Source organism: Sinorhizobium alkalisoli (genome assembly GCF_008932245.1).
GTDB classification, from domain to species: domain Bacteria; phylum Pseudomonadota; class Alphaproteobacteria; order Rhizobiales; family Rhizobiaceae; genus Sinorhizobium; species Sinorhizobium alkalisoli.
The window spans coordinates 682,006-739,676 of record NZ_CP034910.1 but is presented as its reverse complement, the minus strand read 5'-3'; the positions used below and the strand labels follow the sequence as shown (position 1 = coordinate 739,676).

General features: G+C 61.4%; 49 protein-coding genes and 3 pseudogenes (1 of these 52 running past the window's edge). 17 read left to right on the top strand and 35 right to left on the bottom strand.

The genetic code is table 11. The annotated features are described in order from the left end of the window. Positions 1 to 702, bottom strand: partial view of a TRAP transporter substrate-binding protein DctP gene (dctP, locus tag EKH55_RS21090; protein ID WP_192803856.1) — the 5' portion only. 303 nt of this gene lie to the left of the window's left edge; the window shows 702 of its 1,005 coding nt (coding positions 1–702); it begins with the start codon at positions 700 to 702; its stop codon lies beyond the left edge, outside the window. Between the two features lie 261 nt (positions 703 to 963). On the opposite strand from dctP, the gene EKH55_RS21085 reads away from it, so the two are divergent. From EKH55_RS21085 to EKH55_RS21075, 3 genes are all read left to right on the top strand, one after another. Next, on the top strand, positions 964 to 2,346 hold the full coding sequence (locus EKH55_RS21085; RefSeq protein WP_151612994.1) for an aminotransferase-like domain-containing protein: 1,383 nt from the start codon (positions 964 to 966) through the stop codon (positions 2,344 to 2,346). Then, entirely contained in the window at positions 2,346 to 3,602 is a 1,257-nt protein-coding gene (locus tag EKH55_RS21080; RefSeq protein ID WP_151612993.1) for an NAD(P)/FAD-dependent oxidoreductase, read from the top strand. The genes EKH55_RS21085 and EKH55_RS21080 overlap by 1 nt, the downstream gene beginning before the upstream one ends. Before the next feature lie 124 nt (positions 3,603 to 3,726). Next, positions 3,727 to 4,710 (top strand): L,D-transpeptidase family protein, encoded by a 984-nt coding sequence (locus tag EKH55_RS21075; RefSeq protein WP_151612992.1) that lies wholly within the window; start codon positions 3,727 to 3,729, stop codon positions 4,708 to 4,710. Positions 4,711 to 4,726: 16 nt separating this feature from the next. On the opposite strand, the gene EKH55_RS21070 is transcribed toward EKH55_RS21075, so the two are convergent. The 8 genes and pseudogenes from EKH55_RS21070 to EKH55_RS21035 form a co-directional block, all read right to left on the bottom strand. Further along, entirely contained in the window at positions 4,727 to 6,166 is a 1,440-nt protein-coding gene (locus tag EKH55_RS21070; protein ID WP_151612991.1) for an NADH-quinone oxidoreductase subunit N, read from the bottom strand. Further along, on the bottom strand, positions 6,163 to 7,638 hold the full coding sequence (locus EKH55_RS21065) for an NADH-quinone oxidoreductase subunit M (RefSeq protein WP_069456734.1): 1,476 nt from the start codon (positions 7,636 to 7,638) through the stop codon (positions 6,163 to 6,165). Before EKH55_RS21065 ends, EKH55_RS21070 begins: the two co-directional genes overlap by 4 nt. An 8-nt stretch (positions 7,639 to 7,646) precedes the next feature. Continuing rightward, a complete protein-coding gene (locus EKH55_RS21060) occupies positions 7,647 to 9,422 on the bottom strand; it encodes a Na(+)/H(+) antiporter subunit D (protein WP_151612990.1) in 1,776 nt (591 codons plus the stop codon). Next, positions 9,415 to 9,669 (bottom strand): hypothetical protein, encoded by a 255-nt coding sequence (locus EKH55_RS21055; protein WP_151612989.1) that lies wholly within the window; start codon positions 9,667 to 9,669, stop codon positions 9,415 to 9,417. Before EKH55_RS21055 ends, EKH55_RS21060 begins: the two co-directional genes overlap by 8 nt. Beyond that, positions 9,666 to 11,132: a monovalent cation/H+ antiporter subunit D family protein gene (locus EKH55_RS21050; RefSeq protein ID WP_151612988.1), complete on the bottom strand. Its 1,467-nt coding sequence runs from the start codon at positions 11,130 to 11,132 to the stop codon at positions 9,666 to 9,668. The genes EKH55_RS21055 and EKH55_RS21050 overlap by 4 nt, the downstream gene beginning before the upstream one ends. A gap of 4 nt (positions 11,133 to 11,136) precedes the next feature. Beyond that, entirely contained in the window at positions 11,137 to 11,439 is a 303-nt protein-coding gene (gene nuoK, locus EKH55_RS21045; protein ID WP_069456738.1) for an NADH-quinone oxidoreductase subunit NuoK, read from the bottom strand. Further along, a complete protein-coding gene (locus EKH55_RS21040) occupies positions 11,439 to 11,939 on the bottom strand; it encodes an NADH-quinone oxidoreductase subunit J (protein ID WP_069456739.1) in 501 nt (166 codons plus the stop codon). Before EKH55_RS21040 ends, nuoK begins: the two co-directional genes overlap by 1 nt. Before the next feature lie 179 nt (positions 11,940 to 12,118). Further along, positions 12,119 to 12,259 (bottom strand): annotated as a pseudogene (locus EKH55_RS21035) (short-chain dehydrogenase); the annotation flags it as partial. Position 12,260: 1 nt separating this feature from the next. Between EKH55_RS21035 and EKH55_RS21030 the strand changes: the two are divergent. After that, positions 12,261 to 12,865, top strand: a pseudogene (locus tag EKH55_RS21030) (pyrroline-5-carboxylate reductase dimerization domain-containing protein). A 90-nt stretch (positions 12,866 to 12,955) separates the two neighbouring features. On the opposite strand, the gene EKH55_RS21025 reads toward EKH55_RS21030, so the two are convergent. From EKH55_RS21025 to EKH55_RS20975, 11 genes are all read right to left on the bottom strand, one after another. Then, positions 12,956 to 13,606 (bottom strand): LuxR C-terminal-related transcriptional regulator, encoded by a 651-nt coding sequence (locus EKH55_RS21025; protein ID WP_225192106.1) that lies wholly within the window; start codon positions 13,604 to 13,606, stop codon positions 12,956 to 12,958. A gap of 483 nt (positions 13,607 to 14,089) precedes the next feature. Then, the gene (locus EKH55_RS21020; protein WP_069456750.1) at positions 14,090 to 14,827 is read right to left on the bottom strand and encodes a helix-turn-helix domain-containing protein; all 738 of its coding nucleotides are present in this window, start codon (positions 14,825 to 14,827) and stop codon (positions 14,090 to 14,092) included. Between the two features lie 225 nt (positions 14,828 to 15,052). Next, complete coding sequence (locus EKH55_RS21015; RefSeq protein WP_210249926.1) at positions 15,053 to 16,354, bottom strand: glycerate kinase type-2 family protein; 1,302 nt, start codon at positions 16,352 to 16,354, stop codon at positions 15,053 to 15,055. Beyond that, positions 16,351 to 17,319, bottom strand: a complete 969-nt coding sequence (locus EKH55_RS21010) for a 2-hydroxyacid dehydrogenase (protein ID WP_151612986.1) — start codon at positions 17,317 to 17,319, stop codon at positions 16,351 to 16,353. The genes EKH55_RS21015 and EKH55_RS21010 overlap by 4 nt, the downstream gene beginning before the upstream one ends. A gap of 143 nt (positions 17,320 to 17,462) precedes the next feature. Further along, entirely contained in the window at positions 17,463 to 18,362 is a 900-nt protein-coding gene (sucD, locus tag EKH55_RS21005) for a succinate--CoA ligase subunit alpha (RefSeq protein ID WP_069456752.1), read from the bottom strand. A 12-nt stretch (positions 18,363 to 18,374) separates the two neighbouring features. Beyond that, positions 18,375 to 19,559, bottom strand: a complete 1,185-nt coding sequence (locus tag EKH55_RS21000) for a malate--CoA ligase subunit beta (RefSeq protein WP_069456753.1) — start codon at positions 19,557 to 19,559, stop codon at positions 18,375 to 18,377. A gap of 12 nt (positions 19,560 to 19,571) precedes the next feature. Continuing rightward, positions 19,572 to 20,537 carry an HpcH/HpaI aldolase/citrate lyase family protein gene (locus tag EKH55_RS20995; protein WP_151612985.1) on the bottom strand — a complete coding sequence of 322 codons (966 nt, stop codon included), beginning with the start codon at positions 20,535 to 20,537 and terminating at the stop codon, positions 19,572 to 19,574. Between the two features lie 55 nt (positions 20,538 to 20,592). Continuing rightward, positions 20,593 to 21,783: an aminotransferase class V-fold PLP-dependent enzyme gene (locus EKH55_RS20990; RefSeq protein WP_151612984.1), complete on the bottom strand. Its 1,191-nt coding sequence runs from the start codon at positions 21,781 to 21,783 to the stop codon at positions 20,593 to 20,595. Positions 21,784 to 22,328: 545 nt separating this feature from the next. Then, entirely contained in the window at positions 22,329 to 22,703 is a 375-nt protein-coding gene (locus EKH55_RS20985; RefSeq protein ID WP_151612983.1) for a BRA0787 family protein, read from the bottom strand. A gap of 11 nt (positions 22,704 to 22,714) precedes the next feature. Further along, positions 22,715 to 24,019: a serine hydroxymethyltransferase gene (gene glyA / locus EKH55_RS20980; RefSeq protein ID WP_151612982.1), complete on the bottom strand. Its 1,305-nt coding sequence runs from the start codon at positions 24,017 to 24,019 to the stop codon at positions 22,715 to 22,717. A gap of 40 nt (positions 24,020 to 24,059) precedes the next feature. Beyond that, positions 24,060 to 26,753, bottom strand: a complete 2,694-nt coding sequence (locus tag EKH55_RS20975) for a phosphoenolpyruvate carboxylase (RefSeq protein ID WP_151612981.1) — start codon at positions 26,751 to 26,753, stop codon at positions 24,060 to 24,062. A 464-nt stretch (positions 26,754 to 27,217) separates the two neighbouring features. On the opposite strand from EKH55_RS20975, the gene EKH55_RS20970 reads away from it, so the two are divergent. The 6 genes from EKH55_RS20970 (at position 27,218) to EKH55_RS20945 (ending at position 30,622) form a co-directional block, all read left to right on the top strand. Beyond that, a complete protein-coding gene (locus EKH55_RS20970) occupies positions 27,218 to 27,535 on the top strand; it encodes a hypothetical protein (RefSeq protein WP_151612980.1) in 318 nt (105 codons plus the stop codon). Positions 27,536 to 27,545: 10 nt separating this feature from the next. Next, positions 27,546 to 27,929, top strand: a complete 384-nt coding sequence (locus EKH55_RS20965) for a hypothetical protein (RefSeq protein WP_151612979.1) — start codon at positions 27,546 to 27,548, stop codon at positions 27,927 to 27,929. A 16-nt stretch (positions 27,930 to 27,945) separates the two neighbouring features. Beyond that, complete coding sequence (locus tag EKH55_RS20960; protein WP_106407733.1) at positions 27,946 to 28,107, top strand: hypothetical protein; 162 nt, start codon at positions 27,946 to 27,948, stop codon at positions 28,105 to 28,107. Between the two features lie 11 nt (positions 28,108 to 28,118). After that, positions 28,119 to 29,516, top strand: coding sequence for an APC family permease (locus EKH55_RS20955; RefSeq protein WP_069456761.1), 1,398 nt, complete (start codon positions 28,119 to 28,121; stop codon positions 29,514 to 29,516). Between the two features lie 133 nt (positions 29,517 to 29,649). Further along, entirely contained in the window at positions 29,650 to 30,348 is a 699-nt protein-coding gene (locus tag EKH55_RS20950) for a hypothetical protein (RefSeq protein WP_151612978.1), read from the top strand. A gap of 10 nt (positions 30,349 to 30,358) precedes the next feature. Then, positions 30,359 to 30,622 carry a hypothetical protein gene (locus tag EKH55_RS20945; protein ID WP_069456763.1) on the top strand — a complete coding sequence of 88 codons (264 nt, stop codon included), beginning with the start codon at positions 30,359 to 30,361 and terminating at the stop codon, positions 30,620 to 30,622. 166 nt (positions 30,623 to 30,788) lie between these two features. On the opposite strand, the gene purU is transcribed toward EKH55_RS20945, so the two are convergent. The 6 genes from purU to EKH55_RS20915 form a co-directional block, all read right to left on the bottom strand. Further along, entirely contained in the window at positions 30,789 to 31,673 is an 885-nt protein-coding gene (purU, locus tag EKH55_RS20940; RefSeq protein WP_069457200.1) for a formyltetrahydrofolate deformylase, read from the bottom strand. A gap of 183 nt (positions 31,674 to 31,856) precedes the next feature. Continuing rightward, the gene (glnT, locus tag EKH55_RS20935) at positions 31,857 to 33,164 is read right to left on the bottom strand and encodes a type III glutamate--ammonia ligase (RefSeq protein ID WP_069457201.1); all 1,308 of its coding nucleotides are present in this window, start codon (positions 33,162 to 33,164) and stop codon (positions 31,857 to 31,859) included. Positions 33,165 to 33,236: 72 nt separating this feature from the next. Beyond that, positions 33,237 to 34,565 carry an FMN-binding glutamate synthase family protein gene (locus EKH55_RS20930; protein WP_069457202.1) on the bottom strand — a complete coding sequence of 443 codons (1,329 nt, stop codon included), beginning with the start codon at positions 34,563 to 34,565 and terminating at the stop codon, positions 33,237 to 33,239. 15 nt (positions 34,566 to 34,580) lie between these two features. After that, on the bottom strand, positions 34,581 to 35,267 hold the full coding sequence (locus EKH55_RS20925) for a GltB/FmdC/FwdC-like GXGXG domain-containing protein (protein WP_151613901.1): 687 nt from the start codon (positions 35,265 to 35,267) through the stop codon (positions 34,581 to 34,583). Between the two features lie 38 nt (positions 35,268 to 35,305). After that, positions 35,306 to 36,211, bottom strand: a complete 906-nt coding sequence (locus tag EKH55_RS20920; RefSeq protein WP_151612977.1) for a class II glutamine amidotransferase — start codon at positions 36,209 to 36,211, stop codon at positions 35,306 to 35,308. Positions 36,212 to 36,347: 136 nt separating this feature from the next. Beyond that, positions 36,348 to 37,346: a GlxA family transcriptional regulator gene (locus EKH55_RS20915; RefSeq protein ID WP_069457204.1), complete on the bottom strand. Its 999-nt coding sequence runs from the start codon at positions 37,344 to 37,346 to the stop codon at positions 36,348 to 36,350. A 95-nt stretch (positions 37,347 to 37,441) separates the two neighbouring features. Between EKH55_RS20915 and EKH55_RS20910 the strand changes: the two genes are divergently transcribed. Genes EKH55_RS20910 through folD form a run of 5 tightly spaced genes read left to right on the top strand, consistent with a single transcriptional unit; the run spans position 37,442 to position 43,429 of the window. Beyond that, positions 37,442 to 38,692: a sarcosine oxidase subunit beta family protein gene (locus EKH55_RS20910; protein ID WP_151612976.1), complete on the top strand. Its 1,251-nt coding sequence runs from the start codon at positions 37,442 to 37,444 to the stop codon at positions 38,690 to 38,692. A gap of 24 nt (positions 38,693 to 38,716) precedes the next feature. Continuing rightward, complete coding sequence (locus EKH55_RS20905; RefSeq protein WP_151612975.1) at positions 38,717 to 38,995, top strand: sarcosine oxidase subunit delta; 279 nt, start codon at positions 38,717 to 38,719, stop codon at positions 38,993 to 38,995. Beyond that, positions 38,992 to 41,955 (top strand): sarcosine oxidase subunit alpha, encoded by a 2,964-nt coding sequence (locus EKH55_RS20900; RefSeq protein WP_151612974.1) that lies wholly within the window; start codon positions 38,992 to 38,994, stop codon positions 41,953 to 41,955. The genes EKH55_RS20905 and EKH55_RS20900 overlap by 4 nt, the downstream gene beginning before the upstream one ends. Further along, on the top strand, positions 41,948 to 42,481 hold the full coding sequence (gene soxG / locus EKH55_RS20895; RefSeq protein WP_151612973.1) for a sarcosine oxidase subunit gamma family protein: 534 nt from the start codon (positions 41,948 to 41,950) through the stop codon (positions 42,479 to 42,481). The genes EKH55_RS20900 and soxG overlap by 8 nt, the downstream gene beginning before the upstream one ends. A 27-nt stretch (positions 42,482 to 42,508) precedes the next feature. Beyond that, on the top strand, positions 42,509 to 43,429 hold the full coding sequence (gene folD / locus EKH55_RS20890) for a bifunctional methylenetetrahydrofolate dehydrogenase/methenyltetrahydrofolate cyclohydrolase FolD (protein ID WP_151612972.1): 921 nt from the start codon (positions 42,509 to 42,511) through the stop codon (positions 43,427 to 43,429). A gap of 233 nt (positions 43,430 to 43,662) precedes the next feature. Here the strand turns inward: folD and EKH55_RS20885 are convergent, their stop codons facing one another. The 6 genes and pseudogenes from EKH55_RS20885 to EKH55_RS20860 form a co-directional block, all read right to left on the bottom strand. Further along, entirely contained in the window at positions 43,663 to 45,447 is a 1,785-nt protein-coding gene (locus EKH55_RS20885; protein ID WP_151612971.1) for a trimethylamine N-oxide permease, read from the bottom strand. A 210-nt stretch (positions 45,448 to 45,657) separates the two neighbouring features. Further along, complete coding sequence (locus tag EKH55_RS20880; protein WP_151612970.1) at positions 45,658 to 46,698, bottom strand: heme-dependent oxidative N-demethylase family protein; 1,041 nt, start codon at positions 46,696 to 46,698, stop codon at positions 45,658 to 45,660. Between the two features lie 31 nt (positions 46,699 to 46,729). Next, the gene (locus EKH55_RS20875; RefSeq protein WP_151612969.1) at positions 46,730 to 47,695 is read right to left on the bottom strand and encodes a PDR/VanB family oxidoreductase; all 966 of its coding nucleotides are present in this window, start codon (positions 47,693 to 47,695) and stop codon (positions 46,730 to 46,732) included. Next, positions 47,692 to 48,297: a dimethylamine monooxygenase subunit DmmA family protein gene (locus EKH55_RS20870; protein ID WP_151612967.1), complete on the bottom strand. Its 606-nt coding sequence runs from the start codon at positions 48,295 to 48,297 to the stop codon at positions 47,692 to 47,694. The genes EKH55_RS20875 and EKH55_RS20870 overlap by 4 nt, the downstream gene beginning before the upstream one ends. An 11-nt stretch (positions 48,298 to 48,308) precedes the next feature. Then, positions 48,309 to 49,442: an aminomethyl transferase family protein gene (locus EKH55_RS20865; RefSeq protein WP_151612965.1), complete on the bottom strand. Its 1,134-nt coding sequence runs from the start codon at positions 49,440 to 49,442 to the stop codon at positions 48,309 to 48,311. Positions 49,443 to 49,663: 221 nt separating this feature from the next. After that, positions 49,664 to 51,004: pseudogene (locus tag EKH55_RS20860) on the bottom strand (NAD(P)-binding domain-containing protein); the annotation flags it as partial. Positions 51,005 to 51,166: 162 nt separating this feature from the next. Here EKH55_RS20860 and EKH55_RS20855 point away from each other — a divergent pair. Further along, complete coding sequence (locus EKH55_RS20855; protein WP_151612961.1) at positions 51,167 to 52,483, top strand: ABC transporter substrate-binding protein; 1,317 nt, start codon at positions 51,167 to 51,169, stop codon at positions 52,481 to 52,483. On the opposite strand, the gene EKH55_RS20850 is transcribed toward EKH55_RS20855, so the two are convergent. Further along, positions 52,463 to 53,191 (bottom strand): FadR/GntR family transcriptional regulator, encoded by a 729-nt coding sequence (locus EKH55_RS20850; RefSeq protein WP_151612959.1) that lies wholly within the window; start codon positions 53,189 to 53,191, stop codon positions 52,463 to 52,465. The genes EKH55_RS20855 and EKH55_RS20850 overlap by 21 nt on opposite strands. Positions 53,192 to 53,647: 456 nt before the next feature. After that, positions 53,648 to 56,014 carry a trimethylamine N-oxide demethylase gene (locus tag EKH55_RS20845; RefSeq protein WP_151612958.1) on the bottom strand — a complete coding sequence of 789 codons (2,367 nt, stop codon included), beginning with the start codon at positions 56,012 to 56,014 and terminating at the stop codon, positions 53,648 to 53,650. Between the two features lie 230 nt (positions 56,015 to 56,244). Here EKH55_RS20845 and EKH55_RS20840 point away from each other — a divergent pair, with 230 nt between their 5' ends. After that, complete coding sequence (locus EKH55_RS20840) at positions 56,245 to 57,222, top strand: LysR substrate-binding domain-containing protein (RefSeq protein ID WP_151612956.1); 978 nt, start codon at positions 56,245 to 56,247, stop codon at positions 57,220 to 57,222. Positions 57,223 to 57,252: 30 nt separating this feature from the next. Here the strand turns inward: EKH55_RS20840 and EKH55_RS20835 are convergent, their stop codons facing one another. Next, positions 57,253 to 57,666: a curlin gene (locus EKH55_RS20835; protein WP_151612954.1), complete on the bottom strand. Its 414-nt coding sequence runs from the start codon at positions 57,664 to 57,666 to the stop codon at positions 57,253 to 57,255. Between the last annotated feature and the right edge of the window lie 5 nt (positions 57,667 to 57,671).

Sequence of the window (57,671 nt, the reverse complement as noted above, 5' to 3'; positions counted from 1 at the left end):
GTTGTACTGGATCCAGGTCTTTGTGATGTCCTTGAAGGATTCCAACGCCATATTCGCCGTACCGCCGATCTGACCGTCGACGACGCCGGTCTGCATGCCGGTATAGAGTTCGGCCCAGGGCAGGGTCGCCGTGTTGTAGCCGAAGCGCTCCAGAAGCACCTTGTGCGTGGTGCCGCCCGGCCAGACGCGGACCTTGAGATTGTGCTTGGCATCCGGATCGGCCGGGTTCTCGACGGCCTTGGCGAAGCCCGCGCCGCCCATGCCTTCGCCATAGACGCCGAGCGGCGTCAGTCCCTTGGCGGAGATGGCCTCATTGACAATCTTGAACACTGCGCCGCCTGGCGAGAGCGATACCTTGGCCGTTTCGTAGTTGGTGAAGGCGTACGGGAACCAGGTAATTGCCAGCCGCTTGTCGTCGGCAGTCGCCAGCGGCTGCATCGCCATGTCCACCGCACCCTGCATGACCTGCTCGTACACCTCGGTCCAGTCCCCGAGCTGGCTTGCCGGATAGACCTTTACCTCTATCCGCCCCTCCGTGCGCTCCGCCACGAGCTTGGCGAATTTCAGAGCGGCCGCCTCGCCCTCGGACCCGGGCTGCTTCAGCGTCGACAGCCGTATCGTTTCGGCATGCGCAACGCTGGCGAACATCAACGCCGCGGCAAGGGACAAAACCCGCACCGACGGTTTCATGGCATCAGACATCATAGTTACTCCTCCGTTTGCGTGGCCGGCAGACCAGCCGGCCGAACGATTGGCCCCTTGTTGTATGGTCATACAATCCGTATTTTTCTTAGAGCTAACACTGTATTTGTCCGATCGTCAATTAGGGAAAGCGATTGATTTGATGCGGGACAGGTGAAAAGTTTCCCACAGCAACCGGGAACGCAACTATTGTATGACATTGCATGAACAGACCACATGTGGCACAAGTCACACAAAGTGGGAGAAGGCTTCTGACGAACGATGTTCGAAAAACTCAAATTCACGCCCGGCGATGTGCCGATCTACCGGCAGATCGCTGACCGTATCGCAAGCGAGATCAGTGAGGGACGGCTTGCGATCGGCGACCGGCTGCCGCCGCAGCGCGACATCGCCCGCATGGCAGGCGTCAATCTGACCACGGTCACGCGCGCCTTCGCAGACCTGCAACAGCGCGGCTTGGTCGAAAGCCGACCGGGTCGCGGGTCGATCATTGCCGATCCGTCGATCACTGCGAGCTTCAAGTCCTCGCCGGTCGAGGAGCAGGGTTTCATCGATCTTTCGGTGAACCGCCCGGCGACGACCGGCTATCTCGAAGCGCTCGCGGCCCTGATGCCGCACCTGGCCGATGACCGGCGCTACCCGGTGCTTCAGGATTTCCATGCGCCCGAAGGGCCGGCATGGGCGCGTGAGGCGCTCGCCGCCTGGTTAGCGCCGGTTTCCGGCACGAACGATCCGGCGCAGGTCATCATGACCAATGGCGCGCAGCATGGGCTGGCCTGCGTGCTTGGTGCCTTCGCCCGGCCGGGCGACAGCATTCTAGCCGACGCCATCACCTATCAGGGGATTGGAGCGCTCTGCCGCTCGCTGGACCTCACCTTGCGGCCGGTCGCCATGGATGCCGGCGGCATGCGGCCGGACGCTTTCGAGGAGGCCTGCGTCGCGCACAATCCGAGTGCCGTCTTCCTTGTGCCGACCCTGCACAACCCGACCACCATCACGCTTGCTGCCGAGCGGCGGGCACAACTCGCCGCGATCGCCCGCAAGCACCGACTGCTGATCATCGAGGACGATGTGTATCGTCCTCTGAAGGTGGTTGCGCCGCCCGCCTTCGTGCTATCGGATCCCGACATCACTATCCACGTCGGAGGCCTGTCGAAATGCGTGGCGCCGGGTCTTCGTCTTGGTGCCGTCATCGCACCCAAGCCCATGGTCAGCGACATCGCGGCCATGTTGCGCATCAATTGCTGGAGCACAAGCCCGCTGAATGCGCTCGTGGCGACCCGGATGATCGAGGACGGACTGGTCTCGAGCGTGATCGCGGGGCAGCGGGCCGAATTCGTCGCAAGGCAGGCGATCGTGCGTGAGGTGCTGTCGGGTTTCGACCTCATGACCGACGACGTTGCCACCCATTTCTGGCTGCAGCTTCCCGACCCCTGGCATGGAAATGCTTTCGCGCGCGCCGCAAGCCAGGCAGGCGTCGGCGTGCTCGCGGGCGAGGTCTTCGCGGTCGGCCGGGATTCCATCGCACATGCGGTCCGCATCAATGTCGGTGCCGCCCGGTCGCGCGCAAGCCTTCGCCATGCGCTCGAGGCCCTGCGTGAAGTGCTGTCGGGCGGGCGCCGTCTCTTCGATACGATGATCTGATGTCGTTGGCCGAGACGAGTGAGCGTGAGATCATCATCATCGGCGCGGGCGTCGTGGGCCTCGCCACGGCGCTGCGGCTCGCCGCCAGCGGACGCAACGTCGCGATCCTCGACCCGCACGAGCCCGGCTCCGGCGCATCCTACGGCAATGCCGGAACGATCGCCAACTATGCCGTCATGCCCGTCGGCACGCCTTCGGTCTTGAAGAACCTGCCGCGGCTCCTGTTCGACCGCGACAGCCCTCTGTCGGTACGGCATGCTGCTATCCCCGCCCTGATGCCATGGCTACTCCGGTTCGCCTGGCAATCCCTGCCCGGCAATGCGGCACGCAATGCCGCCGTCATCGCCGCCCTGCTCGCCGACTCGCTATCCGCCTGGCGCGATCTCGCCACCGAAATCGGGGCAGAGGATCTCCTTCGGCAGAACGGCTGCCTTTATCTTTACGACGATCCCGCTTCCCTTGCCTATGCGGCGGACGATATGGCCGTGCGGAAGCGGTTCGGCATTGCGCAGGAGACGCTTTCACCGGAGGATGTGCACCGGCTGGAGCCCGCTCTTCCCCCTTTCGAGGGCGGCGGCGTTTTCTTCCCGGACGCCGTCAACCTGACGGACCCCGCCGCCATGATGCGGCGGCTGACCGAGGCGGTGAAGGCGGCCGGCGTCGAGATCATCCGCACGGAGGCGACGGCGATCACGCGAGAGACCGGAGGCGTGCATGTCTCATGCGCGGACGGCAGGCGCCGCCGCGCCCGGTCAGTCGTTGTCGCTGCCGGTGCCTATTCGCGACGCTTCGCGGCTCAGGCCGGCGATCCTGTCCCGCTCGATACCGAGCGTGGCTATCACGTCGAATACGATATGGAGACCCCGCCTCTTTCCCGACCGGTCTGCCCCACCGCCCGTGGTTTCTACCTCGTCCCGATGGCCGGACGTCTGCGCGTCGCCGGCACGGTCGAACTCGGCGGCCTCGCCGCGCCGCTCAATCCGCGACGCATTGCGCTGCTCGAACGCGGCGCGAAGGCGGTGTTCCCCGATCTCGGCAAACCCGATCGCCAATGGCTCGGCTTCCGCCCGTCCATGCCGGATTCGATCCCGGTCATCGGGGCGTCGAAGCAGGGCAACGATGTCATCTATGCCTTCGGCCATGGTCATCTCGGCCTGACGCTGGCACCGGTAACGGCCAATCTCGTAGAACGCATTCTGGCCGGCCAAAATCCGTCCGGGCCTCAGGCAGGCATCTCGCCGTGTCGGTTCCATTGACGTTCTCGTCAACCTGGGCCCGAGCTGCTTAGTCTCCACTACAGCGCCGCGCGTCGTATCAAGCGCCCACAGTAAGGAGACATGCAGCAGCGCGGTGGAACAAAGCTTGGTCGAAAGAGATTTCATGTTCATGAAGAACATGATCTCGCCCGCCGCATCCCTGATGCTGGCCCTCTGCACCACGGCCAGTGCTCAGGAGCTTCGTCCGGAAGACATCAACAATGCGCCCATCGCCTCTGCCCAGTCGGAGCGACCGTCGAGTGGTTCACCACGCCCCGATCCGTCCATCATTCGTCTCCAGGTTCTCCTGGATCGTGCGGGTTCATCTCCCGGCGTGATCGACGGCTACGACGGCGCCAATGTCACCAAAGCCGTCAAGGCATTCGAAGCCATGCAAGGTCTGCCCGTCGACGGAACGCTGGACCAGGACGTCCTCGCCCGCCTGTCGGATGACGCGGCCAGCGTCGGGAGCCACGTCGTTTCGGACGAAGATGCCAGGGATCTCGTCGACAGCATTCCCGAAGACTATTCGATGCAAGCCAAGATGGATCACCTTGAATATACAAGCGTAGCGGAGAAACTGTCCGAGCGCTTTCACATGGACATCGACCTTCTCAGGGCCCTTAATCCCGGCTCGTCATTTGCCGTCGGAGACACGGTTTCGGTCGTCCTGCCCGGGCTAGCCAAGGAGGGCTCGGTCGAACGTATAGAAGTTCGCAAAAGGGCGGGCCAAGTCCTGGCGTATGCGGGCGACGGTTCGCTGCTTACCGCCTATCCCGCAACGATTGGCAGCGACGAAACGCCTTCACCGTCGGGCATCCACAAAGTCAAGGGAGTCGCCCGGATGCCCCCTTACGTCTACAATCCCACGGTCAACTTCCAGCAGGGCGACAACAGCGAGCGCCTGACGCTGCCCCCTGGGCCGAACAACCCGGTAGGAAGCGTGTGGATCGACCTGACGCAGCCGACCTACGGGATTCACGGCACGCCGGAACCGTCCCTCATCGGCAAGGCCGGATCACATGGATGCGTTCGTCTGACGAACTGGGATGCCGAGGAACTGGCTGCTATGGTCAAGCCGGGAGTCGCCGTCGAGTTCGTCGAGTAGAGATGCGTGAACCTGCTTAGCCGCCGAACACCGACGTCTGTGCAAGCCTCAGAAACCACGCGGGAAACAGGCCGATGCCGATGGTGCCGGCGGCGGTCAGGGCGAGCGTGGCGCGCACCGAGGGCGTCAGCGCCGGATCAAAGGACCGCTCCGGCTCGCGCATGTAGATCACCATCACGACCCGGATATAGAAATAGGCGGCGACGGCGCTCAACAGCACCGCGACCACCGCCAGCGCGACGAAGCCCTGTTCGACGAGCGCGACCAGAACGTAGAACTTGGCGAAGAACCCTGCCGTCGGCGGAATGCCGGCCAGCGAGAAGAGAAAAAGCAGCATCAGGAACGCAAGCCCCGGATGCGACTTGGCGAAGCCCGCATAGTCCGGAATCGCCTCGCCGGAGAAGTCGCCGTTGCGCATCATCACCACAACGGCAAAGATGCCGAGGGTCATGAACGCGTATATCAGCAGGTAGAGCATGACGCTGGCGATCCCGGCCGGGCCGCCGGCCACCACGCCGAGGATGACGAAGCCGGCATGGGCGATGCTGGAATAGGCTAGAAGCCGCTTGAAATTGTCCTGCACGAGCGCGGCAAAACTGCCAAGCGCCATGGTCACAACACCGATCGCCGCGACGATGATCCAGACATCCGAGGCGGCCACCAGCGGATTGAGGAATACCCTGAGGATCACCGCAAAGCCTGCGGCCTTGGGCGCCACCGACATGAAGGCGGTCACCGTGGTGGGCGCGCCTTCATAGACGTCCGGCAACCACATATGGAACGGCACCGCGCCGATCTTGAAGACGAGCCCGGCGACGACGAAGACCACCGCAAGCAGAAGCGCGGGATCGCGCCGGCCGCCGGTCACCGCCGCGGCCATCCCGTCAAGTGCCGTCGTGCCGGTGAGCCCGTAGACCAGCGAAACGCCGTAAAGGAACATGCCGGTCGAGACGGCGCCGAGGATCACATATTTCAGCGCTGCCTCGTTCGATCGTCGCTCCCGCCGCAGGAAGCCGGTCAGCACATAGGTGCAGAGCACCATCAGTTCCAGGCCGACATAGATTGACAGGAGGTCGGTCGCCGAGGCCATGATCATCATGCCCGAGAGCGAAAAGAGCAGCAGCACGTAGTATTCGCTGATCCCGATCCCCTCGATGTCGGCATATTTCCGCGAAAGCAGGAATGTGAGCACGGTGGCGAGGTAAAATACGAATTTGAAGAAGACCGCGAAGCGGTCGACGATGAACATGCCCGAATAGGCCGGCCGCACCTCGCCCGCCAGCAGGAATGTTGCCAAAGCGGCAATCAGCACGACCGCTACGGAAGCCCAGACGATCAGATGTTCCTGTCCCCTGCGGATGAGCTGTCCCAAGATCAACAGGATGCACGCGCCGGTGACCACCACTATCTCGGGCAGGCTCGCCAGCACCCACTGGTAGAGCACGGCAGCGCTCATTGGCTCCTCCCCCTGCTTTGCACCTCGACCAGCAGATGCGTCACCGATGTGTCGATGATGTCGAGGAAGGGTTTCGGATAGAGCCCGACCCAAAGCACGAAGGCGGCAAGCGGCAGGATCGCCGCCATTTCGCGGGCGTTGACGTCGCGCAGCGTCGGCCCGGCGCGGACACGGACTGGACCGAGCGCGACTTTCCTGTACATGCCGAGCAGATAGGCCGCGCTCAGCGTCGCACCCAGAATGGCGACCGCGCCGAAGGCGAGATTCGCCCCGAAGGCGCCCGAAAGCACCAGCAACTCGCCGACGAAGGCGTTCGTTCCCGGCAACGCCATCGACGAGAGGGTGAACAGGGCGAGGAAGGCGGTATAGACCGGCGCCACTTTCATCAGTCCGCCATATTCCGCAATGCTGCGCGTGTGGGTCCGCTCATAGATCAGGCCGACGAACAGGAACAACGCGCCTGTCGTTATGCCGTGGTTGAACATCTGCAGGATACTGCCCTCGAGTCCGCGGGCGTTCAGCGCGAAGATCCCGAGTGTCACGAAACCCATATGGCTGATACTGGAATAGGCCACCAGCTTCTTCAGATCGTCCTGCGCCAGCGCCAGGAAGCCGCCATAGACGATCGCAAGAGCCGAGATCGCCAGCATCAGCGTCGAATAATAGAGCGTGGCTTCCGGCAGCATCGGCAGCGAGAACCGCAGGAATCCATAGGCGCCCATCTTCAAGAGCACGCCTGCGAGAATGATGCTTCCCGCCGTCGGCGCTTGCACATGCGCGTCCGGCAGCCAGGTATGGACCGGGACCATCGGCACCTTGACGGCGAAGGCGACCAGGAAAGCGAAGAACAGCCAGGACTGTACACCGAACGGCAGATCCTGCTGCATCAGCACGAGCATGTCGAAGGTCTCGCCGCCCTGGAAATAGAGCACGACGACGCCGACCAGGAAAAGAAGGCTGCCGGCCAGCGTGTAGAGGAAGAACTTGAGCGCCGCATAAACCCGGCCTTCGCCGCCCCACACCCCGATGATCAGGTACATCGGGATCAGCATCGCCTCCCAGCAGACGTAGAACAGGAACAGGTCGAGCGCTGTGAAGACCCCCAGCATCAGCGCCTGCATGGCGAGCAAGCTGATCATGAATGCCTTCACCCGGCGCTCGATCGCGACCCAGGAGGCAAGCACTGAAACCGAGCCCAACAGCGCGGTCAGGAATACGAAGAGCGCGCTTATCCCGTCGACGCCAAGGGCATAGGTGATCCCGAGCGCCGGAACCCAGGGGCGAGCCTCGGTAAACTGCATCTCATGCGTCGCGGTATCGAAGCCGGCGAGCAGGACCACCGTGAGCGCAAGGTCGACGAGGGTAACGCCGAGCGCCGTCCACCGCACCGCATCGTCGCTGCGCAGAAATATCAGCACCGCTGCGCCGGTGGCCGGTGTGAGTATGATAAGGCTGAGGAGCGGAAATCCCATCGCACCCCCTACCGCCATACCACGGCGAAGACGAGAATGGCCGCGATCAGGCCGGCGACCATTGCCAGCGCGTAATGGGTGACCAGCCCGGTTTGCAGCCGCCGGAGCACGCCTCCGCCGCTGAAGATCGAATGGGCAATGCCGTTTACCACACCGTCGACACCATAGAGATCGAGCCGCAGTCCCGCACGCGCAGACCTGTGCAGGAAGGGCAATACCGCCGTCTCGGACACGTCGCTTACCGCCTTCTCATAGCGCGCAAGCGGCCTTTCGGCGAACCACATGAAGTAGCGGGCACCCTTGCGGTAAAACCAGTCGGTGTCGATGCTGATCGTATTTTCCGGATCGAGAGCCCTCAAGAAGATGACGAAGCCGAGAGCCGTGAACATCAGAATGCCGAGGCTCTCGGTGACGTGCTGGCCCGTATAGGGCTCGAAGTCGACTGGATAGGGCAGAAGGGCGTAAAGCGGCGCCGGGAAAGCCCCGATTGCGATACAGAGCACGGCTGCCATGCCCATGGCAACCAGCATGTTGCGGGGCGGCTCCCGCGCCTCGATCCCCCGGTCGGTGCCGAAGAACATGTAATAGGGAAGCTTGAGCCCCGTGTGCAGGAAGGTTCCCGACGAGGCCATGGTCAGTGCCAGCACCACCAGCGCCCGGTGATCCTCGCCGGCGGCCGCCACCACCATGGACTTGGTGACGAAGCCGGAGAAGAACGGAAAGGCCGAGATTGCAAGAGCGCCGACCATGTAGAGCGCCACAGTCACCGGCATGGTCCTGTAGAGCCCGCCGAGCTCGGTAAGCTTGCGGCGGCCGGTGACGTAGATCACCGCGCCGGCGCCCATGAACAGCAGCGACTTATAGAGGATGTGGGCGAAGGCATGGCTGGCAGCGCCGTTCACCGCCAGCTCGGTGCCGATGCCTACGCCCGCGACCATGTAGCCGACCTGACTGACGATGTGGTAGGCGAGCAGCCGCCGGCAGTCGTTCTCCAGAACGGCGTAGATGACGCCGTAAAGCGCCATCACGGTGCCGAGCCACACCAGAAGTTCGACACCCGGAAACACGCGTGCCAGCACATAGATGGCAGTCTTGGTGGTAAAGGCGCTCAGGAACACCGCGCCCGTAACGGACGCCTCCGGATAGGCGTCGGTCAGCCAGGCATTGAGCGGCGGCACCGCGGCATTGAGCAGGAAACCGCAAAGGATCAGATAGGCGCCGGGATCCAGGTCCCCGTCGATCTCCGCCCCGGCGATCGGGCCGAACGACAGCGAGCCCGTGGCCGCCCCGTGGAGAAGGATGCCGCCGAGCAGGACAACGCCGCCGGTGACGTGTACCATCAGATAGCGGAACGGGGCGCGGATCGCGCGGTTTCCCTGTCCCGCGAAAATCAGGTAGGCGGAGGCAAAGGCCATGCCCTCCCAGAAAAGATAGAGGGTCAGGTAGTCACCGGCGAAGACCACGCCGAGCGCGCTGCCGACATAGACGAAAGCGGCCACATGCTGACCGGCGCGTGGCAGATGCAGTGCATAGACCATGCCGATCAGCGCCATGATCGTGAAGACGGTCGCGAACACGATGCTGAGCCTGTCGACCTTCGCGACCAGAATGCCCTGACCGATGAATTGCGCCTCGCCGTAGCTGCCCGGGGACATTGCGACGACGGCGAGGATCGCCAGTGCCGGGATTAGTACGAGATAGATCTTGCGGATCAGTCCGTTGAGGAAGGGGATTGGCAGAGCGCCGAGGATGAAGAGGAGGGCTGGATGGATGAAATCAGTCATAATAGTCCTCGCGCCGCATCAGGCCCCCACGATGGCCGAGGAATTTGGAAACGAAGATGAGCAGCACGCAGGAGCCGAAGCCGTAAAGAGCCGACCAGCCGGGGAGGCGGTCCCAGAGGAATTCGGCGTGCTCGCGCGGCACGAGGAAATCGGCAACGACGATCAGCACGAGGATCAGATAAAACAGCCGGCGGCGCAGCCCTGCATTTTCCTTGTCACCAAAGAAGCCGACGACACGCTTGATCATCGGGTCACTCCCTGCGCGAGCGCGAGAAAATAGCCGGGGAAGATGCCCATCAGCACCGACAGGATTGCGGTCACGACCAGCGGAATCGTGACCAGCGGTATTTCACGGACCGTCGCGGCGCCCTCCCCTGCGGCCGCTTCACCGAAAAAGGCGACATAGCTGACCGGCAGGAAATAGGCGGCGTTCAGCACCGAGCTCACCAGCAGCACTGCGAGAAACGCCATCTCCCCCGCCTCTACCGATCCCTGCGCCAGATACCACTTGCTGACGAAGCCCGCGGTCGGCGGCACGCCGATCATGGAGAGCGAAGCGACGAAAAACGCCCCCATGGTCCAGGGCAGCCTGCGGCCGATTCCGGCCATGTCGCTGATGTTGCGCTTGCCGGAGGCGCAATAGATCGAGCCGGCGCAGAAGAAGAGCGTAATCTTGGAGAAGGCATGCGCGGCGATGTGGATGATGCCGCCGGTGATCGCAACCGGCGACAACAGGACCGCGCCCAGCACGATATAGGAGAGTTGGCTGACGGTCGAATAGGCGAGCCTGGCCTTCAAGTCGTCCCGCGTCAGCGCGTAGACCGAAGCGACGACGATGGTGAAGGACACCAGATAGGCCGTCACGACGCCGAGGCCGAGCTCCCCGACGAGCCCGACGCCGAAAACGTGAAACACCACCCGGAGCACGCAGAAGACGCCCATTTTGACGACAGCCACTGCATGCAGCAGCGCGCTGACCGGTGTCGGCGCCACCATCGCGGCCGGCAGCCAGGCGTGCATGGGCATGACCGCCGCCTTGGCGAAGCCGAAGAGATAGCAGAAATAGACGACCGTCAGCAGCGCCGCAGAGGCATCGCCTGAGGTCAGCATCCCCTCGGCCATGAAATCGAGCGAGCCCGCTATGTGGTAGGTGAGCGCCAGCGCGGCGAGAAGAGCGCTTTTCGAGGCGCCCATCAGATAGACGAGATATTTGCGGCTTCCCTTCCACGCCTCTTCGTCCTCGTGGTGGTAGACGAGTGGATAGGTGACGAGGCTGAGCAGTTCGTAGAATATGACCAGCGTGAACAGGTTAGCGGCGAAAGCGCCGCCGACTGCCGCGGCGAGGCTTGTGGCGAAACAGGCGAAGAACCGCGTCTGCGCGTGCTCATGCAAGTGCCGCATGTAGCCGATCGAATAGAATGCGGCCAGGATCCACAGAAGCGAAGAGACGGTAGCGAAAACCATGCCGAGCGCATCGGCGCGGAAGGCGAAGTCGACCCCCGGCAGGATTTCGAACAGGCGCAATTCGACGCTCCCGCCCGAAAGCACCGTCGGTGCCATCGACATGACGATTACGAACATGGCGAGCGCGGCCACGGGCGAAACGAGATCGCGCAGCTTCTCCTGCTTGTGCAAAAGGAGGATGGCGAGGGCGGCCAGGCCTGCAATGGCAATGGCGATGAGCGGCCGGATCGATATGACGGGGTCCAAGCCGCTATCCTTTCATCATGGTCACGTCGTCGACCTTGAGGGTGGATTTGTTCCTCACGAGGGCGACGAGGATGCCCAGGGCGACGGCGACCTCCGCCGCGGTGATGGCAATGACGAAGATCGCGAAGATCCGCCCGCGGAGATCGCCGTGATAGTGTCCGAAGGCGATGAAATTGATGTTGACGGAGTTGAGCAGCAGTTCCAGCGACATCAACACCACGAGAATGTTCCGCCTCAGCAGTACGCCTGCCGCCCCGATGACGAACAGGACGACTCCGAGCAGGATATACCAGGAGAGCGGAACCATCAGCCCGACTCCCTGCGCGCCAGCACGATGGCGCCGACAAGGGCCGCCAGCAGGATCACGGAGGCGACCTCGAACGGCAGGAGATAATCGGCAAAAAGCGTCGTGCCGAGCTGGCGGATCTCATCGCCGCCGCTCGCTGCAACCGGCTCGGTGACCGAAAACCGGTCGCTCCAGAGCACGAGCGCCAGCATCTCGATGCCAAGCAGGCCGAGCAGCACCAGGGCCGGCAGGTTGCCGCCGGGCACGAAGCGCTGCAACACCGCCTCGCGCACGTCGATCATCATGATCACGAACAGGAACAGGACCATGATCGCGCCGACATAGACGAATATCTGGATGACCGCGAGCAGTGGCGCGCCGAGCAGGACGAAAATCGCGGAAATCTGCAGGAAACAGGCCATCAGCGCCAGGGCGCTGTGGATGGGATTGCGGGCCAGCACCACCATCAGGGCCGTGATCACGGACACCGCAGCGAACAGAAGGAAGAACCCCTGGCCCATTGACGCCGCCCCCCACATGAACGATCGCCCGGCCGGAATCGACCGGATTTGCGATAGTTCCGCACATCAGGTGCATTCAAAAATTGTGCCCTAGTATCGGTTTTTTCACAAGATTATTGTCGACGGAGGTGCCGGGCCGGCCCTCTCCCATCGCGGCAGCCGGGGCCCTCGGCGCTCCCTCAGGCTGCCGCCTGGGCGCCGGTGATCTCAACGGGCGAGTCGCACATGAACGCCGCCTCGTCGGAGGCGAGAAAGGCGACGAGGGCCGCCACCTCCGCCGGCCTTCCGATCCGGCCGAAAGGAACGAGCCTATCGAGATCGATGGTGACCGGCATCGTCGAGTCCGCTCTCGCCGTCGCAGAGATCGTCGTTTCACCGCGGAATGCGAAAACCGCGGCGCGGCTCGCGAGCCGGGCCAGACGATCGTCAGCGTCGTCGCCGCGACCGACCGAACGAGGCTCAAGAGCTGGATTCGCGAAGACGTGCAACTCACCCAGGCCATCCCCCTGCCCTTTGTCGCCGATTGTGAGGGCGTGACCGCCATCTACCCGCCCAACGCCGAAATCGCGGCCATCTTTGATGCCCTTGGCAGCGCCGTCGAATGCGAAACGAAGGACGAATACGACCTGCTTGCGGTCGCCAGTGCACTGATAGGCACCTATTTCGGCATTCGCGAGCGGGCAACCGGCTGGCTGACTGAGAAGGGCATAGCACGGGAGAAGGCACGCGCCTATTTGGCACCGCTCTTTTCCAGTCTGGCGCAGAAGGCGGCCGCAGCGGACCAAACCGCGCTCGATGCCCTCCGACGCGAGTTTTCGACGCCGGGCGGCCTGAACGAGCAGGTCTTCGAAGATTTCAACCGGGATGGTGGAAGCAGGGCGTTGACGGATGCGCTCGAGCGCGTGCTTGTACGCGTGCGGGGATAGCCGTCGAAGACCGCTGCTCTGCAGCGCCGAGCCGCGCCGAGCGCAAAGGCCGCTGTACCAGGGGCGCTTACGGAGCCGCGAGCCTATTGACTACGAACTCGCATGCGGGCCGCGATTCTTCTCTCTGGCGTAGAGAGCAACAGCCATGGCACGGTTGCGGACGTCGAGCTTGTCATACAGATTCTTGAGGTGGTACTTGACGGTGTTCTCGGAAATCCCGGTACGTGCAGCGATCTGGAGATTTGTCCAGCCGTCGGCAAGCACTGACAGCAACTCGCGTTCGCGCGTCGTCAAGCGTGAAAGCGGGGTATCATTTATCTTAGACACGTCAATGTAGGGAATGCAGATTCGGCCGTGCGCGACCGCCACCAGCGTATCGAACAGAATCGACGGATCGTCGAACTGATAGCAATAACCCTGCACCCCAAGGCGCACACACCGCTTGAGGATGCCTATATCATGGTCGTTAGAAAAGATGACGATGCGCGCATGGAGGCCACGCCGTTGCATCTCGGCAAGCACTTCGCCGCTGTCCATGTCGGAAAGCCTCCAGCCGAGCACCGCGAGATCGAAACCCGGCTCTGAAGCGGCAGCCGCCCGGAGAAACGTCTCCCCGGTCTGGATGCTGCCGACCAGATCGAAGCGGGAGTCGTTCCTGATCATGTCACCGAGCGCGGCAATCACCAACGGATTGCGTTCGGCTACCAGGACTCTAAACTTGTTCTCCAGGGCAGTCGGCAATCTATCGACTCCGTTTCCCTGACGCTGACTTGTCCGTTCCGCGTTCATGTGCCTCCCGATTGCGGCGCGTGCCACCTCTTTCCCCACTCTCCCGATTTACGCGTTCCGGCGGGCCTCCGTTCCCGCTGTCAAGTCTGGCGCGCTCGACATGGCTATTCATATCAAGAATTAATTTTTCATTCCAGTATAATCTCGATGTGAACCTGGGCGACGACGGCCGAAATTTATCGCCGCCATCGGCATCAAGTCTGCCCGACGGCGCTATTTCCCAGCCAAACACCGACTTTCGATGCGCATTTTCAGTTCAAAGAAGGGAGCCCGGTGCGACGAAGACTGCGGACAGCCGGTGCGTGGCATCCATGCGCGTGGCCTGATCTTCGTCCAAAAGGACACGCGAGTGTGGTCGAACGCTGGGCAAGCGTGCCGGAAAATCGAGTACAGATCGAACCAGCTAAGAGAAGAACGACGCCCTGCCGTGTGCCTTCAGTCCTGCCCGCGGCCGCGCGGATAGGAAATGATGGACAGATACCTGATCGGCAGCGCGCTCAGTTCTTCCGGCCCGTGCGGAGCGTCGGCGTCAAAGAACAGACTGTCACCTGGGGTCATGCGGTAAAGATTGTTGCCATGCCGGTAAACCACCTCACCCTCCAGCATATAGAGGAACTCCAATCCATCGTGCTGAAACATCGGAAATACGTCCGAATCCTCGGTCAGCGTGATGAGATAAGGCTCGACAACAACGCCGGCCGTGTTCGAGCCGATATGGCCGAGGAGATTATACTGGTGGCCGGCGCGGGTGCCGCGTCGCTCGACGTCGACGCCCTCCCCCGCTTTGACGAATACGGCGCTATGCTCCTCTTCGAAGCGGCGGAAGAAGGCGGTGATCGGTACGCCGAGCGCCCGAGAAAGCGTCTGCAGAGTTGTTAGCGACGGCGACGTGTTGCCATTTTCGATCTTCGACAGCATGCCGACCGAAATGTCGGTCGCGGAAGCAACATCAGCTACGGTGATACCGAGCTTTTTGCGGAAGGCGCGCACTTCATGGCCGATCGCAACCTCCAGCACCTTTTCACGGGTGTCACGGATGGCATGCGGGTCCTGGGTCAGCGGCGTGACACGCGCCAGTCCTGCCGCCGCCTTGCCTGCGCCGCCGGCAACCGTAGCTGCCCTGGCATTCTTCTTCGAGTTACCGTGCACTTTTTCCGCGTTTTCCCTAGCCATGCCAATCTCGCTTCGATTTTTTACTGATAGTAAACATTATTGCGTTTTCCACAACGGGTTACGCGGCTGGTCTGCGAGTTATTCCTCTCTCAGCAGATGATCGACACCCACTGCAGTCTTGCCTGCCCTGCAATTGCAAGTTTTAAGGAATCCAGTTTCGCGTGTCGGTGGGCGTCCGCTGACACGATCGGATGAAACGCGTTCGTGTGTCCGGCAGGACGCGTCTTATCGCATCAGCAGGATTTGCAGGTCTGCGACATTGGTGCCGGTGGCACCGGTGATCAAGAGATCTCCGGACGAATCCAGCGCGCGATAAGAATCGTTGTTTTCAAGAAGTGCGCGTGGATTGCAACCGATGTTGCGCATCCGGCTCGTCGAACTTGGATCAACGATGCCGCCCGCAGCGTCAGTGGGGCCGTCACGGCCGTCGGTGCCACCGCTCAGGAAAACCCATGGGCGTTTGATCGCTGTCAACTCATTACGCAGCGCAAAGCGCAGCACAAGCTCCTGGTTGCGTCCGCCAATCCCGGTACCGGTTACGCGCACAGTTGGCTCGCCACCGGCGACGATGGCGATGGGGCCGCCGCACTGGTTCGAGGCATCGATGGCTCTGCGGTGCATCGTTTCGGCGACTTCCGAAACATCCCCGCTCAGCCAATCGCCTGCCTTGACGACGATCGGATAGCTCGCGCGGGCACTCTTGACCACCCGCTCTAGGCTGATGCTGTTGGAGCCTATGATCACGTTTTCGACGTGATCGAACTCTTTGGCTTGGTCGCGGACGAGATGATCGACTTGCGAACGAATGGTGGCCGGCAGGCTGTCGCGCAACCCGTAGCGGTCGAGAATGGTAAGAATCTCCGTGGCCATCGCCGAGGGCTGCGCCGTCGGGCCGCTGGCGATGGTACCGACATCATCGCCCGGCACGTCGGAAAGTATGAGCGACAGTATCCTTGCCCCGGTAGCGAGCTGGGCCAGCCGCCCCCCCTTGAGGCGCGAGAACCGCCGGCGCACCGCGTTGATTTCGTTGATCTCCGCACCGCAGCGGATCAGTGCATCGTTGAGCGCGATTTTGTCGGCGAGGGAAAGGCCGGGCGCCGGCGCGCAGATCAGGGCCGACCCGCCGCCGCTGACAAGAACCAGCAGCAAGTCTCCGGGTTCGGCCGCACGCGCTGCCCTTTCGATGGCATACGCACCCGCGATGCTGCCCTCATTGGGCAAGGGATGGCCTCCGGCAATGACGTGCACGCCTTCGATATCTTCGAGGTTTTCCTGGTTGGTGACGGCGTGTGCACAATGCAGCTTGTCTCGGACGAAGGGCAGAGCTGCGCGCGTCATCAGGCAGGCCGCTTTTCCGAAGGCGATCAGGATGACGCGTCGAGCTGCTGCGATTGCGTCAAGCCTACCTGCGAGCGCCGAGGTCACCGCGCGCTCGGGGTCCGATGCCGCAACACCTTCACGGAACAGCGCGATCGCCTGTTGGCGGAGCACGGGCACGACCGGAGCCGCATGGTCGGCGATCATCATGCCACCTTGTCGGGAACGGGGCGCCTTTCGAAAAAGGCGGTGAGGTTCTCGACAGCTCTCATGCCCATATCCGCCCGAGTTTCCTCTGTCGCGCTGCCGAGATGCGGCAGGAGCACCACGTTTTCCATGCACATCAAGGCTGGCGGCACGTCCGGTTCGCCGTCGTAGACATCAAGCCCCGCGCCGGCGATTTTGCCGGCTTCGAGCGCTTCGATCAGCGCATCATGGTCGACCACGTCACCTCGGGCGGTATTGATGAGATAAGCGCCTCGCTTCATCGCTCCGAGCCGTGCAGCATTGATGAAGTGCCGGTTTTCGGCGCCACCAGGGCAGTGCAACGACACGAAATCGGCACGCGCGAGCACATCTTCGATCTTCGGCAGCTGGCGCGCGCCCATGGCGCGGATTTCCTCGTCGTCGAGCTTGGAGCGGTTGTAGAAGATGACGTCCATGTCGAAGCCGAAATGTGCACGCTTGGCAGTCGCCTTGCCGATGCGGCCCATGCCGATGATTCCGATGGTCTTGCCGGTCACCTTGGTGCCGATCATGTGCGTGGGGCACCAGCCCGGCCACAGGCCGGCACGCAGTTGGCGTTCGCCCTCGCCTGCCCTACGGGAAACCGAGAGCAAAAGGCTCATGGCGACGTCGGCGGTGCAGTCGGTCAGCACACCCGGCGTGTTGGTGACCGTAATGCCGCGCTCGCGCGCAGCATCGAGATCGATATGGCTGAAGCCGACGCCGAAATTGGCTAGCAGCTTGGTCCGGACTTCAGCGTCCGGAAAGACGGCAGCCGGCAGCTTGTCGCTGACGGTCGGTAGGATCGCGTCGAATTCCAGGAACGCCGCCTTCAGTTGCGCCAAGCTCATTGGTGCGTCGCTTTGATTGAAGGTCGTGTCAAACCGCTCGGCAAGCACGTGTTCAATAGCCGCGGGCCATCGCCGAGTGACCATAATGCGTGGTTTCATCGCATGTCCCCAGTATGAACTGTGTGTGCGGATAACCGCGCGGCCCCACGACTTTGCGCATCGGCCTTCGCGAAAATTGGGACAGAACCTTGCGTTCGAGGCAAGGAGGGGAACCGGCGGTGCCGGCTCCCCTGAAGGCCGGGTCAGGCGGCCCTCACGCCCTGCTCGAGCACGCCTGCAACGGTCGGGCCGAAGGCAGCGGGCGTCGGCACGATCGTCACGCCTGCATCGCGCAGGATCTCGACCTTTTCCTGGGCGGATTCGCCGAAGGCGGAGATGATGGCGCCGGCATGCCCCATGCGCTTGCCCTTTGGCGCCGAAAGGCCGGCGATATAGGCGATCAACGGCTTGCGCATGTGGTGCTTAGCCCATTCCGCAGCTTCCGCTTCCTGTGGGCCGCCGATCTCGCCGATCATGACCACGGCGTCCGTGTCGGGGTCTTCCTCGAACAGCTTGAGGATGTCCTTGAAGGACGAGCCGTTGATCGGGTCGCCGCCGATGCCGACGCTGGTCGAAACGCCGATGCCTAGCGCCTTCATCTGAGAGGCTGCTTCGTAGCCAAGGGTTCCCGAGCGCCCCACGATGCCGACGCGGCCGGGCAGGTAGATATGGCCCGGCATGATACCCATCAGGGCCTGGCCGGGGGTGATGACGCCGGCGCAGTTCGGACCGATCAGGCGCATGCGGTCTTCGTAGCGGAAGCGGCGCATATAGCGCTTGACCCGCATCATGTCTTGCGAAGGTATGCCGTCGGTGATGCAGACGCAGAGCTTCACGCCCGCCTCGGCCGCCTCCATGATCGAGTCGGCGGCGAAGGGCGGCGGCACGAACACGACCGAGGCTTCCGCACCGGTCTCGCGCACGGCGCCTTTGACCGTGTTGAACACCGGAATGCCATGGTGCACCTGTCCGCCTTTGCCGGGGGTGACGCCGCCGACGACGTTTGTGCCGTAGCGTTTCATGTCCTCGGCATGGAAGGAGCCGATCTTGCCGGTCAGGCCCTGGACGATGACGCGCGTCCTGCGATTCAAGAGAACTGCCATTTCGACCTCCTGTCAGTGCTTTTTACGCTTGCCAAAGGCGCGCATCGCCTCAACCGATTTCTCGGCCGCTTCGGCCAGTGTGTCGGCCACAATCACCTTCTCTCCGGACTCGGCAAGGATACGGCGGCCTTCCTCGACGTTGGTTCCGGCCAGGCGCACGACCAGCGGCACATGCACGCCGACTTCGCGGATTGCCTTGATGACCCCCTCGGCCACCCAGTCGCAGCGGTTGATGCCGGCGAAGATGTTGACTAGGATCGTCTCGATATTCTTGTCGGCGAGCACGGCGCGAAAGGCCTTCGCTACGCGGTCGGGTGAGGCGCCACCGCCGATGTCGAGAAAGTTGGCGGGCTCGCCGCCAGCAATCTTGATCATGTCCATGGTTGCCATTGCCAGGCCGGCGCCGTTGATGATGCAGCCGATGTTGCCGTCGAGGCCGACATAGGAGAGACCGCGGTCGCTGGCGAAGGTCTCGCGCGGGTCTTCCTGCGATTTGTCACGCAGCTCCGATATCTCCGGCCGCCGGTACAGGGCGTTCTCGTCGAAGGACATTTTAGCGTCCAGGGCGATCAGATTGCCGTCGCGGGTGACGACCAGCGGGTTGATCTCCAGCATCGAGGCGTCAAAGTCGCGGAACACGCGGTAGCAGCCGAGCAGGGTGTCCACTGCCTTGCCGATCAAGCTGTTCTCCAGTCCGAGGCCGAAGGCGATCTCGCGCGCCTGGAAGTCCTGCATGCCAACACCCGGGTCGACGACCGCACGAATGATCGAGTCAGGTTGCTTCTCGGCGATCTCTTCGATCTCCATTCCGCCCGACGCGGAGGCCACGATCATGACGCGCTCCGATTTGCGGTCGAGCACAATGCCGAGATAAAGCTCTTGGCGGATGTCGACCGTTTCCTCGACGTAAAGGCGCGAAACCAGCTTGCCCTTCGGGCCTGTCTGGTGGGTTACCAGCTTGCGGCCGAGCATGTATTCGGCGGCGTCGGACACTTCGCTGTCGGACTTGCAGATGCGGACGCCGCCGGCTTTGCCGCGGGCACCGGAATGGATCTGCGCCTTGACCACCCACTTGTCACCGCCGATCTCACTGGCGCGGTAGGTCGCCTGCTCCGGGCTGTAGGCAAGGCCACCACGCGGGATATGCACCGAGTAGCGTGAGAGCAGTTCCTTCGCCTGGTATTCATGAATATCCATGTGGGTTCCTCCTCAGTTTGCCGGACTCGTGCGCGACCGCGCCGACCGTTCGATTGTCTCGTGCATGACGAGCACGTTCCTGGCCATGCGTTCGGATGCGGCATCGATCATCTTGCCGTCGAGGGCAGCGGCACCCTTGCCCTTTTCCTCGGCCTCCTTCAGCACTTCGATGATGCGGCGCGCGCGGGTGACTTCCTTCTCCGGCGGTGAGAACACGGCATTGGCGAGTTCGATCTGCGAAGGATGGATCGCCCACTTGCCCTCGATGCCGAGCGCGGCCGCGCGCTTGGCGGCGGCAATGTAGCCGTCCGGATCGGAAAAGTCGCCGAACGGTCCGTCGATGGCGCGCAGACCATAGGCTCGGCAGGCGACCGTCATACGCGAGAGTGCCGCGTGCCACTGGTCTCCCGGATAGTCGGGATTGAGGCCGCCGATGTTGACAGTGCGCGCCTTCAAGCTCGCCGCATAGTCGGCGACGCCGAAATGGAGCGCCTCGAGCCGGCCGCCATAGGCGGCAATGGCTTCAACATTGGCCATCCCAAGGGCGGTTTCGATCAGGGCCTCGAGGCCGACACGGGTCTCAAAGCCTTTGGCGGTCTCGATCTGGTTGACCATGGCCTCGACCATGTAGAGGTCGGCCGGAACGCCTACCTTGGGCACCAGGATGGTGTCGAGCCGGTCGCCGGCCTGCTCCATCACGTCGACCACGTCGCGGTACATATAGTGGGTATCGAGGCCGTTGATACGCACCGAAATGGTTTTGCCGCGGGCGCGCCAGTCGATCTCGTTGAGCGCCTCGATGATGTTCTTGCGCGCCCGCTCCTTGTCAGGCGGCGCGACCGCGTCCTCGATATCGAGGAAGATGTAGTCGGCAGCGCCGTCGGCGGCCTTGCGGATCATCTCCGGGTTTGAGCCCGGCACCGCGAGCTCGCTGCGCTGAAGGCGCAACTTGCGCAGGTGGTGAATTGTGTGGCTCATGTTGTCTCCTCCTTTTGGAGTGCCGCGCATCGAAGGGACGTGCGGCGCTGGCGTCTCAGGCTACTTTGGCGATCGCCGGCTGCGCCGACAGCCGGTAGTGTTCGAGCGCAGCGCCCACGCCGGAACCGGGCCGCACCTTCACGCCGCAATCGCGCAACGCCATTTCGGCCGCTGAGATCGCGCCGCACATCATCACTTCGTTGACCCAGCCGAGATGGCCGATGCGAAACACCTTGCCCGCGACCTTACTGAGGCCGACCCCGAGTGAGGTCTGGTAGCCGTAATAGGCCCGGCGGACGACATCGGCGCTGTCGACACCCTCCGGCACCAGCACCGCGCTGACCGTGTCGGAGTGCCACTTGGCTTCCTTGGCGCAGAGCTTCAGACCCCAGGCTTCGACCGCCCTGCGGACACCCGTCGCCAGTCGGTTGTGGCGCTCGAAGATGTTATCAAGGCCTTCTTGCTGGATAAGGTCCAGGGCCGCGCGCAGGCCGCGCAGCAGCTGTACCGCCGGTGTGTAGGGGAAGTAGCCGGTGTCGTTGGCGCGGATCTGATCCTCGAAGGAGAAATAGCAGCGGTTGTGCTTGGCGGTCCGGGCGGTGGCGAGCGCCTTTTGGCTGACCGACAGAAAGCCAAGCCCCGGCGGCAGCATGAAACCCTTCTGCGAGCCGGAGACGGCGCAGTCTACGCCCCACTCCTCCTGACGGAAGTCGATCGAGCCGATTGAGGAGACGCCATCGACGAAGAGCAGGGCCGGGTGCCTGGCAGCGTTGAGGGCGGCGCGCACGGCGCCGACATCGCTGGTTACGCCGGTTGCGGTTTCGTTGTGGGTGACAAATACCGCCTTGATACGATGCTCCTTGTCCTGAGCAAGCCGCTCGGCATAGACCTCTACCGGGCAGCCCGCGCCCCACTCGACATCGACTACATCGACGTCGAGGCCGAAGCGCTCGCACATGTCGACCCACAGATGCGAGAACTGGCCGAAGCGCGACATCAGCACGCGGTCGCCTGGACTAAGGGTGTTGGCGATCGCCGATTCCCATGCGCCGGTGCCCGAGGACGGGAAGATGAAGACGCGGCCGGTCTCGTTCCGGAACACCTTCATCAAGTCGGTGAACAGGGCGCGCGTGAAAGTCGGGTAGTCCGGAGCGCGCATGTCCTCCATCGGCATATTCATCGCCTGCCGGACGATCTCCGGAATATTGGTCGGTCCTGGAACGAAAAGCTGGGTGAAGCCGGCCATGTAAAGTCCTCTTGAAGATTGCTCAGGGCGCCGTGCCCTTTCTGAGGCTGTCGGGAGGATGATCGGTTCACGGTCGCCGACCCACAACACCTGTTGGGATAGAAACGTGGACCCTTGGGCGTTGGGCTGAGCCCACCCTTTCAGTGGTGCTGGCGTCCTATCGGATAGGATGAAACCCACCCGCGGACGTATTCCCGAGGCGCTAGGTCCAGCATTTTGTGCGTAGCAAATGTCTCTGACATCCGCGTCGAGGTGCCCAGGGCAACCTTGCGCGCGACGGCAACGACGGAGAACGCGCGGCTGCACAATCCAAAACTAGAAATGGGATGTCACTACATGAGGGGCGGCCGTGCGCTCGGGGAGGCGCCTTGGCCAGGGGCCCATGCCGACGGCCGAATACAAGCCTTCAGAGCAAAAGCCCGATCCTGCGGGACGGGCTTTTCATTTGCGGTCCGGGGACGATCTTGGAAGGATCGATGCCGTACCGGCAAATGCATGCACTCAGCGGCGGCGATCCTGTCTGCGGGGTCGAAACGACTTATGTATTATGCCTCGAGGGCGGCCTTGCGCAGCGGCACCGCTGATGACGACGGGCGCAGTAGTGACAGCGTCAGGCGCTCGACGCAGAGCGGCATGACCAGCTTGGCGCCGTCGGCATAGAGGGAGCCGGCTAAAGCAAGAAGAGATCCCTTGTCGGTAATGCTTTCGAGCACGTCGCGCGTCCTGAGCGGCAGCAGGTCGGTGCAGGCGCTCATATGGGCGAAGATATGACTAATAGGGACGGTGCACCCTTCCACGGCGACGAGAGGTTCCTCGTTTCCGTCCTCCCACGCCTCCAGCGCTTCGAGCGCGTCATGGAAGGCGTTCTGGAGGGTGATGGACGCATGGTCCTGGTAAAGTTCCGGGAGCACTTTCTGCACGTGCATGTCCTCTACTCGTAGATTCGGAATCGGCCGACCAGCTCCTGCACCTCCTCGCGCACGGCCGTCTCGACTGCCGCGTTGCAGGCTTCGCCGTAGGCCGCCAAGCCGTCGATGACGCGCATCGTCAGCCGCCCAACCTGGCGGAATTCCTCCACGAGGAAGCCGCGGGTCGTGCAGGCCGGAGTGCCGAGACGGACGCCCGACGTGACCATCGGACCCTGCGGGTCGAACGGAATGCCGTTCTTGTTGCAGGTGATATGGGCGCGTCCGAGGGCCGCCTCCACCGCCTTGCCGGTGAGGTTCTTGCGCCGGAGGTCGACCAGCATCAGATGCGTATCGGTGCCGCCAGAGACGATATCGACCCCGCCCTTGGACAGCGTGTCGGCAAGCGCCTTCGCGTTGGCGACGACGTTTGCGGCGTAGATCTTGAATTCCGGCCTAAGCGCCTCGCCGAATGCGACTGCCTTTGCGGCAATGACATGCATCAGCGGACCACCCTGCAGGCCCGGAAACACAGCCGAATTGATCTTCTTGCCGATCTCCTCGTCGTTGGACAACACCATGCCGCCGCGCGGGCCGCGCAGCGTCTTGTGCGTGGTCGTGGTCACGACGTGGGCGTGCTCAAGCGGATTCGGATGCACGCCGCCCGCAACCAGGCCGGCGAAATGCGCCATGTCGACAAAGAGCTTTGCTCCTACTTCGTCGGCAATTTCGCGGAATGCCTTGAAGTCGATGACGCGCGGATAGGCAGAGCCGCCGGCGAGGATCACCTTGGGCTGATGTCTCCTGGCCAGGTCGCGCACCTCGTCCATGTCGATGCGGTGGGTGTCGGGGCGCACGCCATACGAAACGACGTTGAACCACTTGCCCGATTGATTGACCGGCGCGCCGTGGGTCAGGTGCCCGCCGGCGGCGAGGTTCAGACCAAGGAACGTGTCGCCCGGCTGCATCAGCGCCATGAACACCGCCTGATTGGCTTGGCTTCCGGAATTGGGCTGCACGTTCACGAAGCTGCAGTTGAAAATCGTCTTGGCGCGTTCGCGGGCGAGTTCCTCGACCTCGTCGACATGCTGACAGCCGCCATAGTAGCGACGGCCGGGATAACCCTCGGCATATTTGTTTGTCAGCACCGAGCCTTGCGCCTCGAGCACTGCCTTGGAGACGATGTTTTCCGAGGCGATCAGTTCAATTTCGTCGCGCTGGCGGTGGAGTTCGCGGTCGACCATGCCGCTCACGGCGGGATCCGCCTGGGCAACGCCGCTGCGGAAGAAATGATCGGCACTGCCGACGCCGAACCTGGTGGGAATATTCATTTGGCTCCTCCCTTGCGGCGCTTCACTGCGCCAATGCTCGTCAGCCGGTCCATCCGAGGCCGGCCGAAATGCAATTGATCGAAAGCAGCAGCGCATTGACCGCCCGCTTCGGGCTGGCCGAATTGCCGTCCCGGGCGCGCACCTCGCGCAGCAACTGCACCTGCAGACGATGGATCGAATCCATCTGTGGACGTATGCGGTCAAAATGGCGCTTGAAGGCGGGGAACCGTTCAGAGAGCTCCAGACCCCCATTGATCTGCGAGATCATCTTGCGGGTCAGCGCGTATTCTGCAGCGATCTTACCGTAGATGCGCTCGCCCAGCTCATGATCCTGCACCAGGCCCGCATAAAGGTGGCCAATGTCCATGTCGGACTGATAGAGGCCCTTGTCGACCTCGTCGACGATGAGCCGGAAGAAGCGCGAACGTTCGAACATTTGCCGAAGCAGGTCGAGACCGACCTCTCCGCGCACATTGACGAAGGAATTCAGCGCGCTGCCGATGCCGTACCAATTGGTAATCAGATGCCGGTTCTGGCTCCAGGCGAAGACCCAGGGAATTGCGCGCAGATCGGAGATGTCGCGGGCGCCGAAGCGGCGTGCCGGGCGCGAGCCGATCTTCAGCAGCGACAGTTCTTCAACCGGGCTCGCCTGATTGAAATAGTCGATGAAACCAGGCTCCCGTATCAGGCCCGAATAGGATGCCTGCGACATGCCGGTCAGCGCCTCCAGTGCCTCGCTGAACTCTGGAGTATCCTTGAGCTCGAGTTCATTGCGCGACTTGACCGAGTGGGCGAAGACGCTCGCGGCCAGGATTTCGAGCTGATAGAGGCCAGTGCCGCGGTTGGCGAATTTCGACGACACCACTTCACCCTGTTCCGTGACGCGCATGACCCCGCCGATAGTGCCTGCCGGCTGGGCTGCGATCGCCCGGCCTGTGGGCGCGCCGCCACGGCTGACCGAACCGCCGCGCCCGTGGAAGAAGCTGATCTTGACATTGCGCTTCTGGCTGAGCGCGGTGATACGCCGCTGCGCCTTGTTAAGCTCCCAGTTGGAGGCGAGAAAGCCTCCGTCCTTGTTGGAATCGGAATAGCCGAGCATGACCTCCTGGCGGTTGCCGAAGTCACGGACCGAGCGGCGGACGATCGACACGCCGAGCAACTGGTCCAGAATTTCGGGCGCGGCACGCAGGTCCGCGATGGTCTCAAACAACGGCACGACACGCAGGTTGATGGTGCCGCTGCCGTCGAGCGTGGGGGCGAGGCCGGCATACTGGGCCAGCACATAAACGGCGAGCAGATCGTCGCTCGACCGCGTCATGGACAAGATGAAGGCACCGATCGCGCCGCCGTTCGGATCCGACGAAGCCTCGCGAATGACATCGAATAGATCGAGCAGTTCCTGCGCTTCATCGGACAGGCTCGTGCGATCGGCCGAGAGTTGTTCGCCCGAATGAAGCGCCGAGCGGATGCGCGCGGTCCATTGGGGCGTGTCGGGGGCCGGTGCCTCGGCCCCGTCCGCATCACGGAACAGTTCTGCCAGCACACGATTGACGACGGTGGAATTCTGCCGGATGTCAAGCGAGACGGTGCGGAAGCCAAAGCTCTCGACCTGCTGGCGCAGCGGACGAACGAAACGGCCGGCCGCGCGATTGCCGCCGAGCTGGACGAGAACGTTTTCCAGATCGCGCAGGTCGGCCCTGAAGGCGTCCGCACGTGCATAGGGCTTGGCCGAGGCTTCGCCGCACATCGCCTGCAGGCGTGCCAGCATCGCCGCCGCGAACTGGCGCAACGGCTCGTCGGGATTGCGCGCGACGATCTCCGAAGCACAGCCGGTGCGATGCAGCGCGCGAGCCAGCGCCTTGCCGAAATCGTCCGGAATGTCGACGACGTTGGCGCTGACGCTGAGTACGGTGACCAGCCGGCGAACTTGCTGGATGTACCAGCCGATGATGGCCTGGCGGCATTCGTTGAGCGCATAGTCAGTGATCTGCGCCGTTACGTTCGGATTGCCATCACGGTCGCCGCCGATCCACGACGCATAGCGCATGAACGACGGCACCTTGAGGTCGTACTCCGGATAGTGGCGCGCCAATGCCTCCTGGGCGGCGGTATAGAGCTTGGGCGTCGCTTCGAAGATGACTTCGCGGAAAAAGTGCAGACCCCAGGCGATCTCGCGCTCGACGGACGGACGTTCGAGCCGTAACTCGCCCGACATCCACAGAAGCTCGATCTCGCTTTGGAGATCGCTGATGTGCTGGTCGCGCTCGCGCGGCGCCCAGCGCCGCTGTTCGAGCTCGGTCAGCTTGCGGTAGATGCGCCGGTGAATTTCGAGGACGGTGACACGCTTGGCCTCGGTCGGATGGGCGGTCATCGTCGGTCCAACGCAGAGATTGTCCAGGGTGGCCTGGATATCCTCGGCCGGATAGCCTGCCGCCGCGATCTCACCCACGACGTTGGAGAAGGAGCCGACGACTTCGTCCGCCCCGCCCATCTGCTCGAGTTCGCGGCGCGAACGCATGGCCAGCAGTTCGTTTGCGATGGTGACGAGTTGGAACCAGATGCCGGTCGCTTGCAGCGCGCCGATGCGCTGTTCCTCGGGCAGAGCGTCCAGCGGCACCGCTCCGGTAAGCACCGCGGCCAATGCGGGTTCGCGTTCGCTGACGACTGACAGCAGCAGCCTGAACAGAAGGCTGCGCACATCCTCGCGAAAACTGAGCGGTCTGAACTCCTCCACTGCGACACCCGTTTGTCTAGCTGTTGTTCCCAGGAGGCAGCCAAAGCAGGCGACCCCCGCCCGTCCTACGAAAATGCTTTGTTGGGGAAATATCCCGACCAGCAGCAGACCGTCTTTCGTCGCAGTTGAAAACGCCCGGTCGGGTAGAAATCCTGTGCGTCCGGGTGGGTAGCCGGCCTGCCCGAACGATGGTCGCCGGGCGCATTGCCGCCTGCTCTTGTCGGGTTCGGTGAAGTTTTTTGACACACCGTTCGCTGACAAAGATCAATCTATTCAATGCCGTCCCGGCCTGGCCTCAATTCGCAGGAGCGCGAAGCAGGCAGCTGCACTTGACAGTAATTTCACTTCGCCTAACATTCCTGTGAGGCAAATCTTTTTGCCGTGCTGAAAGATGCGAGATTCCATCCCGAGACAATAAGAACCCGAAGCGGGCTGGAGGAGGACCCAATGGAGGAGGAAAGCCAATGGAAGCGACGCTTAGCAAGCTTCTTGAAGACACGACTCTCAGTCAGCGTATCCATGCCATGCATAGGCGCGACCGTGCCTGCCTAACGACGTTCGTCGTGGTGTTGTGGTCCACGATGCTATTCGCATTGTTCAGCGTCTGGCCCTACATATCGCTGACCCCAATCGCGATTATCCTGACCGTTGCATGCGTGCTGGTCCTAATTTTCAACACGGCCGCGATCGTGGCCATGCTGCGCCACTACGAGGAAGACAAGCACTTCATCTATAGCCTCGATCTCAAGCATCTCGACGAGATGCGTCGCCACAAACTCTAGGAGTGGCTTCATGGCATACGACCCCCCCAAACAAAGCCTGGTGGGCCAGATCTTCGACGTGATCACTTTGCTCGTGCTCACTATCGGCGCGCTCTACATACCGCTCTATCTCGGCCTTGCCGGCGCGGCCAAGGTGCCAAGCCCGATCGCCAATCCGACCTGGGAAGCTCTTGGCCAGAACGCCACGGAACAGCAGCAGTGGGCGGCACTGGGTGTCACCGATCCGGCCGCCGCGAATGAAATCATCACCGCCCGCTTCGACTACAGCTTCAGTTGGTCTGCACTTATCGTCATGGCCGTGCTCGTCATCGGCTATTTCGTGATGGTGGTTCGGCTTTCCGACAGGGAATACCGCGAGGTCATCGAAGAACGCTTCGGCGAGAAGCGGCGCTAGGGAGGCTAGCTTACGCATGTGGAACCTACTCGAATATGCGGCGTGGGCACTGTCGGCGCTGTTCGGCGTGCTGATGGTCGCCGACCTCATCCGCATCGACATCACCTATGACAACGACCTGCTGATCTCTTCTCGCGAAGGCGAGATCGAAGCTACCGCAGAACGCCACGAGCTTTAAGGGGAACAGCAATGGAAGATTTCGCATCAACCGCGGCTGGGACCGACCGGATTCGCCTGTTGAGAGTGCTCGGGCCTTCGCATGTCTGGGCACTCGGCGTCGGTATCGTTCTCGTCGGCGAATATATGGGCTGGAATTTCTCTGTCGGAAAAGGCGGGATGATCGCCGGCCTGATCGCCTGCTGGGTGGCCGGCCTGCTCTACACCTGCGTCGCCATGATCGACTCGGAGGTGACTTCGACGGTTGCCGCGGCCGGCGGCCAGTACGCCCAGGCCAAGCACATCGTCGGCCCGCTGATGGCCTTCAACGTCGGCCTCTTCCTCGTCATGGCCTACACCATGCTCGAGGCCGCAAATGCAATCACCGTCGGCTTCCTGCTCGACACGGTCGCGGGCATGCAGGGCCAGGCAGGGCTGAACCAGCAACCCTTTATCGTGCTCGCCATCATGTTCCTGGCGTGGCTCAACTATCGCGGCGTGCTCGCGACGCTGACCTTCAATCTGGTCATCACCGCCATCGCCTTCATCGCGATCATAGCGCTGTTCGTATCGGTGCAGTTCGGCGCCTCCGCGGTACCGCTCGACTTCTCGGCCATCACGTCCGATCCACTGCCCTATGGCTGGGTCGGTATCGTTGCATCGCTGCATTTCGGTCTCTGGTACTATCTGGGAATTGAGGGCACCTGCCAGGCCGCAGAGGAAGTGCGCTCCCCTGCCCGTTCGCTGCCCTATGGCACCATGGCCGGCATCATGACGCTGCTGATCGCGGCCACCATGACCTGGTATGTCTGCTCGGGGCTGATGCCTTGGGAATATCTTGGCCAAGCCGGCACGCCGCTGTTCGATGCCGCCCGCGTCACCGGCAGCGCCGGATTGATGGTCCTGCTCTTCGTCGGCACGGCGTTCGCCACGCTTGCCTCGGCGAACGGCTGCATCAACGACGCTTCTCGCGCCTGGTTCTCGATGAGCCGCGACCGCTATCTGCCAAGCTGGTTCGGCGCGGTCCATCCGGTGTACCGCACGCCCTATCGGGCGATCGTGTTCCTGGTTCCAATCGCGCTCATCTTTGCGCTCGGCGCTCCGCTCGATCAGGTCGTCACCTTCTCGATCCTGTCGGGCCTGCTCGGCTATACTTTCATGACCTTCAACATGGTCATGTTCCGCAACAAATGGCCGCTCGACAAGATCAAGCGCGGCTACGTGCATCCGTTCCATCCGCTGCCAACGATCGTGCTGCTTGTCCTGTGCTCGACCGCCTATTTCGCCGTGTTCCTCGGCTACGGCACACAGCTCAGCGCGATGATGTGCTTCTACATCGTGGCGTCGCTCTGGTTCCACTTCCGGCGCTACAAGTTCGTGCGCCGCGGCGACCAGTTCACCATGCCGTGGCCGAAGCCACGCGGCTATTGATCGGGTCGAAGTCGGCGGCACCTGCGTGCCGCCGACCCTCACAAGGCGCGTTGCCGGATTCGGATCCCCGCGCCCTAACCTCTTTCCAGGGCGCTTGCCGTGCAAAAGCCGGCGATTACGCCAGGGCGCACGCATGATCACCACCCTTGCATTCTCAGCCTTCATAGCAGCTTGCGGCATAGGGATGGGCGCACGCGCCGTCCACGACCACCGGGCGGCTCTGGCCTGGCGCCGCAGCCTCTTGGATGAAGCCGCACGGCTGTTTCCGGTCGCTCGTATCACCCACGGCGCTGATCAGTTTCCGATCCTCGTCGGCAAGCTTGAGGACGGGCGGCAGATAAAGGTCGAACTCGTGGTCGACACAATGGTCTGCCGACGGCTACCGCAATTATGGCTGAAGCTCACTTTGCTCGAAGCCGCCGTATGCGCCCGGCCCAGGATCGGTGCGCTGGCCCGGCCGACCGGCGCCGAGTTCTACTCGCTCGTCCACGACATGCCGCATTGGTTCACCCCCCCGCCCACCAATGCCGCCCTTTTGATGCGCGGTGACGGGAGCGCCTCGCGCCAGCAGGTCGAACGCGCCACAGCCATGTTCGGCAGCCTGTTTTCCGATCCCACACTCAAGGAGGCCGCGATTACTCCGCGCGGCGTGCGGCTCGTCCGTCAGGCGGCGCAGGGCCAACGCGGCGCGCATCTGATCTTGCGGCAGGCGCGTTTTGCAGTCACCGCGATTGCGCCTGAGATCATACGCCGGACGATCGCCGAAGCAGCGGCCCTGAGCCGCTGCCTGGCCGACGATATACCGATTTCTCCCGATACCGCTGCCAGCTGAGGAGCGCACCATGGCCAAGCCGATCAATCCCTATATGGTGCTTGCGCTGGCCTCGGTGCTGCCTGGTGCCGGCCATGTGGCAGTGCGCAATGCATCCCGCGGCCTGGCCTTTGCCTTTTTCGTCGTGTTCTTCTCGGTCGTTACCTACATGACGGCGCCTCCTGATCGTTCATTTCTCGGGAGGCATGCCGGCGGCCTGTTCGTCTGGGCCCTATCGATCCCCGACGCTTATCGCCGTGCGCGTGTCCGCACAGTCATGGCTCGCAAGAGCTGAGATCGATCCTGCGGCGCCGTGCGTCTTAGGACGCAGGAACGGCCGCTGTAAATCTTTGCACTGCTGCATGTTTTCTTAAATCGAATCCGATTGAGAGCAGGCCCGCCATCTCAATGTGGCGACGGTCCTGCCTCCTTGGCGGGCGACCAGCTGCCTGCCTCGGCCATCACCCCATTCTTTCCGACGCATAAGAACCGGGGCTTGGAGGAAATACGATGGTGCGGGCACCATTGAGGAAGACCCGGCGGTGGATATGAGCATGAATGGCACGTGCAAGTACCTGCGCTTCGACATCTCGGCCAAGCGAGACATAGTCTTCCGCGCTCTGCGCATGGGTGATCCGGACCGTATCCTGCTCGATGATCGGACCTTCGTCGAGGTCGGCCGTCACGTAGTGCGCCGTGGCACCGATCAGCTTCACACCGCGCTGATAGGCCTGCTTGTACGGGTTGGCACCCTTGAAGCTCGGCAGGAAAGAATGGTGAATATTGATAATTTTGCCGGACATCTTCTCACACATCTTGTCCGACAGAACCTGCATGTAGCGCGCGAGCACGATCAGTTCTGTCCCGGTACTCTCCACCAGTTCGCTAATTCTGGCTTCCGCCTGAGGCTTGTTTTCCTTCGTTACCGGAATGTGGTGGAACGGGATGTCATGGTTGACGACGACCTTCTGATAATCGAAGTGGTTTGAAACAACCCCGACGATGTCGATGGGCAGCGCGCCTATGCGCCAGCGGTAGAGAAGGTCGTTCAGGCAGTGACCGAAACGGGAGACCATCAGCAGCACCTTCATGCGCTCCGACTGGTCGTGGAGGGTGGTCTCCATCTCGAACGTCTCGGCGATCGGCTTCAGCCCCGAAGCCAGATCTGCGCGCGTTGCTCCCTTTTCCGAAATGAATCCGACACGCATGAAGAACCTGCCTGTGCCGAGGTCGTCGAACTGTGAGCTGTCGGTGATGTTGCAACCCATTTCCGCCAGAAATCCTGAAATGGCAGCGACGATACCCCGGGTGGACTTGCAGGCTACGGTCAGGACGTAGTTTGTCATGTGGCACGCTCTCTCTATAGCATCGACCCGAAAATCGGACCCGATATTCGGGAAGCTCAATGCGCAGATTAAAAGAGTCACAGCGACCTTTGCGCGCCTGAAAAGACGCGCGGCGCTGCAAGTGACGTTAAAAATCCCCGTGCCGAAGCACGGGGAATTGCCGCAAAGCGGCTGGGGAGATCCCTAGATATCGAGTGTGGTTTGATGCTCCCACTCGGTGAACTGCGAGCAATAGGTGTCCCACTCGCTCTGCTTGAGTTTCAGATAGGCGGCGGAGAACTCTCGTCCCAGAGCCGCCTGCAGCTCCTCGTCTTTGCTGTATTCCCGCAGCGCGTCGAGCAGGTTGAGCGGCAGCTTCGGCGCGTCGGTCACCTTGTGGCCGTCCTTGTACATGTCGATGTCGTAGTGGCGGCCGGGGTCAGCCTTGGTACGGATGCCGGACAGGCCGGCCGCGATGATGATCGCTTGCAGCAGATAAGGATTGACGGCGCCGTCCGGCAGGCGCAGCTCGAAGCGGCCAGGGCCGGGGACACGCACCATGTGGGTGCGGTTGTTGCCGGTCCAGGTCACGGAGTTCGGTGCCCAGGTCGCACCGGAGATCGTGCGCGGCGCGTTGATGCGCTTGTAGGAATTGACCGTCGGATTGGTGACAGCGGCGAGTGCGCTGGCATGCTTCATAATACCACCAAGGAAGTGGCGTCCCTGCGCCGAGAGGCCGAATTCGTCCCTCTTGTCGGCAAAAGCATTGATCTCCCCTTCCAAGTCCCAAACCGAGATATGCGCATGGCAACCGTTGCCCGTCAGCCCCTTGAAGGGCTTCGGCATGAAGGTTGCTCTGAGGCCGTGCTTCTCGGCGACGGATTTCACCATGAACTTGAAGAAGGAGTGCTTGTCGGCCGTCTTCAGCGCGTCGTCATATTCCCAGTTCATCTCGAACTGGCCGTTCGCGTCCTCATGATCGTTCTGGTAGGGCTTCCAGCCAAGCTCGAGCATGTAGTCACAGATCTCGGCGATCACGTCGTAGCGGCGCATCACCGCCTGCTGGTCGTAGCAGGGCTTTTCTGCAGTATCGAACGTGTCGGAAATCTTCGAACCATCCGGGGAGATCAGGAAGAATTCCGGCTCGACGCCAGTCTTGACCCGTAGCCCTTCCTTGGCGGCTTCGGTAACCAGCTTCTTGAGCACGACACGCGGCGCCTGGTCGAGCGGCACATCGTCCATGAAGCAGTCGGCGGCAACCCAGGCGACATCCTTCTTCCAAGGCAGCTGGATGACCGAGGAAGCATCCGGCAGGGCAAAAAGATCCGGATGCGCAGGCGTCAGATCGAACCAGGTCGCAAAGCCAGCAAAGCCCGCGCCGCCCTTCTGCATGTCCGCGATCGCTTCAGCCGGAACCAGTTTGGCGCGTTGTCCGCCGAACAGGTCCGTGTAGCTGATCATGAAATATTTAACGCCCTTGTCGCGAGCGAATGTAGAGAGATCCAGTGTCACGTTGTTCCCCTTTTGGATTCAGACACTCAATTTCAAAGCAGACCGCAACCTCTCAAGTGCGGCCTGTCATATTCAAAAGCCGCCTTTGCCGGGATACCAGTTCGTGCCGGCGAGCGGGATCTGCGCCATGGCGGCGGCTTCCATCGTCAGAGCGCACAGGTCTTCCGGCTCGAGGTTATGCAGGTGGTTCTTGCCGCAAGCGCGCGCAATGGTCTGCGCCTCCAATGTCATCACCTTCAGATAGTTGGCGAGACGGCGGCCGGCGGCAACCGGATCGAGGCGGGCGGCGAGTTCGGGATCCTGCGTGGTAATGCCAGCCGGATCCTTGCCTTCGTGCCAGTCGTCATAGGCGCCGGCCGTCGTGCCGAGCTTCTGGTATTCTTCTTCCCACCGCGGATCGTTGTCGCCGATGGCGACCAGAGCGGCCGTGCCGATGGCAACCGCATCGGCGCCGAGCGCCAGCGCCTTGGCGACGTCCGCGCCGGAGCGAATGCCGCCGGATACGACGAGCTGGACCTTGCGGTGCATGCCGAGATCCTGCAGCGCCTGCACGGCCGGGCGGATGCAGGCGAGGATCGGCATGCCGACATGCTCGATGAACACGTCCTGGGTGGCAGCCGTGCCGCCCTGCATGCCGTCGAGCACCACGACATCGGCTCCAGCCTTTACCGCGAGTGCCGTGTCGTAATAGGGGCGTGCTCCGCCGACCTTCACATAGATCGGCTTCTCCCAGTCGGTGATCTCGCGTATTTCAAGGATCTTGATTTCGAGATCGTCCGGCCCGGTCCAATCGGGATGGCGGCAGGCCGAGCGCTGGTCTATACCCTTGGGCAGGTTGCGCATGTTGGCGACGCGGTCGGAAATCTTCTGGCCAAGCAGCATACCACCACCGCCGGGTTTGGCGCCTTGACCAACCACAACCTCGATGGCATCGGCGCGGCGCAAATCCTTCGGGTTCATGCCGTAGCGCGAGGGCAGGTACTGATAGACCAGCGTCTGAGAATGGCCGCGCTCCTCGTCCGTCATGCCGCCGTCGCCGGTGGTGGTCGAGGTGCCGGAAATCGTCGCGCCGCGGCCGAGCGCCTCCTTGGCAGGGCCAGACAGCGCGCCGAAGCTCATGCCGGCGATGGTGATCGGGATCTTCAGTTGGATCGGCTTCTTGGCGTAGCGTGTGCCGAGAACGACCGAGGTATCGCATTTCTCGCGATAGCCTTCGAGCGGATAGCGCGAGATCGACGCGCCGAGAAAGAGAAGGTCGTCGAAGTGCGGAACTTTGCGCTTGGTGCCGGCGCCGCGAATATCATAGATACCGGTGGCAGCCGCACGGCGGATTTCCGCAAGCGTATAGTCGTCGAAGGTCGCGGATTTGCGCGGCGGGGTATAGGGGTTGTGATAGCTCATACTCGTCCCTTGCCTTTAATACGCGTCGGCGTTGTCGATATTAAAATTGTAGAGCTTGCGGGCCGAGCCATAGCGCTTGAACTCCTCCGGCCGGATACCCTGGACGTCGGCCTTTTCCAGTAGCTCGGCGAGCTTTTGCAGGTGCTCCGGACGCATCTCCTTCTCGATGCAATCGGCGCCGAGGCTCTTGACCGTGCCGCGCACGAAGAGTTTGGCTTCATAAAGACTGTCACCCAGGGCATCGCCCGCATCGCCGAGCACGACGAGGTGGCCGGACTGGCCCATAAAGGCCGACATATGGCCGATACTACCATGAACGACGATGTCGATGCCCTTCATCGAGATCCCGCAGCGCGATGCCGCATTGCCCTTGATGACGAGAAGGCCACCGCGTCCGGTCGCGCCGGCATATTGCGACGCATCACCTTCTATGATCACCGTGCCGGACATCATGTTTTGGGCCACGCCTGGGCCGGCCGAGCCATGAACCGTAATGGTTCCGCCGTCATTCATGCCGGCGCAGTAATAGCCGACGCTGCCGCGCACATCAACGGTGACCGGCTGGTCGATGCCGACGGCAACGGCATGGCTGCCTCGCGGATTGATGACTTCGAAGTTCGTGTCATTCCTGCCCGGGGCGATCGCGTGCAGCGCGCTGTTCAACTCGCGAAGAGGCGTTTTGACGAGATCGAAAACGCGCATTGCTTCCAGACTTTCTCGTTCTACACTCGCGTCCATGGTTATGCAGCCTTCTCATGATCCCAGAAGTAGACGGTGGCGGGCTCCGGCTCCCAGACGCGTGCGTCTTCAATGCCCGGCAGGCTGACGAGTGCCCGGTATTCGGAGCCGAAGGCGACATACTGATCCGTTTCGGCCATCACCGCCGGCTTGCAGGCGATCGGATCACGAACGACGCCGAAGCCCGATTTGGTGCCGACGACGAAAGTGAAGAAGCCGTCGAGATCGTCGAGCGCGCTCGTCAACGCCTCGCCGAGGTCTTTGCCCTTGGCCATTTCCGCCGTCAGGTAAGCGGCGGCGACTTCAGAGTCGTTCTGCGTCTCGAAGGCCATGCCCTCGCGGGTGAGATCGCGGCGCAAATTGTTGTGGTTCGACAGCGAGCCATTGTGTACGAGGCACTGGTCCGACCCCGTGGAGAACGGGTGCGCCCCGAGCGTCGTGACTGCCGATTCCGTCGCCATGCGAGTGTGGCCGATGCCATGCGTACCGCTCATGGAGCGCACGTCGAAACGGGCGACGACGTCCTTTGGCAGGCCGACCTCCTTGTATATCTCGACGCTGTCGCCGGACCCCATGATGCGCACATCCGGGCGAATGGCGGCGAGAACGGAGCGAACATCCGCGAGCCTGGCCGCTGCAACCGCGATGACCGCATGGGTGCTCTTGCGAGCGACGCGTGCCGGCAAACCCGCTTCAGCGAGGTCCCGCTCGAGATCTGCGAAATCGATATTGGGTTTCGCCGACTGGATCGTTACCTTCGCCTTCCCCTCGGTGGCCGAGCCATAGATGGCTATCCCCGCCGAGTCTGGGCCTCGGTCCGTCATGGTAATCAGCATGTCCGAAAGCAACTGACCGAGCTGTGGCTCAAGCCTGCTGTCTTTCAGAAACAAACCAACTATGCCGCACATTGCGTCGTCCCTCCGTTTGCACATGAATAGTGGTAGCACTTCGTTGCGCGGCAATCAACTGTGGAGAATATTTTTTTCTTGATAGGCAAGACGTATGCTCGCAATGGAGCTTGTCCGAATGACGTGCGCTCGAGGCTCACGCTTTCATTGAGCCCGACAGAGGTTGTTTTCGGGGCCGTCGGCGCAGGCTTCCCGGCGTCTCCGAAAACAAGCGCTTGAACGCGTTCGAAAAATGCGCGGGGCTGGAAAAACCGGTGGCATAGGCGATTTCCGGGATTGAGAGCGGACTCTGCTGCAAAAGCCGGCGCGCGTGGCGCAGCCGGATCTCGCGGTATGTCTCGAGAAAGCCCGCCCCGCGATACTCCTTGAAAAGCCGATCGAGATGCCGCGGGCTGACGCCGGCCAACCGCGCCATGGAGGTCCGGTCGAGTGGTCGTTCGATCGCCGTTTCCATCTTCTCGAGAACCGCCAAAAGGGCAGGATGATTGGTTCCGAACCGCTCTGCGACCGAACCACGCTGCGGCGCTGCCGGTTCGGCGACGGCCGCGTGCAGATACCAGTCGCTGACCCGGCGGGCAAAATCGGCGCCCAGGCGTTCGGCGATCATCGCATGCATCATGTCGAGCGGCGCCACCCCACCGCCACAGGTGGCAATTCCGCCATCGAGCACGAAGCGCGCGTGTCGGGGGGTGAGATGGGGAAATGCTTCCTTCAGCGCAGGCGCGTGCTCCCAATGAATTGTGAAGTCGCGATTGTCGAGCAGCCCGGCAGCGGCGAGCACGAAGGCTCCGCTCGATATGCCGCCGATGCGAACTCCGAGGCGCGATAGCCGCCGGAGCGTCGTATGCGACGCAGACGTGTCCGCCCAGTCGGCGGGCTCTCCGCCCGCGCAGACGAAGACCGTATGGCAGGTTTCTCCCTCGCTCTCCAGATCCGCACAGCCGATCGGCACGCCGGAGGATGAAGTGACGGTCCCGGCCTCCTGCGCGAGTGGGACGATCTGGTAGAGGGTTCGGCCGGCGAGAAGATTGGCCGCACGCAACGGCTCCGTCGCCGATGCGTAGCTCATCAGCGCGAAATTCCGAACCAGCAGAAAGCCGATTCTCTGAATATTCTTGCTGTCGGAAGATGCCATGCCCGATTCTTACATCAAAGCGTCCCGTATTTGCAACTCATCGGGCGATTCAGATGCTAGCTTGCCCTCCGAGGACTTCTGATAGGGCGACACCCATGCGCTACTCTGCACTTTCCATCCTTCTCAATGGCCTGCGCGGCAATCGGAACTGGACGCCGGCCTGGCGCCAGCCCGACCCGAAGCCCAATTACGACGTGATCATTGTAGGCGGCGGTGGTCATGGCCTTGCGACGGCCTACTACCTCGCAAAGGAATTCGGCATCGCCAATGTCGCGGTGCTGGAGAAGAACTATATCGGTTCGGGCAATGTCGGCCGCAACACGACCATCATCCGCTCCAACTATCTGCTTCCCGGCAACAATCCGTTCTACGAGCTCTCCATGAAACTCTGGGAGGGGCTGGAGCAGGATTTCAACTTCAACGCCATGGTCTCCCAGCGCGGCGTCCTGAACCTCTATCATTCCGATGCCCAGCGCGACGCCTATACGCGGCGCGGCAATGCAATGCGGCTGCATGGGGTGGACGCCGAACTTCTCGACAGGGCGGCCGTCCGCAAGATGCTGCCTTTCCTCGACTTCGACAATGCCCGATTCCCGATCCAGGGCGGGCTCCTGCAACGGCGTGGCGGCACGGTTCGTCACGATGCCGTCGCCTGGGGCTATGCCCGCGGCGCCGACTCGCGCGGCGTCGATATCATCCAGAATTGCGAAGTGACTGCGATACGACGCGAAAATGGCCGCGTAGCAGGCGTCGAAACCAGCCGCGGCTTTATCGGCTGCAATACGTTGGCGCTGGCAGCGGCCGGCAATTCGTCTCAGGTGGCGGAGATGGCCGGACTCAAGCTGCCGATCGAGAGCCATGTGCTCCAGGCCTTCGTGTCGGAAGGCTTGAAGCCTTTTATCGACGGCGTGGTCACATTCGGCGCCGGACACTTCTACGTTTCGCAATCGGACAAGGGTGGCCTCGTCTTCGGCGGCGATCTCGACGGCTACAATTCCTATGCACAGCGCGGCAACCTTGCGACGGTCGAACACGTCGCGGAAGCCGGCAAGGCGATGATCCCGTCCTTGTCGCGAGTGCGCGTGCTGCGATCCTGGGGCGGCATCATGGATATGTCGATGGACGGCTCGCCGATCATCGACCGGACGCCGATCGACAATCTCTATCTCAACGCCGGCTGGTGCTATGGCGGTTTCAAGGCCACCCCCGCCTCCGGCTTCTGCTTTGCGCATCTCATCGCCCGCGGCACGCCACAAAAGACTGCCGCAGCCTTTCGTCTCGACCGTTTCGAGCGCGGCTATCTCATCGACGAAAAGGGGCAAGGCGCCCAGCCCAACCTTCACTGAGTTTGCGGACCAAGGAAATCCGAAATGGCAAGTCTCGTGCCCTGCCCGAACTGCGGGCGAAGACCCAAAGAAGAATTCACGATCAAGGGCGCAGCCCTGAAGCGTCCAGCGGCTGGCGCGGATGCTTCCGAGTGGTTCGACTACGTCTATCTGCGCGACAACCCGCGCGGCGCCTATGAAGAATACTGGCACCACACCTCCGGTTGCCGCCGCTGGCTCATTCTCACTCGCGATACCGTGACGCATGAGGTCGCCGCGTGCCGCGATGCGGCTGACGGCTCTCGATTGGAGGAGCGCACATGAGTTCCTATCGCTTGTCCAAGGGCGGTCTTGTCGATCGCAAGGCGCCGCTTTCCTTCAGCTTCGACGGCAAGCCGATGCAGGGATTTGCCGGAGACACGCTTGCCTCCGCACTGCTCGCGAATGGTCAGATGCTGGTTGGCCGCAGCTTCAAATACCACCGCCCGCGTGGAATCCTGACGGCGGGGGCCGCCGAACCGAATGCGCTGGTCACCGTCGGTCGCGGCGGCCGCACGGAACCCAATACACGCGCCACCATGCAGGAGCTCTACGCGGGCCTCGAAGCGCAGAGCCAGAACCGCTGGCCGTCGCTTGATTTCGACGTCGGTGCGCTGAACGGCCTGCTGTCGCCCTTCCTTGGCGCCGGTTTCTACTACAAGACCTTCATGTGGCCGGCAGCCTTCTGGGAAAAGTTTTACGAACCCTTCATCCGCAAGGCCGCCGGTCTTGGCAAGGCAAGCTACGAAGCCGATCCCGACAGCTACGAGAAGAGCTGGGCGCACTGCGACCTGCTCGTCATCGGCGCCGGTCCGACGGGCCTTGCCGCGGCGCTCACCGCCGGCCGCGCAGGTGCACGCGTCATTCTCGTCGACGAGGGCTCGTTGCCTGGCGGTTCGCTCCTGTTCGAGATGGCGACGATCGACGGCAAGGCGGCCGCCGACTTTGCGCGCGACACAAGTGCCGAACTACAGTCTATGCCCAATGTCCGGGTGATGATGCGGACGACAGCCATTGGTTGGTACGACGGCAATGTCTTCGGCACGGTCGAGCGGGTGCAGAAGCATGTACGCGACCCCGCGCCCCATCTGCCCGTCGAGCGGCTGTGGCGCATCGTCGCGAGGCATGCCCTGCTTGCGACCGGCGCGGAAGAACGCCCGCTCGTCTTTGGCGGCAATGACCGTCCGGGCGTGATGATGGCGAGCGCCATGCGCACCTATCTCAACCGCTACGGCGTCGCGCCCGGTCAATCGACCGCCATCTTCACCACCAACGATGGCGGCTATGCCCTCGCGCGCGATCTCGAGGTAGCCGGCGTCGACGTGGTTGCCATCATCGACAGCCGACCGTCGGCAGGCGTCGGCTACCGCGGCAAGGCGCGCGTAATCAAGGAGGCGGTCGTTTGCGCGACCAGAGGTCGCAAGGCGATCTCCGCGATCGAAGTCCGCCGCGACAGCCGAACGGAAACAATCGCGGTCGATGCGCTCGCCGTCGCGGGCGGCTTCAGCCCGATCATCCATCTCGCCTGCCATCGGGGGGCCAAGCCCGTCTGGTCGGCGGAAAAAGGCGCCTTCCTCGCCCCCGCTGACCTGAAGGGCCTTGAGGTCGCCGGCGGCGCCGCAGCGACGACGGACCTCGCCGCCTGCCTCGGGGAGGGTGCCGTCCGGGCTCAAGCGATTATCAAAGAGCTCGGCTTGTCGTGCCCGCCTTTTGCCCTTCCAAAGGTCGAGGGGGACGAGGATACGCATTCCCCAAGACCATTGTGGTCAATCCCCGGCATCAAGGGCAAAGCCTTTGTCGATTTCCAGAACGACGTACATCTCAAGGACATCGGCCTCGCCGTCCGCGAAGGCTACAGCCATGTCGAGCTTGCCAAGCGCTACACCACGAATGGCATGGCCACCGACCAGGGCAAGCTCTCGAACGTCAATGCGATCGGGTTGATAGCCAAGGCACGCGGCGTCTCGCCCGCGGAGGTCGGAACAACGACGTTCCGCCCTTTCTATACGCCGGTTTCCTTCGGTGCATTGACCGGTGCGCATACAGGCCATCATTTCCAGCCGGTCCGCAAGTCGCCGCTCCATGACTGGGCAAAGAAGCATTGTGCCGTCTTCGTCGAAACCGGTCTCTGGTATCGCTCCTCGTGGTTTCCGCGGAGCGGCGAACAAAGTTGGCGGGAAAGCGTCGACCGGGAAGTGCTGAACGTCCGGAAGAACGCCGGCATCTGTGACGTCTCGATGCTCGGCAAGATCGAGATCTCGGGCAGCGACGCGGCCGAATTCCTGAACCGCGTCTATTGCAACGCCTTCCTCAAGCTGCCCGTCGGCAAGGCGCGCTACGGTCTGATGCTGCGCGAGGACGGCATGATCTATGACGACGGCACGACAAGCCGGCTCGCGGAAAACCACTTCTTCATGACGACGACGACCGCCTATGCGGCCGGCGTCATGAACCACCTCGAATTCTGCGCGCAGGCACTCTGGCCGGAACTGGATGTCCGTCTCGCCTCCATCACCGACCAGTGGGCGCAGATGGCGATTGCCGGACCGAAGGCACGCGCAATCCTGCAGAAGATCGTCGATGAGGATATCTCCGACGCGGCCTTCCCCTTCCTCGCAGCGAAGGAGGTTTCGCTGTTCGACGGCGCGCTTCACGGTTGCCTCTTCCGGATTTCCTTCTCGGGCGAACTCGCCTACGAGCTCGCGGTCCCAGCCGGCTTCGGCGAAAGCGTAGCCGATGCGCTGCTGGAAGCAGGAAAGGACCACGGCATCATGCCCTACGGGGTCGAGGCGCTCAGCGTGCTGCGTATCGAAAAGGGCCATGTGACGCATAACGAGATCAACGGCACGGTCGTGCCGGCCGATCTCGGCTTCGGCAAGATGGTCTCGGCGACCAAGCCGGATTTCATCGGCAAGGCGATGCTTCAGCGCGAGGGATTGGCTGCGCCCGACCGGCCGCAACTGGTGGGCGTCGTGCCGCTCGATCCGAAACAGTCGTTCCGCAGTGGTTCGCATATTCTCGCCAAGGGAGTTGCGGCCACGCTCGAGAACGACGAGGGCTATGTGACATCGAGCGCCTACTCTCCGCATATCGGATCGACCATCGGTCTGGCACTCGTCAAAAGCGGCCCCAATCGGCACGGCGAGGAGGTGGTGGTCTGGAACGGCCTTCGCGGCGAGTCCACGCCCGCGCGCCTGTGCAACCCGGTCTTCTTCGACCCTCAGAACGAGAGGCTCCATGTCTGAATTCCGTCCAATCCTTCGCCCAGTGCTCGGCACGAAGCAGGCAGTATCTTCCGCCACGCTCAGGCTCTCGCCACTTCCGGAAGGCACAATCATCCACGTGCTCGCCCGGCCGGGAGAAGAGGATATGGTGCCCTTCCTCGGCAGCCTTGCCAAAACGGCCGCGCATGCCGTGCGCCCGGTTTCGCCCGGCCAGTGGTTCATCGTCGGTGAAGAGCCGATGCCCCATAAGGAGATGAAAAGCCTCTTTGCCGCTCTCGAACCGCGCGCCAGCGGCGTCGATCAGAGCCACGGCCGCGTCCGCATCCGGATCGAGGGCAAGATGGCCTCCCGCGCGCTTTCGAAAGGTACGGCGCTCGACCTCGACCCGTCCGCTTTCTCGGTCGGGCAATCCGCGGTCACTCTCATCGGCCATATCGCAGCCCACGTCACCCGCGTCGGCTCCGAAGCCTTCGAAATCATCGTCCTGCGCGGCTTTGCAGAAAGCCTTTGGGACGATCTTGCCCGAATGAGCCTCGAATTCAGCTGAATCCCCACTCCCTCTCTGAGAGCGAACATGACGACGATCATCGACGGTAAGGCCGTTGCCGCTTCCATCATCGCCGCGATAAAGGACACCAACGCCGCGCTACAGGCGCGGACGGGCAAGAAAACCGGGCTGGCCGTCATTATCGTCGGCGACGATCCCGCAAGCCATGCCTATGTGGGCGCAAAAAGCCGTATGGCCAAGGAGTGCGGCTTCTTTTCGGTCCAGCACACGCTGCCTAAGGAAACGACACAGCAGGAGCTTGCCGGCCTGGTGCATGAGTTGAACGGCGATGACAGCATTCATGGAATTCTCGTGCAATTGCCCTTGCCGCAACATCTCGACGCGGAAGCCATCATCCAGGCGATCCGGCCCGAAAAGGACGTTGACGGCCTGCATGTTGCCAATGCCGGAAAGCTCGCTACCGGCGACCTGGAGAGCGGTTTGATCTCCTGCACCCCCGCAGGCGCAATGGTCTTTGTGAGCAACGCGCATGGCCGCGATCTGTCCGGTCTGAACGCGTTGGTAATCGGTCGCTCCAATCTCTTCGGCAAGCCGATGGCACAATTGCTGCTGAATGCCAATGCGACGGTGACGATCGCTCATTCGCGCACCAACGACCTTCCCTCCATCTGCCGCAATGCCGATATCTTGGTCGCGGCAGTCGGCAGACCCGAGATGGTCAAGGCAAACTGGGTGAAGCCGGGAGCCACCGTCATCGATGTCGGGATCAACCGGGTCCCCGCACCTGAGAAGGGCGAGAAGAAAACGAAATTGGTCGGCGACGTCGCGTTCGCCGAATGCGCTCCAATAGCGTCCGTCATTACACCGGTCCCGGGTGGCGTCGGACCGATGACCATCGCCATGTTGATGGCCAACAGCGTGATTGCCGCCCACAGGGCATCCGGCACGAAAATCTCCGGTCAGCTTTCGACGCTGATATTCGGCTGAGTGCGGAAATCGCACGGTCGCGGAACAACCGGACCCTAACGGGACTGCCACTGCTCGCAGGTCCTTGAACATTCGCGCGGACAGCTGAAAAATCATCGATGATCGAATAGAGAAATACGGCATGAGGTCCGTCTCATGCCGTTACGACAAGCCCTGAGGTAACCTGGATCCAACCGCGACCGTATCCCTGCCGGGCTTGGCCCGACAAGGATAGGACGATACTACAGCCAGGTTCAGGCCGGCAGCTGGAAGAACCAGTTGGCGAACAGCACGATGGCGAGGCCTGCACCGAGCGCCAGATAGGGCAACATGCCCGCATTCCTAACGCCTAGGTTCTGGCCGGCAAGGCCAAGATCCTCCATGGCTTCAAGCGGGAACCTGCCGCGGTCCTGGACGTAATGGCGATAGGCGAAGACCGGGAGGATGAGCGCGGCGAAGATGAAGCCGACCCAAAGCGCATTCGAATAGCCCCAGACCTTGGCGCCGGCGCCGAGGAAGAGCGCGTTGACGAAGGCAAGCATGGTATTGAGGCCAATCAGCCAGGACGGCGCCTTCCATGGCCGTTCGATGTGGCCGGAGTCGATACGGTGGATCCAACCGGAGTTGAGGTTCAGGAAATTGAAGATGATGTAGCCGACATTGGAGACGGCGAGCACGAAGAAGTAGCCGCCGGCATCCGATGCGATGGCAAGCAGGAAGAGATTGAAGGCGAAGTCGGTCCACATGGCCCGAGTCGGTGCCCCGTTCTCATTGACGTGGTCGAGATATTTCGGCAGCCAGCCGTCCTTGGAGCCCTGGTAGAGCGTCCGCGAGGAGCCGGCCATCGCGGTCATGATGGCGAGGAAGAGCGCAAAAATCATCAGCAGGACGAGCAACTGGGTAACGACACGGCCGGCGCCGATCAGGCTGCCCAGCGTTTCTGCAACACCCGTTCCATCGACAATGCCGGGTGACAGCATGCCGGCATGGCCAAGTACGCCCTGGAATGTGAAGGGTACGAGGAAGAAGAACAGGCAGCAGGCAAGGCCGGAGTAAAAGATGGCCTTGAAGGTGTCGGTCCGCGGGTTCTTCAGTTCGCGAGTGTAGCAGACTGCCGTCTCGAAACCGTAGGTCGACCAGGCGGCGATATAGAGACCGCCGAGAAAAAGCGTCCAGCCGCCGTTGCTCCAGGTGCCATCCTCGCCCGAATAGGCCGCCATTGGCGGCACCAAGCCGGTGACGTTGGCGGCAACGATCTGGCCGCTGACGATCGGATAGATGCCGATGATCAGCAACGGGATCAGAACGATCAGCGCCAGCCACTTCTGGACGCTTGCGGTTCCGGCGATGCCGCGATGCTGGATCGCGAAGATGATCAGCATCAGAATGGCGCCAATGAAGAAGGTGGCGTTCATATTGGCCGTGGCGAGAAAGGGAATGCTGAAGCTGATCAACGACCAGTTGCGTATCGCCGGCGTCAGCGCCGCTACACCGTCGGCGCCGAGCAGTGCCTTGACGGCATCTTCCGGCGAAGTGCCGGCGTGTGCCGCGATATATTCGGCAACGCGGGGACTATCAACTGTGACCGAGGCGGCATGCGCGCTGATCCAATCGAGGACTGCTTGCGAATCCGCCGCCGGAATCGGGAAGAGGGAATTGAGGATGTAGCCAGCGGCGATTGCGCAGCCAAGCGAAAGCACCGGCGACCACGCGAACCAATTGCACCAGACGGAAAGCGGTGCGATGAACTTCGAATAGCGCAGCCATGCGGTGGCTCCATAAACCGAGGCGCCGCCGGATTTATTGGCAAACATCCCGGCGATTTCCGCATAGGTGAAGGATTGCAGAAAGCCCATGATCATCGAAATGATCCAGACCGCAAAGGCTAACTTGCCGGTCGTGCCAGCAATGCCACCGATGGAGAAGAGCACAAGCGGCGGCACGCCGGCCGCCACCCAGAATGCGCCCTTCCAATCCAGCGCGCGAATAAGCTTCCCCTCGGTACCGGCGGCAATGCCGGCGTTCACAATATCTGTCATCGGCGAATTCCCCTTCTATTATGTTTTGAGCGTAACTCTCGCAAATCCCCCGAAAATGCCTCCCCAAGGCCTTTTGAGCGGCCTTATCTTTTGATTGTCTGCGTTGCCGCAAATTCAGGTACGAGAAGTCCTCGGCCCCGAGCGGTAGCCCGTCGTCACCGATCGGAGCGAAGTCACGTCGCATGCGCTCGATTGATGCGCCGCTCGGCATCAATCCGGGAACGGGCCTGGACTGGTCGGCGCACCGTCGTCAAATTTCGAAAGCCAGTCGATCGTGGTCTGGCGGTACCGCGTCAGGCCCTTGTAGTCGATGAGTTCCGGCGGCAGCGTGCGCAGCACGCGCGGAAAGCGGCGGGCCCATTTCGGCACTGTCACGAGCTCATCCATATTCATCAGATAACAGCGGATGACGAAGAGGATTGCGTTCGAGCGCGGCAGGCGCCAGAGGCTCTGCAGCTCGACCCGCAGATGCACCTTCTCGCCGACGTTTTCCGGCGTCACCGTGGCTCGGTCAGCACCCCATTTCGGATAGTTCTCCGGGCTGGTATCCAGCCGCGGATTGATGGTCATCGTCCAGTTGAAGCGGCGCGTAGGCTTGCCCTGCTGCAGGTTCAGGAGGAATTTGAGCGCGCGGTCGAAGACACCGGCTTGATGGGCGAGCGGCACTGGCCCGTGCCATTCCATGAAGTTCATGCCGATGTCGAAATCGAGCGACCAATCGGCCTGGGTCGTGACCATTCCGGCATCCATCCAGAGATTGCCGTCGCGCTGGTCGACGATGCAGAAATCACCCTGGGCCTGGCGGGTGATGTATTCGAGCGGTTCGTAGGGCAGCGTCGCGGTATCGCCGAAGGTGAAGGTATCGTCGATGCCGAGCGGCCGGTTGATCCAGCGCCACCGATCGCCGTTTCTGATGAGCGTGAAATGCTCCGGATAACCCGCCGCCTGCTCCTCCATCAGCAGTTCCAGCGTATCCCATTGCGCGGTCATCATGTGCGGCAGCGCCTGGTAGCGCAGCGGATCGTCCCTTAGCACCAACGCCCGGTCGTGCATTTCGGCGATGTAATGTTCATCGACGTCGATCAGGCTTTCGAAAACTGTGCCCTTCTGCCCCCTCACATGTGGTTCCATGTTAACGGAGTACATGTATTCGTCCCTGTCGAAGGGAAACGGAAAGCGCCGGATGTTTTCCGGACTGTTGCGATAGCTGAAATCATCCCGAAACGTTTCCTGCTTGAAGGCGATTGCCATTTCCGTTCTCCCTCCTGGTTCGGCCCACTTCCTAAAGGTCAAGATGCAACGCGTTCCCCTCGAAGCGGGAGACACAGAGCATCACCTTTCGGCCGGAAGCCTTTTCTTCGTCACTCAGATAGACGTCGTTGTGCAGAAGCTTGCCGTCGCAGACGGTGACCATCGTTTCGCACTGGCCGCAGGCGCCACCGCGACAGAGAAAGGGCACGTCGATGCCGGCCGCCTCGATCGCCTCGAGCATGCTCTCGTGATGGCCGACATGGATGGTCTTGCCGGAACGCGTCAGCTCGATCGAAAAGGGCTTGCCGGGCTGCGAGGACAGAAAACGCTCGGAATGCAGGTTCTGCTCCGGCCAGCCCGCCTCCAGCCCCGCCTTCAGTACGCCATCAATCATGCCCGCGGGACCACAGACATAGAGATGCGTGCCGAGCGGCTGGCTGTGGAGCAGGCGGGCGACCGGGATGCGATTGTCTTCGGCGTCGCAATAGATCTTCACCCGATGCGAGCCGTAACGCGCGACGAGGTCCTCGCAATAGGCGCCGCGGTCGCGCGTTCGGACCGCATAATGCAACTCGAAATGTGCGCCCTCGCGGGAAAACTGCTCCATCATGGCGATGAAGGGCGTAATCCCGATACCGCCGGCGATCAGCAGATGTTTTCGGCCACGCCAATCCGGCTGAAACAGGTTGACCGGGTGGGAGACCCTCATTTCGTCACCTTCGCGCACCTTCTCATGCATGAAGGACGAGCCGCCGCGGGAATCCTCGACATGCAGCACGCTGATCTCGTAAGCCGAGCAATCATATGGCGGCGACATCAGCGAATAGGCGTTGCGCCGGACGTGACCATTATCGTTCATCGAAACGATGATGTGAGCGCCGCCGGAGAAGTAGGGCATCGGCCCTCCGTCCAGGCGCTCGAACCGGAAGCGCTTGATGCGATGTGCCACCGGCGTCACCTGGGTCACCCGGACGGGAATCTCGATACCACCGCTCACAGGAACAACTCCTCCGGATCTGGCGCGCTGCCGGGTTCTTCCGCATCGATATTGACGCCCTGGAAGGCGCCGAGGCGTCGCGAATAATGATCGCGTACGAGAAGCGGAAGGCCGCAATGGCTGCAGGGAAAGGGACTGTGGGTGACGTCGTCGGTGATGCCCTTGCAGTGCACGCATTGCACACGACGCGCCAGCGAGCCGCGGTGTTCAGTGATGATCGAGGCATGATCCATGCCATGATCGAGTGCTACCATCATCGCCTGGCCGATGAAACCTTCGGTGCCGGCGATATAAAGCCGTGTTCCCATATGGGCGGTCGCCAGCGTCCCCTTGAGGCGGAAGAGCAGCGTCGCGATCGTCGGCCCGGCGAAGAACATCTGGGCGCCAAGCTCACGTAGCGCCTCCTCGTGTCCCATAGCCTGCGAACCCCGCGCGACATAGAGTATCTCGCTGCGGGACAACGCCGCATCATCGAGTTCTGCTTTCCGATCGAGGAGGGCATGCGCCCCCTCCCCTTCCAGTGCGAAGATGTGCCGCCGGGAGCGCGGCTGAATGGAGAGGCCCTTATAGACCGGGCGGCTCCTGATGCCTTCGACAAGCATGGCCGCCTCCCCTAACCCACGGCCGTCCTCTTCTTCTTCTCCGGATCGTCAAACGTCAGCGTATGGGCGATCGCTCTTGCCTTGACGTTTTTGCCATGCACTTCCAGCTTCGTGCCCTGGACTGCCTTGTCGACGTCCAGACGGGCGATTGCCATGGACCTCTTCGTCAAGGTCGAATAGCTCGGGCAGGTGATCACACCAACCTTCTTGCCTTCGGCATAGACCTCATCACCGAGATCGGCCGGACCATCGGCATCGATCAGCATACCGAAGATCTTGAAGCGCTCTTTGCCTTTCAGCCGCGCATGTTCCTCGGCGCCGCGGAAGCCCGTCTTGCCAGGGCTGACGGTGAAATCGAGACCAAGTTCCCATAGGCTATCGCCGGGCGGTTGGTCGGCGAAGGGATACATCTGCGAATTGTCGTAAGGGTAGAAGAGCAGGTAGCTTTCGACCCGCAGCAGGTCGAGCACGCTGAAGCAGCAGGGGATGATGCCCATCTCCTTGCCTTCCGCAACAATGCGGTCCCAAACCATGACGGCATCCTGGCCGCGTACGAAGATTTCGTAACCGCGCTCGCCGGTATAACCGGTGCGTGAGATCATAACGGGAGCTCCGAAGAGCGTCGTTTGCATGTGATGGAAATATTTAAGGTCGCGGATGCCCGGCACATATTTGGCGAGATAATCGACCGCGAGCGGGCCCTGCAGGGACAGATCATGCAGATCGTCGTCGAACAGCACAGCGCAATTACGGCCCGCCGCCTGCTTGACGATCTCCTCGTAGCCGGAACCGGAACCGTGAACCAGCATCCAGGAATTCGGGCCGGTGCGGTAGACGATACAGTCGTCGGTGAAATGGCCACGATCATTCAACATGCATGCATAGACGGAGCGGCCGGGATAAATCTTCGTCATGTCACGGGTGGTGATGAAGTCGAGCACGGCGATGGCGTGCGGACCGACCAGATGCACCTTCTTCAGGCCCGAAACATCCATGATCCCGGCCTTGGTGCGGATCGCGACATGCTCTTCAGATATGTCCTTGTCGTAGGTCCAGGCGGTTCCCATGCCGCTCCAGTCTTCCAGTTTCGATCCTAGAGCGCGATGCCGATCCGCCAGGGCGGAGAAACGCCAAGATAGAGTCATTATTGTTCCCTCTTGTTTTCCTATTCGGAATATTTATTTCCTGGATGCGACCGGCTTCCGCCTCATGGCTCCCCGTGCACGACTTCAGGCCGATGTGGATCGCTGCTCCGTAACGGAGTTGCACCATCTGCTCCTGGCCGGTTTCCCGGCGCGCCACCCATAGTTTTTGGTAGTGCCCCGTAGATCCGCCCAAGTGTCGGCACAGCTACAGCCGTCTCAGTTTGCAGATAGGCTTCGAATGAATCGTCCAGGGCGTCTTTCCAGGGAGTGTGGTGAACGGGGGCCGTGGTTCCGGTGATGACCGATTTGTACGAGTTATCGCGGAAAGTCATGATGTTGTCGGCTTTGTGATGTTTCCACTCATAGAAAGCCTGACAAGCCCCCTCCACGTCGAAGGTCGGATAGTCGGTCTCTTCGATCAGCTCCAGAACATAGTCGCCCTGGTATTTGATCGCGTATTTGACATCATCCGAGGCTTCCTCGCGTTCCTCGCGCGCGGCGACATCGGCCATCATGACCTGCCTGTCTGCCGGAACCTCGATCTTGCCCATGATTGCGTCGCGAACCCACCATGCTTGTGCGTCGAACATGTTGAAGGTGAACCACTGGTCCTGCATGCCCAAATAGAACAGCTTGGGGTTATGCACATAGACCACACCTTTATAGAGATCGGCGGTCGCCAGGCGGTTGGCGGTCTTCAGACGCAGATCGTCCGGCAGGAAATTGAAGAAATGCTTGTAACCCGTGCAAAGGATGATCGCATCGATATCCTTGCTGGTCCCATCGATGAAATGGACTGTCCTATTCTCGACCCGCTGAATGCCCGGCTTTTCCTCCCAGTTATCAGGCCATTTAAAACCCATGGGAGCACTGCGATACGAACTGATGATAGATCTCGCGCCGTATTTCCAGCATTGCGAGCCGATATCCTCCGCCGAGTAGGAGGAGCCCACGACGAGGATATCTTGCCCCATGAATTCTCGGGCATCTCGAAAGTCATGTGCGTGCAGAATGCGGCCGTTGAAGGTATCGAATCCTTCATAATAGGGCACGTTCGGGGTCGAAAAATGGCCCGTAGCGACGATCACATGATCGAAATCTTCCCGATAAGTATTGTCCTTTTCATGGTCGTGCACCGTAACGGTGAAATCACCCCTGTCCTGATTGTATTCTACCCACCGGACGACCGAGTTGAAGCGAATCCACTTGCGCACACCGGCCTTGAGCACGCGGCCCTCGATATAGTCGAACAACACGGCACGAGGGGGATAGGATGCAATCTGCTTCCCGAAGTGTTCTTCAAAGGAATAATCGGCGAACTCAAGGCCCTCCTTGGGACCATTCGACCACAGGTAACGATACATCGAGCAGTGAACCGGCTCACCATTTTCGTCCAAACCGGTGCGCCAGGTGTAGTTCCACAGACCGCCCCAGTTACTCTGCTTTTCAAAACAGACAATCTCGGGGATCTCTTCACCCTTCTCGGCTGCCGACTGAAACGCACGCAACTGTGCCAAGCCCGAGGGGCCCGCGCCGATGATGGCTACTCGCTTAGCTTTCATATTCTCCCCTCCTATTGGTATGGACCGAACTTTATTTTTTGGTACTATTGGTTCAGTGCATGCTGCCTCTGATTATACCAATCTGTCAACAAATTTCCTGTAAGGAGAAAAAGTTTCTTCCAAAGAGGATGATTCTCTTAGCTTTTGGTGATACTTACAGACATGCAGAATTCCAGCTTTGCCCATCAACTCGCGGTTTCCAGTGTCCTGCCCCGACTGTCCGTCGGCATGCCGAACACGGTGAACATCGGATTCCTGGCTCCGCTTAGCGGTCAGGTGGAATCATGGGGCTTGCCCGGATTGCATGGTTGCCGAATCTGGGAGGACTGGCTGAACAAAACCGGCGGCTTGCTGATCAACGGAAGGCGCTATCCGATAAAGATCGTGGAATATGATTGCGGCTACGATGCCGGGCAGGCTGCGAAGGGTGCACGCCATCTCATAGAACAGCATGACATCAAGCTGCTGATGATGCTGGGTGGAGATACGATGGCGCAGATACGCGACTACCTGACCCATCGCAAAGTCCTGACTTCGACCTTGCTGCCTAGCGACCTGTCTCCGGATACACCTTACCTGATCGCCCCCAGCGAACTACATCCGATCTACAACGTGACCGGGGTGGACTGGCTGGCCCAAGCCAGACCGGAGCTTCGGACCGTCGCGATCTGCAGCCAGTCCGATGCGCATGGCCTTCCCTCACTTGCGACTTATCGCGCAGCCTTCAAAGCCGCTAATGTTGGGATTGCCAAGGAAATTCAGTACGATCCCGGCACGACCGATGCAGCCGGAATCGTGCAGCCAATGCTGGATTCGAACGCCGACATCCTGTGCTGGTGCACCGGTTATACGCCAATGGTCCATGCTATGACCGAATATGCCCATGCGCAGGGCTTCAAGGGCCAGTTGATATCCTGCACATTGGATTATTACGACCGGTTGATTGCCCAGACATCTGTGGAATTCATGGAAGGTTTCGTCTTCCAGTTTCCGGATTTCGATGATGAAAAGCTGCAGGAAAAGACGTTTTTCTTCAACCAGCCGAAAAGCTTCTTCGACGAATACAACCGCCGCTTCCCCGGAACATGGACTGCGGTAAGCTGGGAGTATGCCGCCATCCTGGACATCTGGCATGCGGCGGTTGAAAAATGCAACAGCGTCAATCCTCTACCCGTATTGGCGGCAATGAAGCAGCTTGGCCATGTCACCCACGCCTTCGGTCCGGCGCATTGGTGGGGCGAGAGCATGTTCGGGATCGATAACGCGCTGGTCGGAGACTGGCCGGTGGTAACGCTGAAACACGGCAAGGCAAAAATTGCTGCTTTCGGCTCGATTCCCCGCTGGCTGAAACGCAACGGCGACCGTCTCAAACAGGAAATGTCGGATTTGGGCCAGCTTTGGGAACAGCGCCTGCGCTCGTTCGGGAATGAAGCTGCTCTGCAGCCGCGGATACCGGAATCAATTATCCCGAAAAAATAGCTTCTGCTCCTCGAGCAGGTGCAGCTTGATGAACTCGACGGCTCGCTCCACGTCGCGAGAGGCAATGGCGTTGAACAGCGAGTTGTAGCGCTGTTGATATTCAAGAATACGTTTCGGGGTCAAATGCCGGCGAAGCAGCGTGGTGCGCAAGCTCACTCTGCAAGCCTCGATCGCCAGATTGTAGCAGGATGCCAGCAGGGGATTACGCGTCCCCTCGGCAATTTTGCGATAGATTTCCTCTTCGCATTTCACGAAGGCGGCGACATCGGTATGCACGCCTTCGATCTTCGACATGAGTTGTTCCAGTTCCCATACTTCCCGCGGAGTCATGTTGATGACGGCAAGGCGGACCATTTCGGGTTCAAGTATACCTCGCACGACAAGGTGGTCTAATGGGCTGGTCTCCATTGCGACGGAGCTATCCCCCTGCTGCGGCGCATCTTCCGAGCGATAGGTAACGAAACTGCCGCTGCCGGGACGTCGTTTGATGACATTGCAGTCTTCCAATACATCCAGCGCCTCGCGCACCGTGTTGCGCGCCACCCCCATCTCCGAAGCCAGCGCCCGTTCCGACGGAAGGCGTGTATTCAGCGAATACTCCTCCGACCTTATTTTCGCAAACAATCGATCCAAGACAGTCTGTACCGTCGCTCCCACCGAGTGGGTAGCGATGATTTGAGACGTCATCTGGTCGTCCTCGGCCTTCATTTCACGACCCTGCATATCAGTTCTGCCCTGCGGGCCACTGGCACCAGACGAATCTGGCCGCCGCACGAATCCCAGTTTGAAACATTTGTTGAATCCGGTCCAGTAACACGGTTGAACGGACTCGGGAACCGGCAGCCGGCGCCGCCCTTGACTGAACCGATCCGGGGCTAATTGGCTGCCATCCGGTCCAACGGCGGTTCCTTTTTGCTCGCCGGAAAACCGCGCCTCTGGGTAGCGTTTCCCGTGGAGCCAAGGTCCAATCAGGCCCGGCACCACCAAACGCGCTCAAGGTGCATCCGGCCAGGTGATATGGTCGGATGCACCTATAAGTCCGCGGATCGCAACTGGAATATGAATGAATTCAGCCGCAGAGGGGTCCTCCAAACATCGCGCGGGCAATATGCGCGCTCACAGCGGAGCTGTCTGCCGGTCGCAGACAGGGATTAAGTCCATGTTTCAATAGTTCCCCCTGACGCGTTCCTTGCTGGGGTCGAAATGCGGGAAGGGAACGATGGTAGCCGGAAGGCGTTTCTGATTGCCATCAAGCCGACCGATCTCGACCCGATGACCCAGTTCGGCATAGGTCACATCCAGTCGCGCCAACGCAATGACCTTGCCCAGTGTTGGCGATTTCACCGCCGAGGTCACTACCCCGATCTGAGGCTTGCCGACGTGCACGCAATCTCCGGGTGCCGGCACGATGCCGCCATCCAGTTCCAGCCCGACCAGCTTCTTCTGCGGATTCGCCTTGCGCCGTTCCAGTGCCGCACGACCGATGAAATCGTCCTCCTTGGTCTTCAGCGGAACAGTAAAGCCAATGCCCGCCTCCATTGGATCAGTCCGATCGTCGAATTCCGAACCGGCAAAGATCAACCCCGCCTCAATCCGCAGCATGTCCAGCGCGGCCAGCCCCAGAGGAATCATTCCCATGGGTTCTCCCACCGCCCAGATTGCATCGAATACCGCCTCGGCGTCCTTTGGATGGCAGAACACCTCGTAGCCCAGCTCGCCGGAATATCCGGTACGGCTGACCACAACTGCAGGGCCGTGAAAATCCCCGATCCGCCCAATGGTCAGGCGGAACCAAGGAAGTTCCTCAACCGTAGCCTGCTGCGGCGGCGTCCAGATCACCTGTTTCAAAATATCCCGGCTAAGCGGGCCTTGCACCGCGATGTTGCAGTGATGATCGGTCGAGGCACGCACCCAGGCGTTCAACTCGCGCTCTTCAGCCTGTTTGCGCAGCCACAAACCGGACTGGTCGTTGCCGCCGATCCAGCGAAAATTCTCGGCTCCCAGCCGGAAGACCGTGCCATCATCTATCATCCCACCATGCTCGTAGCACATGGCGGTATAGACAATGCCCGAGACGGCAAGCTTTTTGATATCGCGGGTAACGCACAGCTGCATCAGCGCCTCGGCGTCCGGGCCCGTCACCTCGTATTTGCGCAGCGGACTGAGATCCATCACCGCGGCCTTTTCCCGCGCCGCCCAGTATTCGGCGATCGCACCGTGGTTGGTCATCTGATTGGGCAACCAATAGCCCGCATATTCCCTGAAATCCCGGGTGTAACGCGCAAAGCAATCATGAAATCCCGTTTTCTTCGTCTCTTCCACATCCGCCTCCGGTGTCTTGCGCCAGCCGATCGATCGACTGAATTCGTTGGTTTTTTCGTAAGTGCGAACCTGAATATCCGTCGGATTCCAGCCATTGGCCGGGTCCACGTCGCAAGGACAGGCGGTCGAGACGCAAACCAGATCGGTCAGCGCGCGCAGCAGCACATAATCGCCGGGACGTGAAAAGGGTTCGTCCATGCTGATCGCGTGGGTATCATCCAGCATTGTGTTGAAGAAAAAATTGATCGCCGGCCAGCCCCCACGGGGACGGATACCATGCGCAAGCATCTCGATGTTGATATTATCCGAGCAGTTGACGTGCCCGGGATATCCCAGATCCTCGTAATAGCGCGCCGTGCAAGCCAATCCGAACGTGTCGTGTCGCCCGACGGTATCGCGCACGATCTCCACCAGGGGCTCATGATCAACAGAGAAATATTTCGAGTAGATCCCCGGTTGCGGATAGAGCGAGCCCATCAGCGACCGCGTCGTCGTGGGGTCGATCTCGCGTTCGAGACCGCGATCCAGTGCGCGCAGGGAAAATGCCTGAAAATCGGAACATTCCCGGCCCTTCACGTCCAGCACCTGAATGAACTGACCCTTGCGCACCTCGTATGCATTTGCCTCGCCGGGCTGGATATTGAGGTCCAGCAGCGGGTCGGCCAGTGGATCAGGGGGGGCGAGGTTTTCCCTGGCGCGGTCCGGATTGCTACGGCGCACATACAGCACCACCTCGGTCGGGGCCCATTGCTCATGGGGCTCCATCGCACCGCCCGCCGCACAGACGATCAAAAGCCCATCGCAGGAAGCCGTGAAGCTGACATAATCGCCCGGTCGTGACCCCGCTTCGAAGAGTACGGCCCCGTCAGCCTTTCCAATGTCGAAACCGGCAGCGTTGAGTGCCTTTAGCACGCGCTTGCCCGAAATATCGCCCAGCAAAGCAGTTTTCAGCGCCTTGGGATCGCGCCCACCTCTCAGCCCCAGCATCCCTGCATCCGAATTGCCACTCGGCGCGAAAAAGATGACCTCCACCGGTTGCAGGCCTTCGCGGTCCTGCACCGTAATCTCATCCCCCTGCTCTATCCGGACCGCTCTACTGCCACCGCCCGGTACGGGATGACGCTCCATCCCATGTGGCAGAAGCGGCAGTCCGGGCGTCAGAACGCCTGCGCGGGACGTCGGAGTTGGAAAAATGGCTTGGACATTCATTGGCAGTCCTCCTCTCCGCGAGACCTTGTATTCAAGCTCTTATTGCAGCCGGAAACGTTTCAGCCGGATACCCAGGCATAGTGGTGCGAAACGCGGTTTTCTCTGAATATTTTTTTGATACGCTATGCCCAAAGAAATTCGCGGCAAAACGGATGCGCCCACTGACCAGTCACTTGTTGCAAAAGGTCATGCAATCGGCTCCGTTTCCCGCCTAATCTCAGGGACAAAGTATGGCCAAGGGAAACCCGTCTTTGCCGCCGCTGGACTATCTATTGGCGTTCGAGGCCGCAGCCGAATACCAGAGCTTTGTCAGCGCGTCAAAAAAGTTGAATATCAGCGAGACTGCAATCAGCCGCAAAGTACGACTGCTAGAGTTGCATTATGACGTGCCGCTGTTTCACCGCGGTCCTCGCTCGATCATCCTGACGGCGCAGGGGATATCCTTTCTGAGTCAAATTCAGCCGGCGCTTCAGACATTGCGCGACGCTTCGCGCAAGATCATTGCGGAATATCAGGACAAGCCGGTAAAACTCGCCGCGACCAATTCAGTTGCCTCGCTCTGGCTGATGCCGAGGCTGCAGGAATTCAACCGCGCGAACAAGCATGTCAGGATCATGCTGGTTGCCTCGGATAACGACGAGGAATGCCTGTCAGAATCGGTCGACTTGGCGATTTTGCGGGGCGACGGCAATTGGCCGGGCTATGATTCTCAACTGCTGTTCGACGAGTCGATCTTTCCAATATGTTCACCGGACTATCTTGAGGCCAACCCGACCGCACGCGATCTTTCGTCATTGTCCGGGCTGGATCTGATCGAGGTGTCATCGAATCATACCGAATGGATGAATTGGAAAGCCTGGCTGGCAAAGGCCGGACACGCGGCGACCGAGTTGGAACAGGCAGTGGTATTCAACACCTATTCGCATTCGATACAGGCCGCCATCGACGGACTGGGGATTGCACTTGGCTGGCGTCATCTCGTTGATTCGTTTTTGGATCAGGGGAAACTGGTCCGGCCACAGGGAGATCTGAATATCTGCACCGAACATGGCTATTACCTGCTACGTTCTCAAAAGGCAGAGCCTTTTGACGCCGGCAAGGCGGTTCAGGATTGGTTAATGAGGGAAAGCCAGCCCCGCAACAGCGAATTGCCATCTCAAGAACTTGACTCGACTAATATCACTACACGTAGCAAAATCGTGACATGAATGCCGTTCGGCCACGTCGCCTGGGACGGGTCACCAACCGTAGCTGAGGGTGACGCCGCTGCCGCCATTGCCGTTCTGCTCGATATTGGCGGCGGTGCGTTTGCCGTATTGGAAAATGCCGTAGGCATTATCGTCGCCGTTCTGCTGCAGGATGGCCGAATGACCGCTCCCCTTTTGCCGAATGATGCCGAGATTGCCGCGGCCGTTCTGGCCGATCCCGGCGGCATTGCCGTCGCCCGACTGGCGGATGCTGGCGCTTCGCCAGCCGCGATAGAGCGAGTAGGCGCGCAGGCCTGTCGCCAGGACACCGGCATTTTGGGCGGTCGCCGGGGCATAGGTGAGCGACACCGAGCCTCCGGCATGGGCCGGCGCAGACAATAGCGGCTGGCTGAGACCGGCTGCGAGGAACGCGGCGATCAGGGTCTTGAACTTGTTGCGGGTCATCGGAA

Coding starts and splice junctions, on each gene's coding strand:
- purU (WP_069457200.1), bottom strand. CDS start 31,673: ATGACAAACTACGTCCTGACCGTAGCCTGCAAGTCCACCCGGGGTATC.
- sucD (WP_069456752.1), bottom strand. CDS start 18,362: ATGGCAGTTCTCTTGAATCGCAGGACGCGCGTCATCGTCCAGGGCCTG.
- EKH55_RS21065 (WP_069456734.1), bottom strand. CDS start 7,638: ATGGGATTTCCGCTCCTCAGCCTTATCATACTCACACCGGCCACCGGC.
- EKH55_RS20945 (WP_069456763.1), top strand. CDS start 30,359: ATGGCCAAGCCGATCAATCCCTATATGGTGCTTGCGCTGGCCTCGGTG.
- EKH55_RS20950 (WP_151612978.1), top strand. CDS start 29,650: ATGATCACCACCCTTGCATTCTCAGCCTTCATAGCAGCTTGCGGCATA.
- EKH55_RS20855 (WP_151612961.1), top strand. CDS start 51,167: ATGCAGAATTCCAGCTTTGCCCATCAACTCGCGGTTTCCAGTGTCCTG.
- EKH55_RS20880 (WP_151612970.1), bottom strand. CDS start 46,698: ATGGCAATCGCCTTCAAGCAGGAAACGTTTCGGGATGATTTCAGCTAT.
- EKH55_RS20840 (WP_151612956.1), top strand. CDS start 56,245: ATGGCCAAGGGAAACCCGTCTTTGCCGCCGCTGGACTATCTATTGGCG.
- EKH55_RS20900 (WP_151612974.1), top strand. CDS start 38,992: ATGAGTTCCTATCGCTTGTCCAAGGGCGGTCTTGTCGATCGCAAGGCG.
- EKH55_RS20905 (WP_151612975.1), top strand. CDS start 38,717: ATGGCAAGTCTCGTGCCCTGCCCGAACTGCGGGCGAAGACCCAAAGAA.
- EKH55_RS20925 (WP_151613901.1), bottom strand. CDS start 35,267: ATGCGCGTTTTCGATCTCGTCAAAACGCCTCTTCGCGAGTTGAACAGC.
- EKH55_RS20850 (WP_151612959.1), bottom strand. CDS start 53,191: ATGAAGGCCGAGGACGACCAGATGACGTCTCAAATCATCGCTACCCAC.
- EKH55_RS20915 (WP_069457204.1), bottom strand. CDS start 37,346: ATGGCATCTTCCGACAGCAAGAATATTCAGAGAATCGGCTTTCTGCTG.
- EKH55_RS20910 (WP_151612976.1), top strand. CDS start 37,442: ATGCGCTACTCTGCACTTTCCATCCTTCTCAATGGCCTGCGCGGCAAT.
- EKH55_RS21000 (WP_069456753.1), bottom strand. CDS start 19,559: ATGGATATTCATGAATACCAGGCGAAGGAACTGCTCTCACGCTACTCG.
- EKH55_RS21080 (WP_151612993.1), top strand. CDS start 2,346: ATGTCGTTGGCCGAGACGAGTGAGCGTGAGATCATCATCATCGGCGCG.
- EKH55_RS21070 (WP_151612991.1), bottom strand. CDS start 6,166: ATGAGCGCTGCCGTGCTCTACCAGTGGGTGCTGGCGAGCCTGCCCGAG.
- EKH55_RS21075 (WP_151612992.1), top strand. CDS start 3,727: ATGTTCATGAAGAACATGATCTCGCCCGCCGCATCCCTGATGCTGGCC.
- EKH55_RS21055 (WP_151612989.1), bottom strand. CDS start 9,669: ATGATCAAGCGTGTCGTCGGCTTCTTTGGTGACAAGGAAAATGCAGGG.
- EKH55_RS21060 (WP_151612990.1), bottom strand. CDS start 9,422: ATGACTGATTTCATCCATCCAGCCCTCCTCTTCATCCTCGGCGCTCTG.
- EKH55_RS20885 (WP_151612971.1), bottom strand. CDS start 45,447: ATGACAGATATTGTGAACGCCGGCATTGCCGCCGGTACCGAGGGGAAG.
- EKH55_RS20955 (WP_069456761.1), top strand. CDS start 28,119: ATGGAAGATTTCGCATCAACCGCGGCTGGGACCGACCGGATTCGCCTG.
- EKH55_RS20920 (WP_151612977.1), bottom strand. CDS start 36,211: ATGTGCGGCATAGTTGGTTTGTTTCTGAAAGACAGCAGGCTTGAGCCA.
- EKH55_RS20870 (WP_151612967.1), bottom strand. CDS start 48,297: ATGCTTGTCGAAGGCATCAGGAGCCGCCCGGTCTATAAGGGCCTCTCC.
- EKH55_RS20990 (WP_151612984.1), bottom strand. CDS start 21,783: ATGGCCGGCTTCACCCAGCTTTTCGTTCCAGGACCGACCAATATTCCG.
- EKH55_RS21085 (WP_151612994.1), top strand. CDS start 964: ATGTTCGAAAAACTCAAATTCACGCCCGGCGATGTGCCGATCTACCGG.
- nuoK (WP_069456738.1), bottom strand. CDS start 11,439: ATGGTTCCGCTCTCCTGGTATATCCTGCTCGGAGTCGTCCTGTTCGTC.
- EKH55_RS21015 (WP_210249926.1), bottom strand. CDS start 16,354: ATGATGATCGCCGACCATGCGGCTCCGGTCGTGCCCGTGCTCCGCCAA.
- EKH55_RS20930 (WP_069457202.1), bottom strand. CDS start 34,565: ATGAGCTATCACAACCCCTATACCCCGCCGCGCAAATCCGCGACCTTC.
- EKH55_RS20845 (WP_151612958.1), bottom strand. CDS start 56,014: ATGAATGTCCAAGCCATTTTTCCAACTCCGACGTCCCGCGCAGGCGTT.
- EKH55_RS20835 (WP_151612954.1), bottom strand. CDS start 57,666: ATGACCCGCAACAAGTTCAAGACCCTGATCGCCGCGTTCCTCGCAGCC.
- soxG (WP_151612973.1), top strand. CDS start 41,948: ATGTCTGAATTCCGTCCAATCCTTCGCCCAGTGCTCGGCACGAAGCAG.
- EKH55_RS21010 (WP_151612986.1), bottom strand. CDS start 17,319: ATGAAACCACGCATTATGGTCACTCGGCGATGGCCCGCGGCTATTGAA.
- EKH55_RS21020 (WP_069456750.1), bottom strand. CDS start 14,827: ATGGCTAGGGAAAACGCGGAAAAAGTGCACGGTAACTCGAAGAAGAAT.
- EKH55_RS20865 (WP_151612965.1), bottom strand. CDS start 49,442: ATGACTCTATCTTGGCGTTTCTCCGCCCTGGCGGATCGGCATCGCGCT.
- EKH55_RS20965 (WP_151612979.1), top strand. CDS start 27,546: ATGGCATACGACCCCCCCAAACAAAGCCTGGTGGGCCAGATCTTCGAC.
- EKH55_RS20960 (WP_106407733.1), top strand. CDS start 27,946: ATGTGGAACCTACTCGAATATGCGGCGTGGGCACTGTCGGCGCTGTTC.
- EKH55_RS21040 (WP_069456739.1), bottom strand. CDS start 11,939: ATGGGCCAGGGGTTCTTCCTTCTGTTCGCTGCGGTGTCCGTGATCACG.
- glyA (WP_151612982.1), bottom strand. CDS start 24,019: ATGAATATTCCCACCAGGTTCGGCGTCGGCAGTGCCGATCATTTCTTC.
- EKH55_RS20970 (WP_151612980.1), top strand. CDS start 27,218: ATGGAAGCGACGCTTAGCAAGCTTCTTGAAGACACGACTCTCAGTCAG.
- EKH55_RS20995 (WP_151612985.1), bottom strand. CDS start 20,537: ATGAGCCACACAATTCACCACCTGCGCAAGTTGCGCCTTCAGCGCAGC.
- folD (WP_151612972.1), top strand. CDS start 42,509: ATGACGACGATCATCGACGGTAAGGCCGTTGCCGCTTCCATCATCGCC.